At 32.5% G+C, this 57,671-nt stretch carries 51 protein-coding genes and 1 tRNA gene (2 of these 52 cut by a window edge); 26 read left to right on the top strand and 26 right to left on the bottom strand.

Features of this window, described 5'->3' with window-relative positions:
* The 5 genes from BWZ22_RS02635 to BWZ22_RS02615 form a co-directional block, all read left to right on the top strand.
* Positions 1-520, top strand: partial view of a cell division protein FtsQ/DivIB gene (locus tag BWZ22_RS02635; protein WP_371326813.1) — the 3' portion only. The gene continues 170 nt to the left of window position 1, outside the view; the window shows 520 of its 690 coding nt (coding positions 171-690); its start codon lies beyond the left edge, outside the window; its stop codon occupies positions 518-520.
* Between the two features lie 6 nt (positions 521-526).
* Complete coding sequence (ftsA, locus tag BWZ22_RS02630) at positions 527-1,837, top strand: cell division protein FtsA (RefSeq protein ID WP_076697815.1); 1,311 nt, start codon at positions 527-529, stop codon at positions 1,835-1,837.
* An 81-nt stretch (positions 1,838-1,918) separates the two neighbouring features.
* The gene (gene ftsZ, locus BWZ22_RS02625) at positions 1,919-3,895 is read left to right on the top strand and encodes a cell division protein FtsZ (RefSeq protein WP_076697814.1); all 1,977 of its coding nucleotides are present in this window, start codon (positions 1,919-1,921) and stop codon (positions 3,893-3,895) included.
* A 115-nt stretch (positions 3,896-4,010) separates the two neighbouring features.
* Positions 4,011-4,460 carry a GatB/YqeY domain-containing protein gene (locus BWZ22_RS02620; protein WP_076697813.1) on the top strand — a complete coding sequence of 150 codons (450 nt, stop codon included), beginning with the start codon at positions 4,011-4,013 and terminating at the stop codon, positions 4,458-4,460.
* Positions 4,461-4,484: 24 nt separating this feature from the next.
* Positions 4,485-4,558: transfer RNA gene (locus tag BWZ22_RS02615), tRNA-Arg, on the top strand.
* A 131-nt stretch (positions 4,559-4,689) separates the two neighbouring features.
* Here BWZ22_RS02615 and BWZ22_RS02610 read toward each other — a convergent pair.
* Genes BWZ22_RS02610 through BWZ22_RS02595 form a run of 4 tightly spaced genes read right to left on the bottom strand, consistent with a single transcriptional unit; the run spans position 4,690 to position 8,778 of the window.
* Positions 4,690-5,709, bottom strand: a complete 1,020-nt coding sequence (locus tag BWZ22_RS02610) for a UDP-glucose--hexose-1-phosphate uridylyltransferase (RefSeq protein ID WP_076697812.1) — start codon at positions 5,707-5,709, stop codon at positions 4,690-4,692.
* 21 nt (positions 5,710-5,730) lie between these two features.
* Positions 5,731-6,909: a galactokinase gene (galK, locus tag BWZ22_RS02605; protein WP_076697810.1), complete on the bottom strand. Its 1,179-nt coding sequence runs from the start codon at positions 6,907-6,909 to the stop codon at positions 5,731-5,733.
* The gene (locus BWZ22_RS02600) at positions 6,888-7,772 is read right to left on the bottom strand and encodes an aldose 1-epimerase (protein ID WP_076697808.1); all 885 of its coding nucleotides are present in this window, start codon (positions 7,770-7,772) and stop codon (positions 6,888-6,890) included. The genes galK and BWZ22_RS02600 overlap by 22 nt, the downstream gene beginning before the upstream one ends.
* 13 nt (positions 7,773-7,785) lie before the next feature.
* Positions 7,786-8,778 (bottom strand): GntR family transcriptional regulator, encoded by a 993-nt coding sequence (locus BWZ22_RS02595; RefSeq protein WP_076697806.1) that lies wholly within the window; start codon positions 8,776-8,778, stop codon positions 7,786-7,788.
* A gap of 148 nt (positions 8,779-8,926) precedes the next feature.
* Between BWZ22_RS02595 and BWZ22_RS02590 the strand changes: the two genes are divergently transcribed.
* The 7 genes from BWZ22_RS02590 to BWZ22_RS02560 all read left to right on the top strand — a co-directional run bounded on the left by BWZ22_RS02590 (position 8,927) and on the right by BWZ22_RS02560 (position 17,497).
* Positions 8,927-10,588: a sodium/sugar symporter gene (locus BWZ22_RS02590; protein ID WP_076697805.1), complete on the top strand. Its 1,662-nt coding sequence runs from the start codon at positions 8,927-8,929 to the stop codon at positions 10,586-10,588.
* Between the two features lie 147 nt (positions 10,589-10,735).
* Positions 10,736-11,206, top strand: coding sequence for a c-type cytochrome (locus BWZ22_RS02585; RefSeq protein ID WP_076697803.1), 471 nt, complete (start codon positions 10,736-10,738; stop codon positions 11,204-11,206).
* A 183-nt stretch (positions 11,207-11,389) separates the two neighbouring features.
* Complete coding sequence (locus BWZ22_RS02580; RefSeq protein WP_076697801.1) at positions 11,390-12,703, top strand: TolC family protein; 1,314 nt, start codon at positions 11,390-11,392, stop codon at positions 12,701-12,703.
* Positions 12,704-12,711: 8 nt separating this feature from the next.
* The gene (locus BWZ22_RS02575) at positions 12,712-13,791 is read left to right on the top strand and encodes an efflux RND transporter periplasmic adaptor subunit (protein WP_076702238.1); all 1,080 of its coding nucleotides are present in this window, start codon (positions 12,712-12,714) and stop codon (positions 13,789-13,791) included.
* 8 nt (positions 13,792-13,799) lie between these two features.
* The gene (locus BWZ22_RS02570; RefSeq protein ID WP_076697799.1) at positions 13,800-16,991 is read left to right on the top strand and encodes an efflux RND transporter permease subunit; all 3,192 of its coding nucleotides are present in this window, start codon (positions 13,800-13,802) and stop codon (positions 16,989-16,991) included.
* Positions 16,991-17,296 (top strand): hypothetical protein, encoded by a 306-nt coding sequence (locus tag BWZ22_RS02565; RefSeq protein ID WP_076697797.1) that lies wholly within the window; start codon positions 16,991-16,993, stop codon positions 17,294-17,296. Before BWZ22_RS02570 ends, BWZ22_RS02565 begins: the two co-directional genes overlap by 1 nt.
* Positions 17,297-17,308: 12 nt before the next feature.
* Positions 17,309-17,497: a DUF2892 domain-containing protein gene (locus BWZ22_RS02560; RefSeq protein ID WP_076697796.1), complete on the top strand. Its 189-nt coding sequence runs from the start codon at positions 17,309-17,311 to the stop codon at positions 17,495-17,497.
* 100 nt (positions 17,498-17,597) lie between these two features.
* Here BWZ22_RS02560 and BWZ22_RS02555 read toward each other — a convergent pair whose 3' ends face one another.
* The 4 genes from BWZ22_RS02555 to BWZ22_RS02540 all read right to left on the bottom strand — a co-directional run bounded on the left by BWZ22_RS02555 (position 17,598) and on the right by BWZ22_RS02540 (position 21,118).
* The gene (locus BWZ22_RS02555) at positions 17,598-17,750 is read right to left on the bottom strand and encodes an SsrA-binding protein (RefSeq protein WP_076697795.1); all 153 of its coding nucleotides are present in this window, start codon (positions 17,748-17,750) and stop codon (positions 17,598-17,600) included.
* Between the two features lie 725 nt (positions 17,751-18,475).
* Complete coding sequence (locus BWZ22_RS02550) at positions 18,476-19,828, bottom strand: TrkH family potassium uptake protein (RefSeq protein WP_076697794.1); 1,353 nt, start codon at positions 19,826-19,828, stop codon at positions 18,476-18,478.
* Between the two features lie 67 nt (positions 19,829-19,895).
* A complete protein-coding gene (locus tag BWZ22_RS02545; RefSeq protein WP_232225260.1) occupies positions 19,896-20,702 on the bottom strand; it encodes an IS3 family transposase in 807 nt (268 codons plus the stop codon).
* A gap of 44 nt (positions 20,703-20,746) precedes the next feature.
* Positions 20,747-21,118, bottom strand: coding sequence for a transposase (locus BWZ22_RS02540; protein ID WP_076697791.1), 372 nt, complete (start codon positions 21,116-21,118; stop codon positions 20,747-20,749).
* A 224-nt stretch (positions 21,119-21,342) separates the two neighbouring features.
* Between BWZ22_RS02540 and BWZ22_RS02535 the strand changes: the two genes are divergently transcribed.
* Entirely contained in the window at positions 21,343-22,920 is a 1,578-nt protein-coding gene (locus tag BWZ22_RS02535; RefSeq protein WP_076697790.1) for an IS1182 family transposase, read from the top strand.
* An 84-nt stretch (positions 22,921-23,004) separates the two neighbouring features.
* On the opposite strand, the gene BWZ22_RS02530 is transcribed toward BWZ22_RS02535, so the two are convergent.
* The 5 genes from BWZ22_RS02530 to BWZ22_RS02510 form a co-directional block, all read right to left on the bottom strand.
* Positions 23,005-23,589: a hypothetical protein gene (locus BWZ22_RS02530; RefSeq protein WP_076697789.1), complete on the bottom strand. Its 585-nt coding sequence runs from the start codon at positions 23,587-23,589 to the stop codon at positions 23,005-23,007.
* A gap of 20 nt (positions 23,590-23,609) precedes the next feature.
* The gene (locus BWZ22_RS02525) at positions 23,610-23,972 is read right to left on the bottom strand and encodes a hypothetical protein (RefSeq protein ID WP_076697788.1); all 363 of its coding nucleotides are present in this window, start codon (positions 23,970-23,972) and stop codon (positions 23,610-23,612) included.
* Between the two features lie 236 nt (positions 23,973-24,208).
* A complete protein-coding gene (locus BWZ22_RS02520) occupies positions 24,209-25,711 on the bottom strand; it encodes an Eco57I restriction-modification methylase domain-containing protein (protein ID WP_076697787.1) in 1,503 nt (500 codons plus the stop codon).
* Between the two features lies 1 nt (position 25,712).
* Positions 25,713-26,627 (bottom strand): hypothetical protein, encoded by a 915-nt coding sequence (locus BWZ22_RS02515; protein ID WP_076697786.1) that lies wholly within the window; start codon positions 26,625-26,627, stop codon positions 25,713-25,715.
* Positions 26,624-26,929 (bottom strand): helix-turn-helix domain-containing protein, encoded by a 306-nt coding sequence (locus BWZ22_RS02510; protein WP_076697785.1) that lies wholly within the window; start codon positions 26,927-26,929, stop codon positions 26,624-26,626. The genes BWZ22_RS02515 and BWZ22_RS02510 overlap by 4 nt, the downstream gene beginning before the upstream one ends.
* 349 nt (positions 26,930-27,278) lie before the next feature.
* On the opposite strand from BWZ22_RS02510, the gene BWZ22_RS02505 reads away from it, so the two are divergent.
* Positions 27,279-28,856: an IS1182 family transposase gene (locus BWZ22_RS02505; protein ID WP_076697781.1), complete on the top strand. Its 1,578-nt coding sequence runs from the start codon at positions 27,279-27,281 to the stop codon at positions 28,854-28,856.
* Positions 28,857-28,983: 127 nt separating this feature from the next.
* Positions 28,984-29,211 carry a hypothetical protein gene (locus BWZ22_RS02500; protein ID WP_076697783.1) on the top strand — a complete coding sequence of 76 codons (228 nt, stop codon included), beginning with the start codon at positions 28,984-28,986 and terminating at the stop codon, positions 29,209-29,211.
* Here BWZ22_RS02500 and BWZ22_RS02495 read toward each other — a convergent pair.
* Positions 29,195-29,686 (bottom strand): hypothetical protein, encoded by a 492-nt coding sequence (locus BWZ22_RS02495; RefSeq protein WP_076697782.1) that lies wholly within the window; start codon positions 29,684-29,686, stop codon positions 29,195-29,197. The two genes, BWZ22_RS02500 and BWZ22_RS02495, sit on opposite strands and share 17 nt — an antisense overlap.
* A 196-nt stretch (positions 29,687-29,882) precedes the next feature.
* On the opposite strand from BWZ22_RS02495, the gene BWZ22_RS02490 reads away from it, so the two are divergent.
* Entirely contained in the window at positions 29,883-31,460 is a 1,578-nt protein-coding gene (locus BWZ22_RS02490; RefSeq protein WP_076697781.1) for an IS1182 family transposase, read from the top strand.
* Positions 31,461-31,549: 89 nt separating this feature from the next.
* Here the strand turns inward: BWZ22_RS02490 and BWZ22_RS02485 are convergent, their stop codons facing one another.
* The 4 genes from BWZ22_RS02485 to BWZ22_RS02470 all read right to left on the bottom strand — a co-directional run bounded on the left by BWZ22_RS02485 (position 31,550) and on the right by BWZ22_RS02470 (position 37,193).
* The gene (locus BWZ22_RS02485; protein ID WP_076697780.1) at positions 31,550-32,200 is read right to left on the bottom strand and encodes a hypothetical protein; all 651 of its coding nucleotides are present in this window, start codon (positions 32,198-32,200) and stop codon (positions 31,550-31,552) included.
* Positions 32,201-32,410: 210 nt separating this feature from the next.
* Positions 32,411-33,223: a DUF6694 family lipoprotein gene (locus BWZ22_RS02480; protein WP_076697779.1), complete on the bottom strand. Its 813-nt coding sequence runs from the start codon at positions 33,221-33,223 to the stop codon at positions 32,411-32,413.
* Between the two features lie 177 nt (positions 33,224-33,400).
* Positions 33,401-34,978: a retroviral-like aspartic protease family protein gene (locus BWZ22_RS02475; protein WP_076697778.1), complete on the bottom strand. Its 1,578-nt coding sequence runs from the start codon at positions 34,976-34,978 to the stop codon at positions 33,401-33,403.
* Between the two features lie 889 nt (positions 34,979-35,867).
* Complete coding sequence (locus BWZ22_RS02470; RefSeq protein WP_232225214.1) at positions 35,868-37,193, bottom strand: ATP-binding protein; 1,326 nt, start codon at positions 37,191-37,193, stop codon at positions 35,868-35,870.
* Positions 37,194-37,387: 194 nt separating this feature from the next.
* On the opposite strand from BWZ22_RS02470, the gene BWZ22_RS17050 reads away from it, so the two are divergent.
* Positions 37,388-37,555, top strand: a complete 168-nt coding sequence (locus BWZ22_RS17050) for a helix-turn-helix domain-containing protein (RefSeq protein WP_083692158.1) — start codon at positions 37,388-37,390, stop codon at positions 37,553-37,555.
* Between the two features lie 185 nt (positions 37,556-37,740).
* Here BWZ22_RS17050 and BWZ22_RS02460 read toward each other — a convergent pair whose 3' ends face one another.
* Together BWZ22_RS02460 and BWZ22_RS02455 are read right to left on the bottom strand one after the other, a co-directional pair.
* Positions 37,741-39,525, bottom strand: coding sequence for a M56 family metallopeptidase (locus BWZ22_RS02460; RefSeq protein ID WP_076697776.1), 1,785 nt, complete (start codon positions 39,523-39,525; stop codon positions 37,741-37,743).
* Positions 39,526-39,527: 2 nt separating this feature from the next.
* The gene (locus BWZ22_RS02455) at positions 39,528-39,887 is read right to left on the bottom strand and encodes a BlaI/MecI/CopY family transcriptional regulator (protein ID WP_076697775.1); all 360 of its coding nucleotides are present in this window, start codon (positions 39,885-39,887) and stop codon (positions 39,528-39,530) included.
* A 346-nt stretch (positions 39,888-40,233) separates the two neighbouring features.
* Between BWZ22_RS02455 and BWZ22_RS02450 the strand changes: the two genes are divergently transcribed.
* The 4 genes from BWZ22_RS02450 (at position 40,234) to BWZ22_RS02435 (ending at position 43,743) form a co-directional block, all read left to right on the top strand.
* A complete protein-coding gene (locus BWZ22_RS02450; RefSeq protein ID WP_076697773.1) occupies positions 40,234-41,178 on the top strand; it encodes a calcium/sodium antiporter in 945 nt (314 codons plus the stop codon).
* Between the two features lie 161 nt (positions 41,179-41,339).
* On the top strand, positions 41,340-42,290 hold the full coding sequence (locus BWZ22_RS02445) for an SDR family oxidoreductase (RefSeq protein ID WP_076697772.1): 951 nt from the start codon (positions 41,340-41,342) through the stop codon (positions 42,288-42,290).
* Between the two features lie 27 nt (positions 42,291-42,317).
* The gene (locus BWZ22_RS02440) at positions 42,318-42,830 is read left to right on the top strand and encodes a hypothetical protein (RefSeq protein WP_076697771.1); all 513 of its coding nucleotides are present in this window, start codon (positions 42,318-42,320) and stop codon (positions 42,828-42,830) included.
* A 1-nt stretch (position 42,831) separates the two neighbouring features.
* On the top strand, positions 42,832-43,743 hold the full coding sequence (locus tag BWZ22_RS02435) for an AraC family transcriptional regulator (protein ID WP_076697770.1): 912 nt from the start codon (positions 42,832-42,834) through the stop codon (positions 43,741-43,743).
* A gap of 60 nt (positions 43,744-43,803) precedes the next feature.
* On the opposite strand, the gene BWZ22_RS02430 is transcribed toward BWZ22_RS02435, so the two are convergent.
* Complete coding sequence (locus BWZ22_RS02430; RefSeq protein ID WP_076697769.1) at positions 43,804-44,826, bottom strand: glutamine synthetase beta-grasp domain-containing protein; 1,023 nt, start codon at positions 44,824-44,826, stop codon at positions 43,804-43,806.
* Between the two features lie 251 nt (positions 44,827-45,077).
* On the opposite strand from BWZ22_RS02430, the gene BWZ22_RS02425 reads away from it, so the two are divergent.
* Complete coding sequence (locus BWZ22_RS02425; protein WP_076697767.1) at positions 45,078-47,264, top strand: glutamine synthetase III; 2,187 nt, start codon at positions 45,078-45,080, stop codon at positions 47,262-47,264.
* A 147-nt stretch (positions 47,265-47,411) separates the two neighbouring features.
* On the opposite strand, the gene BWZ22_RS02420 is transcribed toward BWZ22_RS02425, so the two are convergent.
* The 5 genes from BWZ22_RS02420 to BWZ22_RS02400 form a co-directional block, all read right to left on the bottom strand.
* Positions 47,412-47,972, bottom strand: a complete 561-nt coding sequence (locus tag BWZ22_RS02420) for a YcxB family protein (RefSeq protein ID WP_083692156.1) — start codon at positions 47,970-47,972, stop codon at positions 47,412-47,414.
* A gap of 189 nt (positions 47,973-48,161) precedes the next feature.
* Entirely contained in the window at positions 48,162-48,821 is a 660-nt protein-coding gene (locus tag BWZ22_RS02415; RefSeq protein WP_076697765.1) for a hypothetical protein, read from the bottom strand.
* Positions 48,822-48,837: 16 nt separating this feature from the next.
* Entirely contained in the window at positions 48,838-50,244 is a 1,407-nt protein-coding gene (locus BWZ22_RS02410) for a hypothetical protein (protein ID WP_076697764.1), read from the bottom strand.
* Between the two features lie 22 nt (positions 50,245-50,266).
* Positions 50,267-50,911, bottom strand: a complete 645-nt coding sequence (locus BWZ22_RS02405) for a hypothetical protein (RefSeq protein WP_157607890.1) — start codon at positions 50,909-50,911, stop codon at positions 50,267-50,269.
* Positions 50,912-50,986: 75 nt separating this feature from the next.
* Positions 50,987-51,706: a hypothetical protein gene (locus BWZ22_RS02400; protein ID WP_076697762.1), complete on the bottom strand. Its 720-nt coding sequence runs from the start codon at positions 51,704-51,706 to the stop codon at positions 50,987-50,989.
* A gap of 200 nt (positions 51,707-51,906) precedes the next feature.
* Here BWZ22_RS02400 and BWZ22_RS02395 point away from each other — a divergent pair, with 200 nt between their 5' ends.
* The 4 genes from BWZ22_RS02395 to BWZ22_RS02380 all read left to right on the top strand — a co-directional run.
* Positions 51,907-53,085 carry an AIR synthase related protein gene (locus BWZ22_RS02395; RefSeq protein ID WP_076697761.1) on the top strand — a complete coding sequence of 393 codons (1,179 nt, stop codon included), beginning with the start codon at positions 51,907-51,909 and terminating at the stop codon, positions 53,083-53,085.
* A gap of 73 nt (positions 53,086-53,158) precedes the next feature.
* Positions 53,159-54,139 (top strand): DUF3078 domain-containing protein, encoded by a 981-nt coding sequence (locus BWZ22_RS02390; protein WP_076697759.1) that lies wholly within the window; start codon positions 53,159-53,161, stop codon positions 54,137-54,139.
* Between the two features lie 196 nt (positions 54,140-54,335).
* Positions 54,336-56,885 (top strand): adenosylcobalamin-dependent ribonucleoside-diphosphate reductase, encoded by a 2,550-nt coding sequence (locus BWZ22_RS02385; RefSeq protein WP_076697758.1) that lies wholly within the window; start codon positions 54,336-54,338, stop codon positions 56,883-56,885.
* 203 nt (positions 56,886-57,088) lie between these two features.
* Positions 57,089-57,671 carry the start of a TonB-dependent receptor domain-containing protein gene (locus tag BWZ22_RS02380; RefSeq protein ID WP_232225258.1) on the top strand. Its footprint extends 1,664 nt past the window's final position, so only the first 583 of its 2,247 coding nucleotides appear in the window; the start codon lies at positions 57,089-57,091; its stop codon lies beyond the right edge, outside the window.

The raw sequence follows: 57,671 nt of genomic DNA, 5'->3' as shown, positions 1-57,671 counted from the left end.
TGAGTCAAAAGAAACTTTAGATTTGAATGTATTAGAAAATGCCCTAAAATCTAATCCATTAATAAAATCTGCAGAGGTGTATATGTCTGTAAATGGCACGCTTAATGCCAAAATTGAACAAAAAACACCTGTAGCCAGAGTAAGTACTAGCGAATCCTATTATATTGATGATGAAGGTTCGTATATGCCATTGTCAAGTAATTATTCTGCAAGAGTACCATTAGTTACTGGTAGCGTAAAAAAAAGTAATCTAAAAAATGTCTATTTGGTTGCCAAAAAAATAAAAAATGATGAGTTTTTAAAAAAACACGTTATAGAAATTCATCAAAACAAAAACGAAGTAATTTTTTTAAAACTCAGACAATGTAAGTTTTTAGTGCAGTTAGGAAATGTAAAATTATTAGATAAAAAAATAAATAATTTAAAAGCATTTTATCAAAAAAGTTTAAAAGAAAATACGCTCAATAATTATAAAAAAGTCAACTTACAATTTGATAACCAAGTTGTGTGTAGTAAATAAAAAACTATGGAACATAATTTAGCAGTAGGATTAGACATAGGAACCACCAAAATTGTGGCCATGATAGGTCGTAAGAATGAATACGGCAAACTTGAGATTTTAGGTGTTGGTAAATCTAAAAGTTTAGGCGTTCACCGCGGTGTGGTAAATAATATTACACAAACCATTCAGTCTATTCAACAAGCGGTTCAGGAAGCCGAAGTAGCTGCTGAAATGAAGATAGCAGATGTAACAGTAGGTATTGCAGGGCAACATATTCGTAGTTTACAACACAGTGATTACATTACCAGACCCAACTCAGAAACTGTTATAGATGATGATGATATTGATAGGTTAATCAATCAAGTTCATAAATTGGTAATGCTGCCTGGAGAAGAAATAATTCATGTACTACCACAAGAATACAAAGTAGATGGACAAGCCGAAATAAAAGAACCTATAGGTATGTATGGAGGACGTTTAGAAGCTAATTTTCATGTGGTTGTTGGGCAAGTATCATCTATCCGAAATATAGGCAGATGCGTTAAAAGTGCCGGATTAAATTTAGAAGGCATTACTCTAGAACCTTTGGCATCAGCAAATGCTGTTTTAAGTCAAGAAGAAAAAGAAGCAGGAGTAGCTTTAATTGATATAGGAGGCGGAACTACAGATTTAGCCATTTTTAGAGATGGTATTATTCGTCATACAGCAGTTATACCTTTTGGAGGTAACGTTATTACTGAAGATATAAAAGAAGGATGCTCTATTATAGAAAAACAAGCTGAACTTCTAAAAATAAAATTTGGTTCTGCATGGCCTGGTGAAAATAAAGACAATGAAATTGTGTCAATTCCAGGGTTAAGAGGAAGAGAACCTAAAGAAATTACATTAAAAAATCTTTCTAAAATTATTCATGCTCGTGTAGTTGAGATTGTAGAACAAGTTTATGCAGAAATTAAAAACTATGGGCACGAAGAACAAAAGAAAAAACTCATAGCAGGAATTGTTCTAACCGGAGGCGGTGCACAATTAAAACACTTAAAGCAATTGGTAGAATACATAACTGGAATGGATACTAGAATAGGTTATCCTAACGAGCATTTAGCTGGCGATAGTGATGATGATGTTACAAGTCCGTTATTTGCTACAGCCGTTGGTTTGGTGTTAGATGGCTTAAAACGTCAAGAAAGAAAAAAGGTTGAAGAAGAAGTAGTAGCGCAAGAAGAAGAGGAAGAGGCTAATGAAGAAGAGGTAAAAGAAGAACCTAGAAAAGCACCCAAATCGTTCCTAGATAAATTAACAGAAAGAGTAAAAGATTTTCTAGACAACGCAGAATAGAGAACTAGAAAAGATGCCAAGAGGCAAAAAAATAATTCATTGAAAAAAAGATAAGTACAAAACCCCAGAAAAAAAGAATTTATGAGCAGCGACAAAGAATTCGAAAGTATAGCATTTGATTTACCTAAGCACCAGTCAAATGTCATTAAAGTAATTGGTGTTGGTGGCGGTGGTAGTAATGCCATTAACCACATGTTTCAACAGGGTATTAAAGGCGTAGATTTTTACATCTGTAATACAGATGCACAAGCACTTCAAAACAGTGGTGTTCCTAATAAAATTCAGTTAGGTGTTAATTTAACTGAAGGATTAGGAGCAGGTGCAAACCCAGAAATAGGAGAGCAAGCCGCAGTAGAAAGTTTTGAGGAAATTTCTAGAATGTTAGATTCTAACACTAAAATGGTATTTATTACTGCCGGAATGGGAGGCGGTACAGGTACAGGAGCTGCACCAATAATTGCTAAAATGGCTAAAGATTTAGACATTTTAACCGTTGGTATCGTTACCATGCCATTTCAGTTTGAAGGTAGAATGCGTATAGAACAATCTCAAAAAGGGATTGAAAAGATAAGAGATGTTGTAGACTCTTTAATTGTAATTAATAACAATAAACTAAGAGAAGTTTACGGAAACCTTGGTTTTAAAGCAGGATTCTCAAAAGCAGACGAAGTGCTATCAACCGCTGCTCGTGGTATAGCCGAAGTTATAACACATCACTATACACAAAATATAGATTTACGTGATGCTAAAACAGTATTAAGCAATAGTGGTACTGCTATAATGGGGTCTGCAACGGCAGCAGGTCAAAATCGTGCCCAAGACGCCATAAGAAAGGCTTTAGATTCGCCACTATTAAATGATAATAAAATTACAGGTGCCAAAAACGTATTGTTGCTTATTGTTTCTGGTTCTCATGAAATCACAATAGACGAAATAGGTGAGATTAATGATCATATTCAAGATGAAGCCGGTCATGGAGCCAATATTATTATGGGGGTTGGTGAAGATGAAAGCCTAGAAGAATCTATTGCTGTAACTATTATAGCTACGGGTTTTAATATTGAACAACAAGATGAGATTTCTAATACAGAAACCAAAAAAGTTATTCATTCACTAACATCTGAAGATCAAGATTTAGGATCAGAAGAAAAAGAACCTGTAATTATTGCTCCAGCTGTAGAATTAGAAAAGAAAGAAGAGCCTGCAATTGTGCGTCATACTTTAGATTTAGACAGTGAAGAAGAAGAGCAACCAAAAGCTAAAAATTCAATAAAAAAAGAACCTTCTCGTACTCATAGTTTAGATTTAATTCCCACATCAGAAATTATTAAAAATATAGATGTGGTTTACAAAGAAGTAAAAGCAGTTGATGATGATGAAGACTTCATAATTAAACCAGTTACAAAAATGTCAGCAGATGTAGATGACACTAAAGATGTTGAAATAGCAGCCGATACAATTGAAGAAGAACAGCAAATAACTTTAACCTTTGATTTGCCACTTCCAAATAAAACAGAAGAGGAAAAAACCAAAGAAGAAGATGTTGTTTCTTTCAATTTAAACGAAGACGTAAAAGATATTAAAGTTAATGATTATACAGAACTTGTTACAGTAACAGAAACTAATGAAGATGGAGATATTCGTTATACCTTAGATGATCATATGGAGGTTGAATCTTCAATGAATAAAAAGAAGTCAACAGATGCTGTTGAAGAAGTTGATAATGATATAGTTTTTGAAAAGAAAATTGTTCATGAAAACGTTGTTGAAGAAGAAGTAGAAGAAGAAATAGACCCAATGAACACACCTATTTCAGAACTACTAAAAGAAAGAGCAGCAGAAAGAAGACGTAAAATGAAAGACTTTAACTATAAATTTAATAGTGCAAAAATTGATGATATAGAAAAAGTCCCAGCCTACAAACGTCAAGGTGTAGCTTTAGATGAAACCAAACATTCATCAGAAACAGATATGTCTAGAACAAGCGTTGGTTTAGATGATAACGATGATATTAAATTAAGAAGTAATAATTCTTTTTTACATGATAATGTAGACTAGTTTAGACTAACTAACTAAATTATTTACAAAACCCGAAAAGATTCCATCACCTTTTCGGGTTTTTAATTTCAAAAGAAGTAGTTCTTTTTTATCTTCGCATACTAAATTTTTTAAGATGAGTTTACAACAAGAAGTTATGTCTGCTTTAAAAGAAGCAATGAAAGCTAAAGACCAAACAGCTTTAACCGCTTTAAGAGCAGTAAAGTCTGCTATTTTATTAGCTAAAACTGAAAGCGGATCAGGAGAAGAGTTAACAGAAGAACAAGAGCTTAAATTACTTCAAAAACAAGTTAAGCAACGCAAAGATAGTGCTGCTGTTTATATAGAACAAGGAAGAGAAGATTTAGCAGCACCAGAGTTGGCAGAAGCTGAAGTTATTAGTAAGTTTTTACCAGAAGCGCTAACCGAGGAAGAAATAGAAAAAGTAGTAGTAGCTACCATAGATCAAGTAGGCGCTGAGGGTATGAAAGATATGGGAAAAGTTATGGGTATTGTTAGTAAAGAATTAGCAGGACAAGCAGATGGCAAAACTATATCTACCATAGTGAAAGCCAAATTATCATAAAAAGTTTCCTTGGTAAAGGAGTAAGGCCCAGTAGTTCAACTGGATAGAATATCAGATTTCGGCTCTGAGGGTTGGGGGTTCGAATCCTCCCTGGGTCACAGTTATAAATCCTAACACATGAAATGCGTTAGGATTTTTGTTTTTTTATAAAATAATGCGTCAAAAAGTAGAATTTACTTTTATTCTAATCTAGTATCACACCAATTAAAAAAATTGAATGCAATAACTATTATATTAGTGTTTTAAGGGTTTTTACAGCTTGTTCTGCAGTTATATCTCGTTGTGGGGTTCCAAACATTTCATAGCCTACCATAAATTTTTTAACCGTAGCACTTCGTAATAAAGGTGGATAAAAACTCATATGCCAATGCCAGTGGTCATTGTTTTTGCCATTGGTTGGTGCTTGATGAATACCACTAGAGTAAGGAAATGACGTGTTGAAAAGTTTATCGTAGGCTTTGGTTATTGTTGAAATAGCTTCGGCATATAAATAAGTGTCGTCATTGTTCATTTCTAATATATTGTTCTGATGTTTTTTAGGAACAATCATAGTTTCAAAAGGCCATATAGCCCAAAAGGGTACTAATACTACAAAAGAATCATTCTGAAAAATAATGCGTTCGTTTTTTTCTAATTCCTGGGCTAAATAATCGCCTAATAAACTGCTTTTCTTTTTATTATAGTAGTTTAATTGTTGTGTGTTTTTTTTAACAACTTCATTAGGTAATGATGATTGACTCCATATTTGTCCGTGAGGATGTGGGTTGCTACAGCCCATTACAGCACCTTTATTTTCAAATATTTGTACGTAGTTTATTAGGTCGTTATCACCTAATTCTTTGTATTGGTTTTGCCATGCAAAAACAACTTTTTGAATTTCACTAGGAGTCATATCTGCCAAACTTTTAGAGTGGTCTGGACTAAAACAAATTACTTTACAAATGCCTTTTTCGCTTTGCGCCATCAATAAACCATCTTCAACAGAAAAATCTGGGGAATCTTTTTGTAGTGCTGCAAAATCGTTAGTGAATATAAAAACGTCTTCATATTTAGGGTTTACTTCACCATTTATTCTTGTGTTTCCAGCACACAAATAACAGTTTTCATCATAAGTTGGTCTCTTTTTATTAGAGATTTCTTCATTTTGTCCTTGCCATGGACGTTTAGCTCTATGGGGTGAAACTAAAACCCATTCGCCTGTTAAAATGTTGTAACGTTTATGTGAAAAGTCTTGAAGATTAGAATTCATTTTTTATAATTTATAAAATAACTACTTTACTAGGTGTGTACCATCTGAAAGGTTTACAAAATAAACAGAGCAGTCTTTATTAAATTTTTCTTTATATGCTTTAGAAACGGTTTCTTTAAATATTTCGGCTTTACCTTTTTCAATTAAATTTATGGTGCAGCCACCAAAACCACCTCCCATCATTCTAGCTCCAATAACATAACCGCTTTCTTTGGCTTTTTCAACAAGAAAATCGAGTTCTTCACAACTTACTTTGTACTGCTTTGAAAGCCCTTCGTGAGAACCATAAATTAATTCTCCAAGTTTCTCAATGTCATTATTTTCCATAGCTTTAGAGGCTTTTCTAGCTCTTTCATTTTCTTGAATAACGTAAAGTGCTTTTTGGTAATTTGCGGGAGTTACTTCGTTTTTAATGGTTTCAAGGTCGTCTTCAGTAGCATCACGCAGAGCCTTTACATGTAAAAGTTTGGCAATGTGTTCACATGCCGATCGTCTGTCGTTATAAGCGCTATCAGATAAGCTGTGTTTTACATTTGTGTTTATTAATAGTAATTGATAGTTTTTAAAATCAATTTTATATGGTTTTGCTTTTATGGTTCTACAATCTAATAATAAGGCATGGTCTTTTATGCCAAACATGCTGGCGTATTGATCCATAATACCGCAATTTACACCAACGTAATTATGTTCTGCTTTTTGCGAAATAAAAATCATTTCTTCTTTGGTAAAACCTAAGTTAAATAATTCATTTAGACCGAAAACTACACTGTTTTCTAATGCTGCCGAAGAAGACATGCCTGCTCCACTAGGAATATTGCCTTTAAAGACAATATTGAAGTTACCAAGAACTTTATTTCTGTTTTGAATTTCTGAAATTACACCAAAAACATAATTCTCCCAGCTTCCTTCTTTTAATGGTTTTAAGGAGTCTAGTTTAAATTCAACCTTACTATTCATATCTAATGCGTAGGCAGTTGAAACTCCAGAATTACTTTTTTGAATAGCTGCAGCTATACCTTTATCTACTGCTGCTGGAAATACGAAACCTTCGTTATAATCGGTGTGTTCTCCTATAATATTAATTCTCCCTGGAGAGAATATTAGAACGGGCTCTGTGTTAAATTCTTTAACATAAGCCTCTTTTACATCATTTATTAACGCTGTGTTCATTGAAGATTTTAATTTATTTTTAAATGCCATGTTATGTTGTAAGAGTCACTTGCTTTTAATACTTGCAACCCTATTTTATTGTTAAAACTATCAGAAACTCCTGTAGTAGGTTCTATGGCTATGGTGTTTTCTTTTGGAGGTGTATATATTTGTAGAAAATTATTATCACCCGTAGCATTAAATGTTAAATTGTATTTTGGAGTTTTAAAAACTACTTCATCAGAATCTAAAATCCAGCAATCATCAAATTGTTGACCAGCTATTTTAATTTCTTGAGAGGTGTTTGTGTCTGTTATTCCTGTGGTGATACATCGCTCATCTAATACAATTTTTTTAGAGCTATTAAACTTAATTGAACTCTCAAACAAGTTACTACTTTGAAAATATGGATGCCACCCTAAAGTAAATGGAAATGCTTTTTCGTCGGTATTTTTTACTGTTACTTTTAAACTGAAATTTTCTTTACTAAAAGTGTATTCTAACTGAATATTATAGGTGAACGGAAATGCGTTACATTTGTTTGTTTCATTATATGCTAATGTAATTGATGCAGCATCATTAGTTACTTTTTTATCGATAAATTCAAAAGTTTTATTGAAAACTAAGCCGTGTAAAGCATTGTTATTATTGGGTTCGTTTATTTCAAATTGATAGGTTTTATTGTTAAAAATATACTTACCGTTTTTTATTCTATTAGCAAAAGGAAATAAGATGGATGATGCATAAGTATTTGTATAGCTTAAAGGCGATAAGTCTTTTATAATAGCATGACCGTTTAGTGTTAACTCTTGAAGGCAAGCTCCTTTATCTAAATAAATTTTAGCGTATAATTGATGATTTGAATTTTCAATTTCAAGAGTATTTAGTTCTCTATTTTGTTTTATATTATACATTAATAGGTTTGTTTTATAATGAGTTTCTAATAATTAAATTAATTGTGTTTTCTATCTGAGCGTTTTCTTTATTTAAAATCATTTCTGCAAGACGTTTGCCCATAGCGTTAAAATCTGTTGAAATAGTGGTAATCCCTCCTTCAACAATTTCTTTTAATAAGGTGTCATTGTACGATATTACCCCAATGTCTTTACCAAGAGACAGGTTAGATTCTTTCATTTTTTTAATGATTCTCAAAAGGTTTTCGTCATCAGGAATTATATATAAATCCCCTGTTGTTGGTTTCTTGTCTTTTAAGGTATTTAAAATTGAGAACTTAAAATTATAAGTTTTGCAAAATTCGGTAAAACCATCTAACATCCCTTGAGGTTGCTTATTATTGGTATTAACTAAAATTAAATGCTTATATTTTTTTATAAGATGTTTAACGTCATTTAGGTTATTATAAAGTGCTTTTTTAAAATTTTGATATATAGCCGGATAGTTTAACAAATCATCATGAATTTGGTCTAAAATGTAAACTTTATCGGGGGGGAGATTTTTAATGTCATTATAGGCTTGTTCTAAATTAGCAGGCATAATAACATAATAATTATAATCTCCATTGTTTTCTTGTATTAATTTACTAAAACTATTTCTGTTAAAATGATGGAAATAAATATCTACTTGTATATCATTACCAAGATTTTCTAAAAACGAATTATATAAATCTTCTTTAAAAGAATTAAGTTCATCAAATAGTAAAAAAATCTTCTGCGTAACATTAATGTTTTCGCTAGAAACGTAATATCCTTTTCCAACTACAGATTGAATAATGCCCCTGTTTTTAAGTTGATTAAAAGCCATTAATACCGTATCGCGAGATAGGTTGTGTTCATTCTTTACCTGATTTAAAGAGGGGATTTGGTCTCCCTTTTTAAGTTCGCCTGAAATTATTAACTCTTCAATTGAATTAATAATTTGTTTATACTTTGGGGTGCCAATTTTGTCTTTAATCTTTATCATAGTAGTATTTACAAATATATAAAAATAACAACAAAAACCTACTAAACCCTACTAGTTTGTTTTTTTTTACTTAAAATTTGATGTGATATATTATTAAATTTATATATTTGATTAACTTTAAAACCAACAAATAACTAAATATTTTATTATGACTGCGGGATTTGATACATGGGATTATGTAGTTTTTATTGCTTACGCTATTCTTATTTTAGGAGTAGGTTTGTGGGTGTCTAGAGATAAAGAAGGACATCAAAAAAATGCTGAAGATTATTTTTTAGCAAGTAAATCGTTACCATGGTGGGCTATAGGCGCATCTTTAATTGCAGCTAATATTTCTGCAGAACAGTTTATAGGTATGTCTGGTTCTGGCTTTGCAATTGGTTTAGCTATAGCATCTTACGAATGGATGGCGGCACTAACACTAATTATTGTTGGAAAATATTTTTTACCAATTTTTATTGAAAAAGGGTTATACACTATTCCAGAGTTTGTAGAAAAACGTTTCTCTACTAATTTAAAAACAATATTGGCTGTTTTTTGGTTAGGGCTTTATGTATTTGTGAACTTAACTTCTGTATTGTATTTAGGAGGTTTAGCTATTGAAACTATTATGGGTATAGATATGATGTATGCCATAATAGGTTTAGCATTGTTTGCAGCAGCATACTCTCTTTACGGTTGTTTATCGGCAGTAGCTTGGACAGATGTTATACAAGTAGTGTTTTTGGTGTTAGGTGGTTTGGTAACAACCTATTTAGCTTTAAATACGGTGTCTGGTGGCGAGGGTATTATGGCTGGTTTTTACAAGGTATGGGATGCGGCACCAGAAAAATTCCATATGGTGCTAGAAGAATTTAATAGCGATGGAAGTGCAAATGGTAATTATATAGATTTACCTGGTATTTGGGTGTTAGTAGGTGGTTTGTGGGTAGCTAATTTATATTACTGGGGTTTTAATCAGTATATTATTCAAAGAACCTTAGCGGCTAAGTCATTAAAAGAATCTCAAAAGGGCATACTATTGGCTGCATTTTTAAAATTACTTATTCCTTTAATTGTTGTAATTCCTGGTATTGCTGCCTATGTAATGGTTAATGATCCTGAGATTATGGCAAGTTTAGGGGAGGTAGGCATGTTAAATACACCATCATTAAATCAGGCAGATAGAGCGTATCCTTGGTTACTCCAGTTTTTACCAACCGGACTTAAAGGTGTTGCTTTTGCAGCATTAGCCGCTGCTATTGTATCGTCTTTAGCTTCTATGTTAAATTCTACGTCAACCATATTTACTATGGATATTTATAAGCAGTATTTTAATAAAGAAGCTGGAGATAAAAAAACTGTAAATGTAGGAAGGTTAACGGCTGCAGTGGCTTTGTTAATAGCGGTATTGGTTGCGCCACTTTTAGATGGTTTAGATCAGGCATTTCAATATATTCAAGAATATACAGGCTTAGTAAGCCCTGGAATTTTAGCGGTATTTTTACTGGGACTATTCTGGAAGAAAACCACAAACAAAGCGGCTATTTGGGGAGCTATTTTATCTATTCCAGTGGCATTAGTGCTTAAAGTTTTACCAAAGCACGTGGAGCCTTTTGAATGGTTAGCACCTTGGATGCATCAAATGGGACTAACAACATTACTTTCAATGGCAATCATTATGATTTTAAGTAATATTGAAACTAAAGGAGCTGATGATCCTAAAGGAATTCCTTTAACCAAAGGCTTATTTAAAACCACCCCTTTATTTAATGTAGGGTCATTTGTTGTCATGATTATTTTAGCTGTATTGTACGCTATTTTCTGGTAAAAGTATTAGTATAACTTCTTTTTTTAAGAGAAAACCACTTCTTTTCTAGTTAGAGAAAAAGTGGTTTTTTCTTTATTTTTATTATGTAACAAATGTTACTTAAAGCGCTTTTTTTAATGGTACTTTTAACTGTGTAAAGTATTCATAATGAAAGGACTTATTTACTTTTTATTTGTTTCTGTTTTATTTAGTTGTCAGCAAATAAAAAGGTCATCATATTCAATTAATGATGGTGTTTCTAAAGAGATACATCCTGGGAAAAACCTAATGGAAACTCAATGTATCATTTGTCATAGCGCAACAGCAAATCATGATAACCGATTAGCACCACCAATGATTGCAGTTAAAAAACGCTATGCTTCTTCTAGTACTACAAAAGAAGAATTTGTTAAAAGCATCCAAAATTGGTTTAACAACCCAACAGAAGGTAATGCAAAAATGTATGGTGCTGTTAAAAGATTTGGTGTAATGCCAAAATTATCAATTACTAAAGAAAATTTAAATCTCATTTCAGATTATTTATATGATAATGATATAGACCAACCAGAATGGTTTGAAAATCATTATAACGAAGAAAAAAGAAAAGGGTTTCCAATGCACAAACGTAAACAAAGTTAAAACCCAAACTAAACTATTAAATAGTATCAATTAAGACGTTGTGTCTTTGTGTTGACAGTTAAAAGTGCTTAATTTTTTAAGTGCTTTTTCTTTAATAATAATTGATACTTAAATATGAGAGTAACCTATGTTACAAACATCTGCACTAAGCTAGTTTAAATTTGCACCAAACAAATAATACTAATGAAACAAAGCATATATTATATTATTACAGTGTTGCTACTAACAACAGTATTCACTTTAAACGCTCAAGAAGTAATTTCTATCTCAAAAGAAGAAGTGTTACATATTGTTTCAGAAAAGAATATAGATTTAAAAATTTCTGAAGAAGAATTTAAACAGGCAAGAGCAGATTACAGACAAACCAATGCGGTTTTTCTACCCAACATTACGGTAAGTCATACTGGTATGGCTACCACTAACCCTTTAATGGCTTTTGGCTCTAAATTAAATCAGGAAATTTTAACCCAAAACGATTTTAATACAGATTTATTAAATGATCCTTCACAAATAGAAAATTTTGCAACCAAACTAGAAATACAACAACCCTTAATAAATCTAGATGGTTTTTATCAACGTAAAGCGGCAAAATCTAAAATGGAAGCAACCGCTTTAAAGAAAGAAAGAACTTCAGAGTATTTAGAGTTTGAAGTAGAAAAAGCATACATGCAATTACAGCTAGCTTACAAAGCTGTTGAGGTTTTAGAAAAGGCCTTAAAAGCAGCGAATGCAAATAAGAAATTAGCTGATGATAATTTTAAACAGGGTTATTTACAAAGAGCCGATGTTTTAAAAGTGGAGGTTAGAGTTACAGAGGTTAAAAACCAATTGCAAACAGCCAAAAGCAATGTTAAAAATGCCTCAGATTATTTATCGTTTCTGTTGAATGATGCTTCCTATGTGGTTTACTTACCGTCAGATAGTTTAACAGTAACTAATTTTCAAATGGCTAAAGAATCAATATCAGAAAACAGACCAGATATTAAAGCTATGGCTTTAGCAACTAATGCCTACAAAGCGGTAAACAAGGCAGATAAAATGTCTTTTTTACCAAAGTTAAATGCATTTGGGAGTTATGAATTATATGATGATGAAATTTTTCAAACAGGAGCTAATGGGTATTTGTTTGGAGCCCAATTAAGTTGGGACATTTTTCAAGGGTCTAAACGATTTGCTAAAGCACAAAAAAGTAAAGCAGCATACGAAAAATCTAGACTAGAATACACACAATATGTAGCAAAAAGTAATCTAGAATTAAACAAGGCAAAACGCCTATTTATTGATGCTAAAAACAAGTTAGATTTAACAACACTTGCATTACAACAATCTCAAGAATCTCTAAGAATCATTACTAATAGATTTAAAGAGGGACTAGAAAAAACATCAGATTTATTGTTGGCAGAAACAAATTATGCACAAAAACAATTAGAATATTATCAAACCATTTTTGAGTACAATTATGCTCAAGCATACCTTAAATTTTTAACTAAAGAATAATGAATCAAATGAAAAAAATACTATTTCTATACACGCTTATTTTTACTTTTTCACTAGCTACAAGCTGTGGTAGTGATAAAAAAAATACAGTAGAAAATGACGCGCCAGCAATAAAAGTTAAGGTAGAACAAGTTAGTACAAATGGCAATAATCCTTTTTTAGCAGTTAGCGGAAAAGTTCAAGCAGTTAATAGTTCCAACCTTAGCACTAGAATGATGGGCTATGTTAACAAAATTTATGTTAAAGTAGGAGATAAAGTAAAAAAAGGACAGTTATTACTTAGTGTAAATAACACAGATTTATCTGCAAAATTGGCGCAAGTAAATGCTAAAGTAACAGAGGCTGAAGCAGCTTTTAATAATGCTGAAAAAGATTATAACAGGTATAAAAACTTATTTAATGAGAACAGTGCTTCTCAAAAAGAGCTAGATGATATTACGGCCAATTATAACATGTCAAAAGCAAGATTAAAGGCGGCTAATGAAATGAAAAAAGAAGTGCAGGCTCAATTTAGTTACGCTAATATTAGAGCGCCTTTTAGCGGGGTAGTAAGCAATAAATTTATTAATGAAGGAGATATGGCAAACCCAGGAATGCCTTTAATAGAGGTAGAATCTCCTGGGAAGTTTCAGGTAATGGCTATGGTGCCAGAAACAGAGATTTCACAAATTAAAAATGGGGCTAAAGTAGCAGTTCAAATAAAATCTTTAAACCAAACGGTAAATGGTGAAGTTACAGAAGTTAGTTCTTCTGCTAAAAATACAGGTGGACAATATTTGGTAAAAATACTACTAGAGAAGTCTGATGTTAAATTGCTTTCAGGCATGTTTGCAACGGTACAGTTCCCTGTAGAAAAATCTAATCTATCTAGTACTGTGTTAATTCCTATATCAGCATTAGTTAACAAAGGCGAATTATCTGGTGTTTATACTGTTAGTCAAACCAATACGGCAATATTACGTTGGTTAAGGTTAGGAAGAACGCAAGGTGATAAAGTAGAAGTGCTTTCTGGTTTAAATGCTAACGAAAGCTATATCATTGATTCTGATGCTAAGTTGTTTAATGGTGCTAAAGTAACAGTTCAATAACAAAAATTATGAAAGAAGGATTAGCAGGAAAAATAGCCAAAGGCTTTATAGGATCTAAACTTACCGTATTACTCATGATTGTATTTATGGTCATTGGGGTATACAGTTCGTTTTTAATTCCTAGAGAAGAAGAACCTCAAATTGATGTGCCTATGGCAGACATATTTGTAGGTTATCCAGGAGCAAGCCCAACAGAAGTAGAGAGCAGAGTTATTAAGCCTTTAGAGAAACTTTTGTCAAACATTAAAGGCGTTGAATACGTCTATTCTACATCTATGAAAGAACAAGGAATGGTAATTGTTCAATTTTATGTAGGAGAAGATATAGAGCGTTCTTTTGTTAAACTTTATAACGAAATCAATCGCCATATGGATATTATGCCCAAAGGTGTAACCATGCCATTAATAAAAACACGGGCTATTGATGATGTACCTATGCTTGGGTTAACCTTATGGAGCGAAAATTATGATGATTTCCAGTTAAAACAAATTGCTAATGAGTTAAATAACGAAATTAAAAAGATTAATGATGTTTCAATAACTCAAAAAATAGGAGGGAGAGACCGAGAGTTACGTGTTGTTTTAGATAAAGATAAATTAGCGGCTAGTGGTTTAGATTTTTTGTCGGTTTCTAAAATGATTAACGCCAATAATCAACAACTTAGTGCAGGAACTTTTAAGAGAAATGATACAGAATATATAGTAAATACAGGTAGGTTTTTAGAAACCATTGAAGATGTTGAAAACCTAGTGGTAGGCGTTCAGCAAAACCAACCCATCTATTTAAAACAAGTGGCTAACGTAGTTAATGGTCCAGAGTTACCAAAAAACTATGTGTCTTTAGGTTTTGGAAAAGCTAGCGAGAAATCTGCTACTTTTCAATCAGAATATCCAGCAGTTACGTTGTCTATCGCAAAGCGAAAAGGAGCCGATGCTATGAAAATATCAGACATCATTCTAGAAAAAGTAGAGCATTTAAAAGCTACTTTAATTCCTAATGATGTGCATGTTGAGATTACCAGAAACTACGGAGAAACCGCTTCGCAAAAAGTATCAGAACTCTTAATGCATCTTATAGGAGCTATTATTGCTGTAACTTTTGTTGTAATGCTAGCCATGGGTTGGCGTGGTGGTTTAGTGGTATTTTTATCAGTACCTATCACATTTGCTTTAACACTGTTAAGTTACTATATGCTAGATTATACACTTAACAGAATTACATTGTTTGCCTTAGTATTTGTAACAGGAATTGTAGTTGATGATTCCATAATTATAGCAGAAAATATGCATAGGCATTTTAAAATGAAAAAATTACCTTTTAAAGATGCTGCTTTATATGCTATAAATGAAGTTGGTAACCCAACTATACTAGCAACATTTACCGTAATAGCTTCCGTATTACCAATGGCATTTGTATCTGGCTTAATGGGACCCTATATGAGTCCAATGCCAATTGGAGCCTCTATAGCTATGTTATTATCGTTGTTTGTAGCTTTAACTATTACTCCGTATTTAGGATATTTATTCTTAAGAGAGAAGGATAAAAAGGGAGAGGTTAAAAAAGAAAAAAATATGGAAGATACTTTCATCTACAAAATGTATGAAAAGTTTGAGCGTCCATTAATTGAGAATAAAAAGAAACGTTGGTTGTTTTTAGGTGTAACCATTGTGTTGCTTTTAGGGTCATTATCTATGTTTTTTACCAAATCGGTTGCGGTAAAAATGCTACCTTTTGATAATAAAAATGAATTTCAGGTGGTTATTGATATGCCAGAAGGAACCACACTAGAACGTACAGCGGTTGTTACTAAAGAAATAGCCCAATATCTGTCTACGCGTCCAGAAGTTGTTAATTATCAAAGTTACGTAGGGACTTCAGCCCCTATTACATTTAATGGTTTGGTACGTCATTATGATTTGAGAGGTGGTAGTAATATGGCAGATATTCAAGTGAATTTAACCGATAAACATGATAGGTCTGAACAAAGTCATGACATTGCAAAATTGTTGAGACCAGATATTCAAAAAATAGCTTCAAAATTTAATGCTAATGTAAAAATTGTTGAAGTACCACCAGGGCCACCGGTAATGTCTACTATTGTTGCTGAGGTTTACGGACCCGATTATGATAAGCAAATTGAGGTTGCAAATGAAGTTCAAAATATATTAAAAAACACACAGGATGTTGTTGATATAGATTGGATGGTTGAAGACAATCAAACCGAATATGAGTTTGTAGTTGATAAGGAAAAAGCCATGTTGTATGGTGTTGCGCCACAGCAAATTGTTTATACAATGAATTTAGCTATGGCAGAAAATGCTATTTCAACTTTGTATGACGAAGATGCCTCAGAACAAGTAGGTATAGTGTTGGCTTTAGATGAAAAAGAGAAATCTACACTTAGTGATATTTCTCAACTACAAGTAAAATCAAGTAACGGAAATATGGTAAGTGTAGGCGATTTAACTAATATAATAGAACGCACCAGAGCCAAAAGTATTTACCGTAAAAATCAAAAACGCGTGGTTTATGTTATGGCAGATATGGCTGGTAAGCTAGAAAGTCCTGCTTATGCTATTCTAGGAATGTCTGATAAATTAAAAGAAATAAACTTGCCCGAAGGTTATAAAATGGATGAGTTATATATAAAACAACCCGATTTTGAAGATGATTATACCGTTAAATGGGATGGTGAATGGCAAATTACACTAGAGGTATTTAGAGATTTAGGTGTAGCCTTTTTAGGGGTAATTGTAATAATATATATGCTTATTGTAGGGTGGTTTCAAAACTTTAAAGCTCCTATTGTAATGATGGTGGCCATACCACTTTCTATGGTTGGAATTATACTAGGTCACTGGATGCTAGGAGCCTTTTTTACAGCTACATCGTTTATAGGAATGATTGCTTTAGCAGGAATTATGGTTAGGAACTCGGTATTGCTCATAGATTTTGTAAACCTAAGGCTTAAAGACGGAATACCTATAAAACAAGCTGTTATAGAAGCTGGAGCTGTAAGAACCACACCAATATTATTAACAGCAGGAACGGTAGTTATTGGTGCATTTGTAATATTATTTGATCCTATTTTTCAAGGTTTAGCTATATCCTTAATGGGAGGAACTATAACGGCAACTATATTAACTCTATTGGTTGTGCCGCTTGTATATTACTTAATTGAACGTAAAAATTATAAATAATGAAACTAGTAATTGTAACAGTAGTTGATGCTTACAAAAAAGATGTAATAAAGCTATTTAAACAAGCTGAAATTAAAAACTTTAGTAATTCTGATATTGAAGGATTTAAAACCGCTGTTTCAGGAAAAATAGCATCAAATTGGTTTGCTAGTAATAGTAGTGGAGCAGATTCTGAAATGTTCTTTTCATTTGCTAAAGAAGAAAAAATAGATGAATTATTTAAACTCATAGAAACTTTTAATGAAAGTTTAAATACCAACAATCCGCTTAGGGCTGTTGTTGTTCCAATAGAAAGATATATTTAAAAAAATAACATTATGAAAAATAGATTAATTAGAGCTATAGCTGGTACTTTTGTGTTAATTAGTTTAGTGTTAGCAGTTAAGGTTAATATAAATTGGTTATGGTTTACAGCATTTGTGGGCGCAAATTTATTGCAGTCTTCAATAACAAAATGGTGCTTAATGGAAACCATTTTAGAAAAAGTGTTTAAGGTAAAAGATTGATTTTCTTTTTTTGATTTTAGGTTGGTTAGTGATTTTCTAGTCACCAAGAAAGCAAGTTAGCAATAGCTTGCTTTTTTGTTTTAAAATAGTGATTAAAAACTCAATCTAAAGCATTTTTGGTAACGTACCATCTCCAACCAATTATGGCTAACTGTATCTTACTGGCATTTGCTAAATCTAAACCTTTTTTAGTGTAGCTAGGTAAAACCGCTTTATTAATTTTAGCTAAAACTTTAAATACTTGCTTTTGCATTTTTTAAATCTTCTTTCAGAGATTAAAAATAGTAAAACTTATTCTAGAACTAAGTTTTACTTTTTTAGATTTAAAAGAATGATATAATAATTAAAATTACATCAACTACAATTTTGGTAAGTGTCATCATATATTCCAAAGGTTTTAAGGGTTAGTAAATAGTTTTTATATCAATGTTTTTTTAAGATATATATTTTGGAATATGACTGTCAAGTGTTTTTATAAAAATCGATGAAATTGAATACGAAATTGTAATCAATAAAATTAAATTGATTTTAATGTTTAGGTGACTGTCTTTGTTAAAGTTAAAAAATGTAATCTTTTGGTGTTGTTTTTGTTTCTATTTAAAACAATTTCAGGTGTTTTTTGGTGGCTGTTTTAAAAACCAAGGGGCATTTCATTTAAAAAATGCAATTTTTTTAAGTTTTATCTTTTTAAATAAATAGAAAAAGTAGCTGCTTAATTGACCTTCTCCCATTAAACAGTTCTAATTAAGGGAAGCCTACAGGGGCACAGACGCTTTATTTTAGTCTCAAAAATACCTTTTGCAACCTTATAAACACGCTTTTAAGACCTCTTAAAACACCAGAATTTTTAAGTGTATAAAAACAGAAACCGCCTTTAAAAGACGGTTTCTAATTATAATTTTGGATACATTATGGGCTTGTGCAACGGTTACCATTGTTGTGTGGCGTTTTTTTCTATTTTTCTTAATATTAATTTTTTCATACAGCCAAATCATCAGCTCTGATTTTTTTAGAATCGTTATCTTTTTGTTGCAACAAAGCAAATCCAAAAGTTAAAACTCCAACTCGACCAATAAACATTAAAATAATTATCAATGTTTTCCCAATATTAGATAAATCTCCTGTAATTCCTGTGCTTAATCCAACAGTTCCTAAAGCGGATGCTACTTCAAATAATATGCTTTCAAAAGAAAAGTTTTCAAAGTAAGAAAGTAAAAATGAAAACAAGAAAATTAAACTCGTATAAAGCATAAAAGTAGATGTCGCAACATATATTCTCTCAAATGGAATGAGTCGGTTTAAAAATGTGATTTTTTTCTGACCAAACAATCGGCTTTTCAATATCGATAGCATTGCCGTCAATGTCGTTATTTTCATTCCTCCTGCTGTTCCCGAAGGCGAAGCTCCGATATACATAAGAAAGGTTACAAGTAACAATATTGGCAAAGATAATTCACCGATAGGTATCGTGTTAAATCCAACTGTTGTCATAGCTGACATTGCTTGAAAGAAAGATGTGATTAGTGAACTATTTGAGCCAAGAATAGATGATGACTCTGTTGTGTAAATGAGTAACGTACCTAAAAAAAGCAAAAACAAAAAACCATAAACAATGATTTTAGTTGTAAACGAAATTTCTTTTGATTTACCCATAATTCGATACCACAAATCTGTAATTACAATAAAACCCAAAGAACCAGAAATTGCTAATACAGAAATAATTGTATTAATAAAAGTATTGTCTTGATAGCTTTCGAAACCATCATTAAACAATCCAAATCCAGCTGTGCAAAACGATGAAATACTATGAAAAATTGAAAACCAAATTGCTTTTAAACTTCCCATTCCTGAATTGGTAAAGGCAAAGTAGAAAAGTATAGCTCCAATAGTTTCCATTATTAGGGTAAAAACAATAACGCTTTTGATGAAATCTTTTATCTGAATTGTATTGGGTAAAGTAAATTCCGTACCTATTAACTTACTATGCCAATGAGTTATTTTTTTTGTGGTAAATATTAAATAGTATGTCGTTAGCGTCATATATCCAATTCCGCCAATTTGTATTAATGCCATAATAACAAACTGACCGAAAAAATTATAGGAATCGAAAACGCTTATAGTTACAAGTCCAGTAGTTGAAATTGCAGAAGTCGAAATAAACAAATTATCTAAAACGGATATGTCGGTTTTGTGAAAAAAAGGAATAGACAGTAAAATAAATCCAATGAGCGTATATAAAAAGAATCCCCAAACTAAATTCATTTGAGGTGATTTACTAATTTGGAATTTTCGGTACCAATTAGATATTTTCTTGTATGTTTTATTTTTCATTTTTTGTATTCAGGTTTTTGTTTGTAAATGTCTTGTCCTGAAATATGGCTACAGGTTAAAATAGAATTTACGCTGATAATTGATATACCATATTCGGTGTTTTGCAGTCTAAAGATAAGTGTAATCTTACTTCGTTGTATAAATTAATTGCATTTTTTGCAGCTCTCTTAGCATGAGCCACATTATCAAAGGTTTGGTCTAGATAAAATTCATCTTTTAAGATACCGTTTACACGTTCTGCCATGGCATTTTCATAACAATGATTTTCTTCTGTCATACTAATATCTATCTTTTTTCTCTTAAGTATTTGCGTGTAAACATTGCTACAATACTGTATTCCTCTATCTGAATGATGAATAAGTTGTTTAATGTCTTTAGCTTGATAAATAGCTTTATTTAACGCTCTTACACAACCTTTTAATTCCAGACTATCACTAAGATCATATCCAACAATTTTGCGAGAGTACATATCTGTTATTAAAGCCAAGTAGCAAAAACCTTTTATGGTTCTAATATAAGTTATGTCACTAACCCAAACTTGGTTTGGTCTGGTAACATCTATGTTCTTTATCAGGTTGTTATATTTATAAAAGCGATGATAAGAATTGGTTGTTCTGGCACTAGTTTTCTTTCTAAGAGTAAGCATATTGTGTTTTCTAAGGACGTTAAATAAGGTGTCTCTCCCGACTTTAAGATTGGCTTTAGTAAACTCATCATCTAAAGATTTTATGAGTTTCCGTACACCTTCTCTAGGAAGGGATTTACGTTTTTTACTGACTATGTTAATAATCTGTTGTTCTAGTTTTAAACGCTTATCAGCTCTAGATTTGTATTTATAATACGCATCACGTTTAAGACCAAAACAATGGCTTATAGTTGTTAAAGAGGCAAATCCCTTAGATTTTTCTTTAGCTATGATTAAGGCTTTATGCTTAACTTTTTTTTTAGTTCAGCCACAGATTTATAGCCTAGATCCTCAGCTGCTACTTCTAGGTAAGAATCTAATACCAAGGCATCGAGATCTTTTTTAAGCAACAGTTTTTTAAGCTGTTCTATTTCTTTTTGGAGTGCTTTAATTCGTGATATTTCGTCTTTGGTTTCCACTTTTACTCTGGTGTTCATTAAATCTTTACGATTATACTTTTTAATCCACTCATTGACTGTTGTAGGAGCAATAGAGTAGAGTTTACAAAGTTCGCTCTTTGTGTGTTTACCTTTACTAAGTTCATCTAGAATTTTTAGTTTAAAGGGTTCTGAATACCGTCTGATTACTTTGTCATTTTTGTACATAATGTTTAAAATTATGTAGCCTTTATTCAGGACGGGTCAAAATGGCATACAACGTGTTTATATATGGTTTGTTGCGTGGTTTAAGCACTAATTTAATAAATAATTACTGGCAAAGAAAATCCGCAAGGATTTTCGTAAGTAAGCAATAAGCTAGCAATAAATTATATATGGTGTGCCTGTTGCACAAGACTTGCTAAATATACAGAAATTTCGTATATTTAATAATGCAAGGCACAAAAATATTTCAAGAAAAGCTATTCAATCAATTTAGGCTAAGCGACCGCGTACCAGAAGAGAATTTCTACCGACGTCTTCGTGGAGCTATCGACCTTAATTTCCTTTACAAAAGGACTCAGAAATTCTATGGATCAAGCGGACAAAAAAGCATCGACCCTGTTGTATTCTTTAAGCTATGTTTGGTTGGTTATTTAGAAAATATAACAAGCGACCGTAAGCTTATATCACATTGTAGCATGCGCTTGGATATCTTGTATTTTTTAGGCTATGATATCGACGAAGAATTACCGTGGCATTCTACTATAAGCCGTACACGCCAACTATTTCCAGAAGCGGTATTTGAATCTGTTTTCACAAAAATATTTGGGCTATGTGTCTCGGCAGGTATGGTTGCCGGCCATACCCAGACCATAGATTCCGCCCCTGTAAAGGCCAATGCTTCTATGGATACTTTAGAACTGAAAGTGCCAGAAGAGGATTTAGAAGGGCATCTTCGGGAAATTCGTAACATCAGCCATCGAGATAAACAGAAGCCCTTAAGGCAATCTAAAGCAAACAAGGCCGATAAAGACCAACAAACCTTATCGGCTTCTACGAAAGAATTACAGGCCATAAAAAGGCGTAATGCCAAATGGGCAAAGGATCAAGATGCACGTCCAGGAGCTGGTGCTAAAGGCAGTCGCTATACCAGTAACAAGACCCATTACAGTCCCACCGATCCGGATGCGCGCATCAGTGTAAAACCGGGAAAGGCAAGAAAACTCAATTACCTTAGTCAACTTACAGTAGATACGGCAAACCATGTGATAAGTGATATAAGAGCGTACCATGCCGATGGCAAAGACAGTCAGCATTTACCAGATATCGTTAAGCGGGTAAAACAACGGCTTTGGAAAGCGGCACTGGTTTGGGAAAATTGTGTGGCCGACACGGGCTATAGCAGCGGCGAGAATTATGCCTTTCTAGAGGCAATAGGCCTAAAAAGTTTTATACCCGCCCACGGCACTTATAAGGGCGGTCCGGATGGATTTACCTATCACGAAAAGGAAGATTATTATACATGTCCTCAAGGCCAAATCATCCCCTTTAAAAAAGTGTTTATAGAAAAAAAGAACAACACCAAGAAGAAGGAATACCGCGGCTCAAAACCGTTGTGTTTGGACTGTCCAGTACGCACTGCATGCCTAGGGAAAACGGCACAGGAAAAGAAGTTTACCGTTACCTATTACCGCTCGGAATATGAGCGTAACATAGCCCGGGTAGAAAGCAACCAAGGGCGTTATATGAAAGGAAAAAGGCAGAGCACCGTAGAACCTGTATTTGGTACGCTCACACAATTTATGGGCCTAAGAAAAGTGAATACCATTGGAATTGAGCAGGCCAATAAATGCATGCAACTTTCTGCCATAGCCTACAACCTTAAAAAATATATGAAATTCATAGAAAAACGTACTAAAAGCGGAGCAGGGGCACAGACGCTTTATTTTAGTCTCAAAAATACCTTTTACAACCTTATAAACATGCTTTTAAAGCCTTTTAAAACACCAGAATTTTTAAGTCTATAAAAACAGAAACCGCCTTTAAAAGACGGTTTCTAATTATAATTTTAGGATACATTATGGGCTTGTGCAACGGTTACTGGTGTTGGGCTACGTTTTTTTTTCAAACCATTTTATAATTGCTTTTTCAATTTCAATACAGCTATTTTTAATTGAGTTGAAATTATTCAAACCAATTTGTTCTCTTCCTCTGATTTCTCCGTGTAAAAAATTGTTCCCTTTTACTGATTCAGGATATCTTAAAAGTTGATAATAATTATCGACATTACTATTATTACTTTTAAAAAAATCATAAAAAGGATTTTCCGAATTCAGTACTTTTCCTATTGAGACAATTATTTCAGGAATAAAAACAGAATTATTTTCTGAAATTATTTGAAAATAATCACTTAATTTATGATGTTTATTAGTTGGAAGTTTTCCTATTTCTTGAAGTAATCCTTTCATACAGAGCTCAAGTCCGTGATAAAAATTAAACAATATAGGAACTCCAATATTAAAGTCGTTCCATTTCGTTTTTTGATAGTAGTTTTGATGAGATTGTTCATCTGTTTCATTAGGGTCATACAAGGACATAATTAATTTTTTATTCCCTTGTTTTTCCATTTCATTTATAGACTCTTTGGTTAAAGTCCAAAATTGATATGATAAACCTAAATAATTTGCTCTTCTCAAATTAACTTTTTTTATTAAATTTATTCTTTTTCCAATTCAATTTTCACATCAGAAATAAAGTTGTTATCATTCAGTTCAATAACTTTCGTTTTGTAACCATATTTTCTGACTTTAATCTTTACTTTTTTATTAGGACAGATTCCGTAATTGTCAGATTTCATAGAAAAAACTCCAATTGAATCAGTGCTGAAAATACAGTTTACCTTTTCTGTAGCGACAGTAGAGCTAATTATTTCAGTACATTTTATATTCTCAAATTCAATCCAAGCTTTTGTTATTGGTTTCTTTGTTTCAGAGTCAATTACTTTTCCATCTATGAATACCCAACATTCGCAAGAAGTCAAAAAGAGGGTTAATAATATTAAAGTTAAATATTTTTTCATTTTTTAATGTAGCCCAACGGTTAGTATATGAAAAGTAGGCGATTTCGAAGCACCAAACTTTCGGTTAAACACAAAGTTTGATACGAGCCAAATGCCTTGAGTTTACTACTGTTTCGCCTATTTTTTATATACATTGTTACCTGCTGGCTTTTTTTATTTTTCGTCCGTGAGCGTTGGTGTGAAAGCTCTTTGCAACCGCAGGAACGAGGATTGCAATGTGCTTGAATTTGCGTTGGCTAAAATCCGTATAGTTCATTTATTAACTTGTTGTTTTCATTTTCAAGTTCTAAATCATAGTCGCCTGAAAGTTTAACTTGTTCAATTATCTGGTTTATGTTTTCTGTAATTATTTTCTCTTGCTTCGGTTTAGGTTTAAAGAATGGAATTTTCTTTATATAGTTAGAAGAATTATTTGTTGAAGGATTAATTGTTCTAATTAGTTTATTACAAGTTGGTGAATTGAAAAACGCTAACAAATAATAAATCAAATCTTCATTTTTAGGGAAAATTCCAACAATTGATTGGTCAAAAAGTCGGTTTTCTATTATCGCTCCAGTTATTGAACTTGAACTGACCATTGGTACTGCTATTCCTTTTCGGAAATAGTATGAAGAATTTTGATAACGTGCTTTTTTATCTTTTTTGTAGAAATCGACAATTTCTTTTGACCATTCCATAAACCAATTGTCTGCTTTGAAGTATTTTACATTTCCGCCTTTAACAATTGGAACATAAATTTTTTCAGTTTCAATCCCATTTAAAGGTCTTGAACTACAGTCATAAGTTATTTTGGTTTTATCAACTTCATCATACCTTTTTGAGTTTCTGATTGACTTGTTTAAAACTTTTAGTCTGTCCTTGTCATTACCCGAATAAAAACCTGTAACACAATCGCAAATATCTCCGATTGTTAATTCAGCACTTCTAATTGCATCAGAAACATTTTGGTTTTTGCTAGTTAAAAAAATATGAGCATCATTATTTAGAACATTTTCTTGTAGGAATTTCAACTTTGTCAAATGTTGTAATTCATTTTTCCCAAGTTCCACAACTGATTTAAAGTCTTTATAAATATTGAATGAATTATTAAGATTAGAAGAAATATCACTGCATTTTTCCAAAGCAATAATTGACAAGTTAGCATAGCCAAAATTTACTCCTGGGAAATATGAAGAAGGGAATAAAGAGATTTCTTTTATCTTGGTGTTGGTAAGGATATATTTTCGAATATCCTTGTGCATATTTAAGTTTAGATAAGTATCGGGAATAATAAAAACAAGTTTACCGCCTTCATTTAATGATTCTATACTTCTGTACAGGAATAATGAGTAGCTTTCTTTGGCATAAAAGCCATTAAATCTTCTTTTTAATGACGCTCTATCTTCTGTGTTTCTCCAAGCTCCGTATGGTGGATTTGCAATTACAGCATCATATTTCCCTCCCATTGAGCATAAAAATTCCAAATCCAAATCGGTTAATGTGTCGGTTTGTTTTATTGAAACATTTTCTAAATCAGAATATTTGTTTTTTAATTTATTGTAAGCAGAAAGATTAAGTTCAAAAGCATCAACTTTTACTGATTCATATTTACTCAAAATGGGGTCTAAAAAAACTCCATCTCCAGCACAAGGTTCAAAAATTGTTTCTGTACCATTAAGGTTTAACAAATCAACCATATAAGTTACTATTGGCTCTGATTTTGTATAGTATGCTTGAAATATTCTTTGTTCGCTTATCATATTACCAAGTTAAATATTGAGTTAAATCGTTGGATTCTAAATGCTCTACAAAGTCATCATCTAAATCTTCTGCCCAATTCACATTTTGGTTTATCCAAGAGCGAATGTCAAATCCAGAATATTTATAAAGTTCGTCATAGGTTTCTGAACCTGAAAAAGCACTCCAAATTCCAGAGTTTTTCAATGTGTTAAAGTAATTGTTGTTTTCGGCTGCTCTTACAAAAATTAGTGGTTCGTAGTTGTCTTCGAGGTTTTGGTAAATACTTGCAACTAATAATAGTCTATTCGTATTTCCTTTTTCATTTGAGCCAAATCCACTTTTAAAATCAACAACATATTTTTTCCCTTCAAATATGAAATGTAAGTCAAGTTCAAGTTGAATTTCTCCAGACATTACCAAACTCCATACTTTGTTATAGTATTTGATTAGTTGTTCTTTTTCTTCATCAGAAAGGTTAAGTCCATTAATGTAGTCTTCGATTTCATCCGCTAATTGCTTTTTTACGTCAGCAAATAAAGGTGGAACAAAAAGCTCTAAATCATTTATTGGATACTCAAAAGCTAATTTGCAAAATGGTTCCCATAATTCTCCTATTCTTCGTGAGAAGGCCATATATTCATAAGGCCAAACTGAATGGCGTACTTCAAGCATTACAACATAGTTACAGTAAGTAACCATTAAGACACATTCAAGTATTTCTTTATTCGACCAATTTTCTTTTTTTCCTTTCTGCTCAATTATTTCAATAATTGTAGTTCGTGCTTTTACGAGAAGCGTGTTTAATTTTTTTGCTTTCTTTTTGTATTCAGTATTACCGTATTCGCCATTAACTTCAGCCAAAAACTCACTTGACCTATCTCTAAAGTATTTTAGAAGTTGTTCTTTATTGTTGGCTGTTTCTTTAGTTATATTCATTGAGCTTTATGAGTTTTTAAGTATTCAATTTTTTGTTCAGCAACTTTCATAGCTGCTAATGCCAAATCTTCGTCTTGGATTTCGTAAACAAGCTTGTCACTTAACCAAGCAATTAAGACTTCATTCTTTTTATCTTGATAGAATTCAGAAAGAGCACTTACTTGTTCTTTTGTAGGCATTCTATCATTACGTTCTATTTTACTCAATAGAGTAGGGTCGATTGATAATGCTGCACCAACTTCACGTAATAACAAACCTTTTGACTCTCGTAATTCTCTTAATGTTTGTCCTATATTTTTCATTCGCCTATAATTGACTTGACAATATTTGTCAAATATAAGAATTCGTTTTGGATTTCAATCGAGTTTGTCATTTATTTTTTGGGTGGCGGTGGGGAAGTGAAAGCTCTTTTTATTTTGTGAGGTACGAACAAAATGAAATGTGCTTGAACGTACGGTTGGCTTTTTTCAGCTTGCAGGTAACGGTTAGTGTATGGTGCGTAAGGGATTGCGGGCTTCAAACCTATCAAGATACCACCCAAAATTGATGCGGGAGATAGCGCTCGAAAACCTCTGAAACCCTTATGCACTATACACATTGTGCCTGTTGCACAAGACTTGCTAAATATACAGAAATTTCGTATATTTAATAATGCAAGGCACAAAAATATTTCAAGAAAAGCTATTCAATCAATTTAGGCTAAGCGACCGCGTACCAGAAGAGAATTTCTACCGACGTCTTCGTGGAGCTATCGACCTTAATTTCCTTTACAAAAGGACTCAGAAATTCTATGGATCAAGCGGACAAAAAAGCATCGACCCTGTTGTATTCTTTAAGCTATGTTTGGTTGGTTATTTAGAAAATATAACAAGCGACCGTAAGCTTATATCACATTGTAGCATGCGCTTGGATATCTTGTATTTTTTAGGCTATGATATCGACGAAGAATTACCGTGGCATTCTACTATAAGCCGTACACGCCAACTATTTCCAGAAGCGGTATTTGAATCTGTTTTCACAAAAATATTTGGGCTATGTGTCTCGGCAGGTATGGTTGCCGGCCATACCCAGACCATAGATTCCGCCCCTGTAAAGGCCAATGCTTCTATGGATACTTTAGAACTGAAAGTGCCAGAAGAGGATTTAGAAGGGCATCTTCGGGAAATTCGTAACATCAGCCATCGAGATAAACAGAAGCCCTTAAGGCAATCTAAAGCAAACAAGGCCGATAAAGACCAACAAACCTTATCGGCTTCTACGAAAGAATTACAGGCCATAAAAAGGCGTAATGCCAAATGGGCAAAGGATCAAGATGCACGTCCAGGAGCTGGTGCTAAAGGCAGTCGCTATACCAGTAACAAGACCCATTACAGTCCCACCGATCCGGATGCGCGCATCAGTGTAAAACCGGGAAAGGCAAGAAAACTCAATTACCTTAGTCAACTTACAGTAGATACGGCAAACCATGTGATAAGTGATATAAGAGCGTACCATGCCGATGGCAAAGACAGTCAGCATTTACCAGATATCGTTAAGCGGGTAAAACAACGGCTTTGGAAAGCGGCACTGGTTTGGGAAAATTGTGTGGCCGACACGGGCTATAGCAGCGGCGAGAATTATGCCTTTCTAGAGGCAATAGGCCTAAAAAGTTTTATACCCGCTCACGGCACTTATAAGGGCGGTCCAGAAGGATTTACCTATCACGAAAAGGAAGATTATTATACATGTTCTCAAGGCAAAATCATCCCCTTTAAAAAAGTGTTTATAGAAAAAAAGAACAACACCAAGAAGAAGGAATACCGCGGCTCAAAACCGTTGTGTTTGGACTGTCCAGTACGCACTGCATGCCTAGGGAAAACGGCACAGGAAAAGAAGTTTACCGTTACCTATTACCGCTCGGAATATGAGCGTAACATAGCCCGGGTAGAAAGCAACCAAGGGCGTTATATGAAAGGAAAAAGGCAGAGCACCGTAGAACCTGTATTTGGTACGCTCACACAATTTATGGGCCTAAGAAAAGTGAATACCATTGGAATTGAGCAGGCCAATAAATGCATGCAACTTTCTGCCATAGCCTACAACCTTAAAAAATATATGAAATTTATAGAAAAACGTACTAAAAGCGGAGCAGGGGCACAGACGCTTTATTTTAGTGCCAAAAACACCTTTTACAAGGTTATAAACATGCTTTTAAAGCCTTTTAAAACACCAGAGTTTTTAAGTGTATAAAAACAGAAACCGCCTTTAAAAGACGGTTTCTAATTATAATTTTAGGATACATTATGGGCTTGTGCAACGGTTACCGGTGTTGGCACACGTTTTTTTAATCAGATTATTAATTTAAAATTCAAATATTATGTCAAAAAATCCAACTGCATTTATAGCAGAACAATTAATTAAACAAACTGAAGCTGAAAGTCCACAGTCTTTAATGTGGATGATTTCTGCTATGAACAGATTTTTATTATTAAATCCGTCAATGTCTCTTTTAGAATTCAAGCGTATTGTTGGTCAGTCAGCACCTGACACTTACAATACTTTTACATCTATTAGAAACTCAAAAGGTCTTAAAACAATAGATTAGGGTCTTTATATTTATAAAACCAAAAACCTTGTTCGTTTAGAATTTTTTTATGTCTATCATCTGGTGAAATAACAATATAATCTGTGAACCTATCATCGTAAGCTTGATAAGCTCTCATTTGTCTTATTAATTCGCCTAAACTTGGGATTTGGGTTTTAACTTCGATAAATACGTTTTTTGTGTAATCTTCATATTTATCGCTATCATTAAAATAAAATTTACCTTGAATACGAACCAAAATATCGATATAACCAACAATCATTTTGTAATTCCCATTTACGTACATCATTTGATGTTCCCATTTATTAGTAATAATCTTAAATGGATGAGGGTTTTTACTCATTGTTGTTTCAGAAATAACTTTTTCGATATTTTCGTATGCCCACGTTTGAATAATATCGTGTTTAGAGTCTTTCTTATCCTTTTCAGAAAATCCCAATTTCTCAAGATGTGTTTTAGCTTTGATTCTTCCCATAATGTTTTTTCAAATGTGTGCCAACGGTTCGTATAAGAATAGTTGCGCGGTTACGTGCGAGGATTTTCCGCAGGAAAATCAGACGTAGTAAACTCGCAACGACCTTTATTTAAGCCCAGAATTGAGCAATTATTTTTATACATTGTGCCTGTTGCACAAGACTTGCTAAATATACAGAAATTTCGTATATTTAATAATGCAAGGCACAAAAATATTTCAAGAAAAGCTATTCAATCAATTTAGGCTAAGCGACCGCGTACCAGAAGAGAATTTCTACCGACGTCTTCGTGGAGCTATCGACCTTAATTTCCTTTACAAAAGGACTCAGAAATTCTATGGATCAAGCGGACAAAAAAGCATCGACCCTGTTGTATTCTTTAAGCTATGTTTGGTTGGTTATTTAGAAAATATAACAAGCGACCGTAAGCTTATATCACATTGTAGCATGCGCTTGGATATCTTGTATTTTTTAGGCTATGATATCGACGAAGAATTACCGTGGCATTCTACTATAAGCCGTACACGCCAACTATTTCCAGAAGCGGTATTTGAATCTGTTTTCACAAAAATATTTGGGCTATGTGTCTCGGCAGGTATGGTTGCCGGCCATACCCAGACCATAGATTCCGCCCCTGTAAAGGCCAATGCTTCTATGGATACTTTAGAACTGAAAGTGCCAGAAGAGGATTTAGAAGGGCATCTTCGGGAAATTCGTAACATCAGCCATCGAGATAAACAGAAGCCCTTAAGGCAATCTAAAGCAAACAAGGCCGATAAAGACCAACAAACCTTATCGGCTTCTACGAAAGAATTACAGGCCATAAAAAGGCGTAATGCCAAATGGGCAAAGGATCAAGATGCACGTCCAGGAGCTGGTGCTAAAGGCAGTCGCTATACCAGTAACAAGACCCATTACAGTCCCACCGATCCGGATGCGCGCATCAGTGTAAAACCGGGAAAGGCAAGAAAACTCAATTACCTTAGTCAACTTACAGTAGATACGGCAAACCATGTGATAAGTGATATAAGAGCGTACCATGCCGATGGCAAAGACAGTCAGCATTTACCAGATATCGTTAAGCGGGTAAAACAACGGCTTTGGAAAGCGGCACTGGTTTGGGAAAATTGTGTGGCCGACACGGGCTATAGCAGCGGCGAGAATTATGCCTTTCTAGAGGCAATAGGCCTAAAAAGTTTTATACCCGCTCACGGCACTTATAAGGGCGGTCCAGAAGGATTTACCTATCACGAAAAGGAAGATTATTATACATGTTCTCAAGGCAAAATCATCCCCTTTAAAAAAGTGTTTATAGAAAAAAAGAACAACACCAAGAAGAAGGAATACCGCGGCTCAAAACCGTTGTGTTTGGACTGTCCAGTACGCACTGCATGCCTAGGGAAAACGGCACAGGAAAAGAAGTTTACCGTTACCTATTACCGCTCGGAATATGAGCGTAACATAGCCCGGGTAGAAAGCAACCAAGGGCGTTATATGAAAGGAAAAAGGCAGAGCACCGTAGAACCTGTATTTGGTACGCTCACACAATTTATGGGCCTAAGAAAAGTGAATACCATTGGAATTGAGCAGGCCAATAAATGCATGCAACTTTCTGCCATAGCCTACAACCTTAAAAAATATATGAAATTTATAGAAAAACGTACTAAAAGCGGAGCAGGGGCACAGACGCTTTATTTTAGTGCCAAAAACACCTTTTACAAGGTTATAAACATGCTTTTAAAGCCTTTTAAAACACCAGAGTTTTTAAGTGTATAAAAACAGAAACCGCCTTTAAAAGACGGTTTCTAATTATAATTTTAGGATACATTATGGGCTTGTGCAACGGTTACCATTGTTGGCAATAGTTATTTTATTCTTTTAAATTTTATTCCGTCAATTTCCAGAATATCAGAGTCTACAATTCTGATTTTTTTTAATAAGTCTTTTGATGAAATTGAATCTGGACTTGGTGGAGCTAATACTATGTTGATTTCTTGACTTTTTTCCATATCGATTGCAAATTCAAATTCTGCATATCCAACCTCTGAAATTACAAAGTACTTTAATCCATTGTCCTTTTTATCTTTCCAAATCCAATTCCCGTCAATATCGGTATAATTTTTTTCAAAGTCGAAATCCATTAAATCCATTTCTTTCGGATAAATTTTTGCAGCAATACCTATTCCATTTAGGTCGGTAACTTTTAGTTTTACCATAACAGAGTCTTTTGAAATTACACTTAAGTTTTTAAAACTTATACTGCTATTTTTAATTCCTTTTCCGCTATCAAAATTGAGTAATAGTTTATCGTTATTTAATGTATACTTTCCTTTTCCATAAGTTGATATTCCTAAACAACCAGACACCATGAATTCGAAATTGTTGTTTTCGATAAAATTATAACAAGCTACATCAGATTCGCCAATAGGAATTGTGCAAAATTCTCCAACAAGCTTTTCTTGGGCAATTAAAGAAAAACTAAAAAGTAATGTTATTATGATTATTGTTCTTTTCATAATTATTGCCAACGGTTTTGTATATGGCTCGTAGCGTGTAAATTAGCGATTATTTTCGGATTAAACACAAGCCAGATTTTTGAATTTTACTATTTATCCTTTTTGTTGGAAATCGTCAAATTTAAAAATTTGGCGACTTTCCAAATATGCCTTAACTTCGTTTAAGCAACTAATTAGCTATGAGCTATATACGTTTGTTGTAGCACGTTTTTATTTCGCAAATTCAGGATAAGATTTCAACAGCTCTTCAAGTCTTTCTTGTTCATCTTCGCCAAAATTATTTGTAGAATACAATTCATCACCATTGGCACCATCAAGTTGTGTAACTTCTACAGTTAAAATAGCGTCTTTAGGTGCATCAACTTCGCCCCAATCACTAAACATATTCGGTGCTAAATACCAAGTTACTTCTTCTCCAGGTTCAAGACCGCCAGAAATTTCATAATTGAAATCATCTTTAATCCAAGGTATCGTTCTTTCTGGACTTGCCAATGTTCCAGTAAAATAAGCTCGGGAAACTGCTTGGTCAGTTCCATTTTTTACAGTCAATTCTATAATCGGTTCTTTAGTTATATAATAAGTCCCACTTTTTCTGATGTAAAATCGTGAGCGCTTAACTTCAAATTTCGAAAGCATTTGTTTGTCCTTTTCTGCATTTTCTCTTGCTGAATAAAGTTCTAGTATTTCTGATTTCGCTTGTTCTTTTTTCTTCTGTTCAATTTGCTTTTTGATTTTCTTTCCTTCCTCAATGATGTCCTCTGCTGTCATTCCGTCTACTCTCGTTTTAAAGTCATTAGCCATATTTTCCGCTCCATCTTCTTTCATTAAATCAGCCAATTCAAGTCCGTTAAACATCATTAATTGCATTGATTCTTGAAATTCCTCTTTTTTCGATTCATCAAGCGATTCATTTATTTCTTCAATTGACTTTTTCATTGATTCTTCAGTCGAGCCATCAATTTTCTTTTGACACGATACAATTAAAATGGAAGTTAAAATTGCAAATAGTATTCTTTTCTTCATAATGATTTATTATTGGTTTTTAGTTTGGTCAAATGTGCTACAACGGTTTTGTATATGGTTTGTTGCGTGGTTTAAGCACTAAAGTTAGCAAATAAAAACCGAATAGAAAATCCGCGAGGATTTTCGTAAGTAAGCTTAAACTAGCAATAAATTATATACGGTGTTACCACACGTTTTTTAATCTTCATTATATTTCCATAATTGCCTTTCCTCCCAAAATTCCTTAGCTTTTTCATACCCATTCTCAAATGATTTTTTAATCCAAGATGCAGATTTTACCTTATCTATAGTTGTGCCATATCCATAGTAATAAGAGACACCAACTTGATATTGAGCCGCTGGATGTCCTCTATAAGCAGCTTCGTAATAATACTTGAAACCTTTTTTTTTATCGGTTAATGTTCCTTCTCCGTTACTAGTCATGAGACCCATCATATAATAGGCATGTTCATTCCCTTTTTTTAGAGCATCAATTTCGTAATGTAAGAAAGCTTTTCTTTTATCCATTTTAAAATGTTCACCGAAATAATACATCTGACCCAACATAGAATTGCAACCATAAAAAATGGGGGAATTGTTTCGGCTTACAGCTCCCATTTCATAATATTCTGAAGCTTTTTTTAAATCCTTTGTTATACCATAACCACCATAATAAAATATATCTCCCATTTTTTTATAGTCTGGCGAAACTCCTTTTTCATACCAATATAGTGCCTTTTTATAATCTTTTGAAACGCCTTCACCATAATAATAACAATCGCCTACTTGACTGTATGAGGCATATTGTCCAGCAACAGCAGCTTTATGGAACCAATAAAAAGCCTCATCATCTTTACCTGAATTTTTGTAATGTTGTCCAAGTGAATGAGAACAGGCCGAACTTGTAAGAGAGTTTCCTAAATTAGCTCCCTTTTTATACCAATATATTGATTTTTCAATGTCTATTGTACCATTTTTAACAACAGCAAAACTATAATTTTCACCAAGTTCATAACAGGCATCCTCATTCTTATTATTACATCCTTGTTCTAGCAAAGAAACACTTTTGTAAAAAAGTTCTTTTGCCTTTGATTTATCAATTACTTGAACCATCTCATGATAAAGTTTCATGTAAGCAGCACCTAACTGGTATTGTGTAATAGTGTTATTTCTATTTTTTAATGTAGACAGAGAATCTAATTCTATTATCAAATTTTTAATATCTGGATTGGTTTTTAGCTTTGAAGTCGATATAAATTCGGTTAAATTTTCTTTAACTAAAAAATTAATCGCTATTGAAAAATCGTCATCATTTCCTCCTGTTGCCAACACTTTTTTATTGTCATTAAAAATTAATAGGTTTTCTTTAATTGTATATGTTCCTATTTTATTAATTGCTGTTTGACCTAATAGTAAAGGTGCTTCAAGATTGTGTACTATCGTTGCATTAATATCAGTTAAAATAGTTCCACCAATTTCTATTGACTTTAGCTTAATTTTAGTTCCTTCTTGAATTTCTCCACTTGCAATTTTATAATTAATACTACCAATAAAATCACTCTCCTTTAACAACCCTTGTTTTAATAAAAAACCGGCCTCAATATAAGATATAGATACATCAGAAGCTCCGGTGTCAAAAATAAATTTCATTGGAATACCATTGACTTTGCATGGTATTTGATAGACTCCATTTATTTTCTCCATTTCTATTACCTTTTGAGAAAAGGCATTTGAAACGAAAAATAGTATTAAAAAGAAAGATATTGTTTTTTTCATAGGTTGGGTCAAAATGTGTGGTAACGGTTGAATAAACACAATTGTGTTTATTTACATTATATTTATTTCGGTAAATATAATTATTTTTCTTACAAATCTAATGGGTTTTTTATAAAATTAAAACTGCTTTTTGCTACATGGGTATAGATTTCTGTAGTTTTGGTTGAATTGTGTCCCAATAAAAGTTGAATGTAGAATCAAGTCCAAAAGTTGTGTGTAGATTGTATAAATAGTTAAATAAAAAGACAACGTATTAAAACTTGCTCTGGCCCCACTAAAGTTTGTATAATTATATCAGGATTTATTTATTAACCTGTATAGCTATTTTAGGACGGGTCACCACTCACCATTCACTATTCACTATTCACTTCTCACTCCTATAGATACCCTATAGATGTCCTATAGATGTCCTATGGATATCCTATGCTTTACCTATGAGTGAAATTATTAAATTTCGAATCAACCCCAAAAGTTGTGTGTGAATAAAGATAGTTTTAGTTTTGAAGTTTTAAAATTATTGTATTGGAACTTACCTTAGATCTATTAAAACTGTTTTTACCTGAATTCTTAATTAACAACTTCAATTTAGTGAAACACACTAAAACTAACGAAATTCTTCATTTGTATGAATTATGAATCATGATCCAATTTTTGCCTAAACACAACAATTGGTCATAATCCCATTAGAGCCTTAACATGAAAACACCTAACTTTATACACAACAAAAAACCTGAGAAGTTAAATTCTCAGGTTTAATTTAATTTATAAAAACTGTCAACCTATTTTAGAACAACTCAAAGTGATGTTTTTTTTTGTGATAAATATTTGAATAGCAATTAATTGCTATTCCTCAATCAAATACGTCTGTATTGCGTTTAGAATTGTCCCCTTAATCATTTATCAGAAAATAATCGATGTATTCAGGCAGTTTGGTTCCCAAATAATAGGGTAAGTTCATGAGTTTATATTTTTTCTTTTTGTTGGGGGTTTGATGTTCTTCTATACAAAAATTGCCCGCATATATCCGGATAGCGTACGGATGGTTGGTACGCTCTATAAATTCATGTAAGGATTTTAACGAGCCCGTTGGGCCTGATTTAATCTCAATTGGAATCAGCTTGTTTTCATATTGAAAAACCCAATCTACTTCAGAAGAAGCTTGTGATTTTTCGCGTACCCAAAAACAGGGTTTAGGGTTGTTTATGGTATTTAACGACATTACTTCTTGAGTAATGATATGTGGAATAACAGATCCTTTATAGGCTTTGCTTAAATCGTTAAGAGCTAGTAAATCGGTTTGAATTTTCAAGTCGTAATTGACAAGGCCGGTGTCTAAAAACTGTAACCTTGGCGACTTTTTCATATCGCGTATAATGGGAGGTTCTAAAGCTGTTGTTGGATAAATTAATTGAATAATCTGTGCAGCATCTAAATTTCTGAATGCTTCGCCTACTTCGCGGGAACGGTAATTGGAGTTGCCAAAATTTTGAAATTTAATGCGCTTATCAATATATAAATGTGCCACATTCATAATGTGTTTAATCACTTTGCGCTCGGTATCATTGGAAGCGTATTTTTCAACATCATTTTTATACGTAGCCCATATGCTTTCGTATACTTTGGGTAAATCGGCAATGCCGTTATTCGCAATATAAGTTCGTACAACTTCGGGCATACCTCCTATTATGGTATAGGTGTTAAACAAATCCAACAAGGTTTTATGAGCAAAGTCTTTTATAGGAATTTGATTTAACTGATCAACGGCTTGTTGTTTACCGGTAGCTAACAAAAACTCCTGAAAGTTTAGAGGATATAAGTACAGATATTCTATTCTTCCTACAGGAAAGTTTTTAACCTGCCGCATGGTAAATTCCAACAAAGAGCCGGCAGCGATGACATGTAATTCCGGAAGCTCTTCGTAAAAATAGCGCAGCTGTTGAATGGCTTTGGGCGATTCCTGAATTTCGTCAATAAACAGCAAGGTCTTATCTGCTTCGTTTCCGGGCACATTATGTTCAAAGAAAAGGGCTTCTTTTAGGATCTTTACCTCGTCATAATCTTCAAAAAAACGTATGTCTTTAGCTTTTTCAAGATTTAGTAAAATGCTGTGTTTATAAGTTTTGGCGAAGTTTTTAACTAAGGTGGTTTTACCTACCTGTCGGGCTCCCCTTATGACCAAAGGTTTTCGGTTATTGGAATCTTTCCAATTTGCCAACTGTGTATTTATATGCCGATTAAAGTTCAAGGTTTTGATAATCTTTGCTGAATGCTTTCATCAAAAATACACATTTGTAACAAAACAAAGGGTGTTTTATTTCTTTTTTGTAATAAAATAAATCATGTTTCAGTTTTTTCTTGTAACAAACCAAAGGGTGATTGGAGATATAAGCTCGAACTCAATCTGTTCGGGTGGAAGCGGCCAAACAAGCATTGGAGAGGGGAAGGGGATCGGTAACCGAAGTGATGTTCGACTGCGGTTATCGCGACCCTAAAGCCTTTCGGGATGTATTTAAAAACATTGTGGGGATTAGTCCGATGGAGTATAAGCGGAAGTATGAGCGCATTGCTATTGGCTGAAAATGGTTTATGCCAATTCATAATTGGTGTATTATTTTAAACCAGTTTTTAACTATACTTGAAAAAAGGGTGCAACTTTAGATAAAGTGAAACTCTCGATATATTTTTATTTACACACTTTAAGGGATAGTGCTAAACACCCCTAAAAAGGAGTGCTTTCATTATTACTGAAAACCTACTTTTGTTTACTTATCTTTTTTAGTAGTAATGATTATAACCCCATTTTTACCCTTATCACCATATTTTTTTATAGCCGATTCGTCTTTTAAAACATTAATAGACTCTATATCTTCTGGATTTAAACCTTTTATAGGGTCTTTTTCTACTTCTTTTCCGTCAATAATGAATAAAGGGTTTTCTTCTTCATCGCTCATAAAAACAAGTTTGCTTTTGTTTTTGTCACTTGCAATTGTTTTTACTTTAAAGGCGTTTTTGTCATCACTTTGTTTTTTTACTATAAATATTCTTTCCTCTTTATTTTTTGAGTCGTCATCATTTTCAATAATTACTTCAATGTGTTTTTCATGGTCATCGCCAGAAATAACTTCAACATTTTTATTTTTTTTAATAATAATGTTTTTGGCTTCTTTACCATTTGTTTTCCATTTTAAAGAATCACTTTTTATAATATGAATTTCTTTATGTGTTTCATAAACCCCATCATCATCAGAGAAGAAAAATACATCTTCAATTTTACCTATATCATGATTGTTATCTTTAGAAATAAAATAGGCTTTATGATGAGAAGCAGTTCCAATAGAAATACTTTTACCACCATCTTCTAAAGAAATTTTAATTGGTTTAATAGGGTCATTAGCACTTATATTGTAATTAGCGTTAGATTGTTTAGAACTTAAATTAATTTTAATAGCTATTATTTGGCCTTCGCTATTGCGTTTTATGCCTTTAAACTTAGCAGTAATACCTTTGCTTTTTAATTTTTCGGTCAGCTCTTTAAAATCGGTATCTGTAAATTCATTGCTTATTAAAAACATTTCTATGTCTTTGTTTTCAAAGGGTTTTTCAACTATAAATTCAGTATTCCAATTGGTTTTTATTGAGTCTGTATTTGTTTGTGAATTTTTATTCTGAAGGTTGTCCTGTAACAGACTTTCAGTATCAATAAAAACCTCTTTAGTATTAAAGCTCATTAAAAAAATGGCTAAAACAGGAATAACTAAAAGGTACTTTAATAAGTTTGATTTTTTTGATTTTGATTTGTGTAACATAACTATTCGTTTTTTGATTAATGAATTATAAAAATTATTAGTTAAAGCCAATTGATGAGTTGGCATACTTGTTTTTAATAAGGTGTATTGGTAGCTTTTTTTACAGCCAGATGTACGTTGTGCATTTTGGTCTGCAATAAATTCTAAGTTTTGCTTTAAGTCTTTGTTATATAGCCATATAAATGGGTTAAACCACAGTGCAATACTAGCCAATTGCGTTAATAGAATATCAATAGAGTGGTGCTGGCGGGCATGTACTTTTTCATGAGTTAAAATAAGTTCTAACTCGGTTTTATTAAATAAATTAGGGTTATAAACTATCCAGTTAAAAAACGAAAAAGGAGATGCTTTGCTTTTGGTTTTAACATACTTATATCTTCCTGTTTTTGTACTTTCATTCTTAATTAAAAGGCGTGTTAAAGAAGCCAATTGCACTAAAAATTTAATAAAAAAGAATAAGGCTCCAGCAAAATATAAGTAAGTAGCTATGTCTATAAAGTTTAAAGGTTCTTCAATAGGTTCGTTAGCAGAAACAGCATTAGCAAATACAGCATTATCTATTAATAACGGAGTTCTTTCAATGTAAACAGGTATTACAATTAAAGGAATTATAAACGCCGAAAATAACCCAATTAAAAGAAACCCTCTGTGTTGTTCAAAAAAGGTATCTCGTTGCAAGAATAATTTATAGCACAAATAAAAAATGGCAACAATAGCACTGGCTTTTAATAAGTATTCCATAGCTAGTTGTTTTTTTCAATAAGTTCAATAATTTCTTTTAGTTCTTCTACGCTAATCTTTTCTTCCTTAGCAAAAAAAGACACCATATTTTTATAAGAATCATTAAAATAATTACTAATAGCGGTGTTAATAAAGCGTTTTCTGTAAGCTTCCTTGGTAACAATAGGAAAATATTGGTGGGTTTTTCCGTAAGCATTATATCCCACATAACCCTTATCTACCAAGTTTCTAATTATAGTAGAAAGCGTGTTATAATGCGGTTTTTCATCTTTCATTTCGGCTAAAACATCTTTCACAAAAGCTTTTTCAAGCCTCCATAAAACATGCATTATTTCTTCTTCTTTGTTTGTTAATTTTTCCATGTTTTAATTTTTTGGGCGTTACCACGCTTTTGGCGTGGTCGGGCTTTACGTTACAAGTCCGCGCTCGTACCTCGCTGTGGGCTTTTCACTGCAATCCCTAACGCAAGTGTATTTGCTTAGTTTGTACTCAAAATTCAAGTACATTATCTATTAAAAAATCAATTTTAAAACAAATATAACTATTTTTGTAGTTATAAAACTATTTTAATAGTTATTTAACGAAATTTTTAGTTTTTGTACAAAAATACTTATTATAATAGTTGTTTTTAATTAGGGGTTTATAAAAACTTTTAACTTTTAACTTCTAGCTTTTAACTTTAATTTATCTTCGTAAAAAATAATTTTTATGAGTGTACTTTGGGTAATCCTTGGTTTTATTTTACTAGTTGTTGGTGGTGAGTATTTAGTGCGTTCTTCAGTAGCACTTTCATTTAAATTCAACATTTCTAAAATGGTTATTGGTATGACGGTGGTTTCATTTGCTACCTCTGCACCAGAGTTATTAGTTAGTTTAAATGCCGCATTAACTGGTTCGCCAGCAATAGCAATTAATAATGTAGTAGGGTCAAACATTGCTAATATAGGTTTGGTTTTGGGTATTACGGCTATGGTAGGGTCTATATCTGTAGATAAATCATTTTATAAACTTAACTGGCCCGTTATGATGATTTTTTCTATTGTACTGTATTTCTTTTTAAAGAATGATGACAAGCTATCAACCATAGAAGGAGCAAGCTTATTTGCGGGTCTTGTATTGTTTCTGTTTATATTAATTAAAAGTGCCAAAAAAGACATAGTAGTAGAGGAGGTAGATGAATCTTTATCGGTAGTGTCTAATTTTAAAATTATACTTTGGTTAATTATAGGGGCTGTAGCACTTTATTTTGGAAGTGAGTGGTTAGTTAACGGTGCTACACAAATAGCAGAAACCGTAGGTGTTAGTAAAGGTGTTATAGGACTTTCTTTAATTGCAATTGGTACCAGTGTACCAGAGTTAGCAGCCTCTGTAATTGCAGCTGCTAAACAAGAAAAAGCCATATCATTAGGTAACTTAATAGGCTCTAATATATTTAATATTGCATCGGTGTTAGGGTTAACGTCAATGGTTAAACCAATTCCTGTAACAGAAGCTAGTATTCTTACAAACGATATTTTTTGGATGTTAGGTTTTTCTGCGGTTCTTATACCTTTAATATTTTTACCAAAAAGACTTCAAATTAGCAGGCTTAAAGGCATGTTTTTAGTAGCGGGTTATGGGGTGTTAATGTTCTTAATTTTTACAAGAAGCTAGCTTTATTGTTTAGTTGCATTTTTAAATGCGGCATACCTTTTAAAGTTATAAATAGCTAAGCAGAACCAAAAAGTATACAAGATTCGAAAATATGTGTAAGACCTAAGCAGGTTGCCACTACTACCTTTGTATCATAATTTAAAAACTTAAAATATTAGGTTATGAGTACAACTAAATTTGGAAAAAAAGGGTGGACACCCGACAGAATAAAAAACTTAAACGGAAAAACATTTGTAATAACTGGTACAACAAGCGGTACCGGTTTTGAAGCTGCAAAAATTTTGTTAGCAAAGGGAGCTAAAGTGGTGATGCTTAATCGTAATCCAAAAAAATCTAAAGCCACTATAGCAACATTAAAACAAGAACTTGGTAATACAATTGATGTTATAAATATCAGTATGGATTTAGCATCTCAAGCATCAGTAAAAGAAGCCGCCGAAGAAGTGCTTAAAACGGTATCACAAATAGATGCCTTAATGCTAAATGCTGCCATTGCACAAGTGCCTAAACAAACCTTTACAGTCGATGGTGTAGAAAGCCAAATGGGTGTAAACCATTATAGCAATTTTTTATTACAAGCTTTACTTTTTCCTAGAATTGAAGCCTCAAACGGGCGCATTGTAACTGTTGGGAGTATGGGTTATAATTTAGGAATAAAAACCATTCAGTTCGACGATTTAAACTGGGATAAAAACTACAATCCTAACGGTGTTTATAGCCAGAGTAAATTAGCGCAAATAATGACGGCTTACGAACTACAAGATAAATTAAAACAAGCAGGAAAAACCAATGTAAAAACGTATGCTTGTCACCCAGGAGCTTCAAGCACATCATTAATTAAAACCAGTGGTAGTTTATTAACTCGTTTTGTTTGGCAAATTATGAAGTTAACACCTATGGTACAATCTGCAGAAAGAGGCGCATATCCAGAATTAATGTGTGCCACAGAACCAGATTTAGATCAAGCAGGGTTTTACGGGCCAACAGGGAGAAATTACTGGACAGGACCAGTTGGTGAGTGCAAATTAGAACCACACGCTAAAGACAAAGCTGTAATGGAAAAACTTTGGATGGTTTCTGAAGAAGCAGTGGGTATAAAATGGAATGTTTAAATTTAAATAAATCAACACATTAAAACAATGGATATACTTAAAATAGCTACAGATTGGGCAAAAGCCGAAGTATTCTCAACGAGATTCTTCATTATTTTTGCTCTTGGGTTTTTAATCGCAAGTTTAGGATTTTGGCAATTAGGAAAAACCGAAATAGCAAAAGCATATATAATTCCTACTTTAGTGGCAGGCGTTTTACTTTTAACTATTGGGCTTGGGTTATTTTACACCAATAAATCTAGAATTAAACAATTTGAAATAGCATATAATAATAACGCAGTTACCTTTGTAGAAAACGAACTTAAACGCGCCGAAAGCACTTTAAACGAATACAAAACCATTGTTTTTAAAGTCATTCCAATTATTGTTGCTAGTTGTGCCCTAGTTATAATATTTTTAAACACACCTATATGGCGAGCAAGTATGATTACAGCTATTGCTATGCTAACGGTTATTTTATTAATTGATGGTACGGCTCATGGCAGAATAGACAATTATAACAAGCAATTATTATTAGCCAAAAAAGAATTGAAAAATTAATATGCAACATTTTAAAACCCTATCGGCTTATTTAAATTATTTGGAGTTACCAAGATCAGAACACCCAATGTTTAGCGTATTTACGGCATCGGGCGATGGTTTTTTACCTTGCCCAAAAGAAAGTTCGCCACCCATTACAAACGATTGTTATTCCATTAGTTTAAAAAAAATTGTAAAAGGCGATTTAAACTACGGTAGAACTCAATACGATTTCACCAACGGCGCTTTAATTTTTATTGCTCCTAGACAAGTATTACAATGGGATGAAAGCGTGGTTTATAATCAAAAAGGTTTTTCAATTAATTTTCATGAAGATTTTTTAAAAGGAACAGAATTAGCGCATCAAATTAAGAAATATGGTTTTTTTTCGTATTCGGCAAACGAAGCACTTCACCTATCGCCAAAGGAAGAAAAGCAAATAGAATCTATTGTAGAAAATATTGATGTTGAATACCAAAATAATCAAGATCAATTTAGTAAAGACATTATTATTTCGCAATTAAGTACGCTTTTAAAATATGCAAATCGTTTTTACGAAAGGCAGTTTATAAACCGTAAAGAACTTTCAAATAATTTATTAGAGCAGTTTAACGAACAACTATCTATTTATTTTGAATCGGGTGAAATACAAGAAAACGGCATTCCTAGTATAGAACAAATAGCACATAAACTATCGGTTTCACAGCGTTATTTAAGCGATACGCTAAAAAAAGAAACCGGAAAAACCTCAACAGAGCATTTGCAACTTTATTTAATTGATGAAGCTAAGAATATGCTGTTAAATCCTAATAAAACCATTGCTGAAGTTGCTTTTGAATTAGGTTTTGAATATCCGCCATATTTTTCAAGATTATTTAAAAAGAAGGCAGGCATTAGTCCAACCGCTTACCGAGAAAAATATAGAATGAATTAAATTAAAAAAGCGCTTACATTAAAATATAAGCGCTTTTTTTATGAACAAAATCTATATAAATTAAATTTTAGCAGATTTAACAGTTTTAATAATTCTTCCTGCAATCTTGTATGGGTCACCATTAGCAGCTGGTCTTCTATCTTCTAACCAACCTTTCCAACCGCTTTCTACAGTTGCAACAGGAATACGGATTGATGCACCTCTATCAGAAATACCATAAGAGAATTCATCAATAGATTGTGTTTCGTGCTCACCAGTTAAACGTTGGTCGTTAAACTCACCGTAAACAGCAATGTGTTCTTTTACAACAGGACGGAAAGCTTCACAAATAGCTTCGTAAGTTGCTTTATCTCCACAAGTTCTTAATGTAGAGTTAGAGAAGTTGGCATGCATACCAGAACCATTCCAATCCATATCTTTACCTAGTGGTTTTGGGTGGTATTCAATATAGTAACCATATTTTTCAGTTAATCTATCTAATAAATATCTAGCAATCCAAATTTCATCACCAGCTTTTTTGGCACCTTTAGCAAATAATTGGAATTCCCACTGTCCGCAAGCAACCTCTTGGTTAATACCTTCAAAGTTTAAACCTGCTTCAATACATAAATCGGCATGTTCCTCAACTAAATCTCTACCGTGAGTGTTTTTACCTCCAACAGAACAGTAATACATGCCTTGTGGAGCAGGGTATCCACCAACAGGGAAACCTAAAGGCAATTGAGTGTGAGTATCCATTATAAAGTACTCTTGCTCAAAACCAAACCAGAAATCATTATCATCATCATCAATAGTAGCTCTAGCATTAGATTCATGAGGTGTTCCATCTGCGTTTAATACTTCAGTCATAACTAAGTAACCGTTTTTGCGTTCTGGATCAGGGTAAATAGCTACAGGTTTTAAGATACAATCTGAAGATCCACCTTCGGCTTGTCTTGTTGAAGACCCGTCAAAAGACCAATTACCAATTTCTTCTAATGTTCCTTTAAAGTTCTCATGCTCCTCTACTTTGGTTTTACTTCTCATGTTTTGAGTAGGCTTGTAACCATCTAGCCAAATGTACTCTAATTTAATTTTTGCCATAATGAATATTATATTAATGTAATCTAAATGTTATCAGCACAAATATATATTTTTATATAAATACTTCATGTTTTTGAGGGGTATTTTAGTATTTTGCTGTGTTATTTTTATTTATCCCCCATTTTTTTAGGGTATCTATTAAAAAAAGTATAGTTTTTTATATAAATACTGAAAAATTGTTAACACCCTATTTTGTAGTTTAACCACTATAATTATTTTTGTAATCTAAAATAAATTAAACTAATAAGTCAATGCCTACATTACGTTTTCACGCCATAAAAGAATCTCTTATACATAAACCAATTAATGTTGTTGAAACTGAAAAACGCTCTGATATTTTTGGTAAAAATGTGTTTAATATAAATACCATGCGTCAGTATTTAACCAAAGATGCCTTAGATGGTGTTATGAATGCTATTCAACACGGTACAAAAATTAAACGCAATATAGCAGACCAAGTAGCAGCTTCAATGAAAGATTGGGCGTTATCTAAAGGGGTTACGCATTACACACATTGGTTTCAGCCATTAACAGGGGTTACTGCAGAAAAGCACGATGCTTTTTTTGAAACAATTAGTGAAGGTGTTGCTATTGAAAAGTTTGATGGCGGTCAATTAGTACAGCAAGAACCCGATGCTTCAAGTTTTCCAAGTGGAGGTATTAGAAATACGTTTGAAGCTAGAGGCTACACTGCTTGGGATCCAACATCACCTGCATTTATATACGGAACAACGCTTTGTATTCCAACTATTTTTGTAGCGTATACAGGAGAAGCGTTAGATTATAAGACCCCGCTTTTAAGAGCTTTAAATGCTGTTGATACTGCAGCAACCGATGTATGCCGATATTTTGATAAAAATGTAAAAAAAGTATCATCATCATTAGGATGGGAACAAGAGTACTTTTTAATAGATAAACTATTGGCTGCTAGCAGACCAGATATTGCTTTAACAGGGAGAACATTACTAGGCCACTCTTCTGCCAAAGGGCAGCAGCTAGATGATCATTATTTTGGAGCCATACCTAACAGAGCATTAAACTTTATGCGCGATTTAGAAAACGAATGTATGTTGTTAGGGATTCCTGTTAAAACAAGACATAATGAGGTAGCTCCAAACCAATTTGAATTAGCTCCTATTTTTGAAGAAGCTAATTTAGCTGTAGATCATAATGCGCTTTTAATGGATGTTATGGGGCGTGTGGCATCACGTCATAATTTTAAAGTATTATTTCATGAAAAGCCATTTGCAGGAATGAATGGCTCAGGAAAACATAATAACTGGTCTTTATCTACAGACACTGGAGTTAATTTATTGGCGCCAGGAAAAACCCCCATGAGTAATCTTCAATTTTTAACATTTTTTGTTAATACCATAAAAGCGGTACATACTTACGAAGAGTTGTTAAGAGCTTCTGTTGCATCTGCAGGCAATGACCATAGGTTAGGGGCTAATGAGGCGCCACCAGCTATTATTTCTGTGTTTATTGGAGAACAATTAACTAAAGTTTTAAATGAATTAGAAGGGGTTACAAAAGGAAAACTGTCGCCAGAAGAAAAAACAGAATTAAAACTTAATGTAGTTGGTAAAATACCAGATGTGTTATTAGATAATACCGATAGAAACCGTACCTCGCCATTTGCTTTTACAGGTAATAAATTTGAATTTAGAGCAGTAGGGTCTACCACAAATTGTAGTAACCCTATGACGGTTTTAAACACCATAGTAGCCAAACAACTAATAGAGTTTAAAAAAGAAGTAGATAAGCTCATTGATGGTAAAGGGTTGAAAAAAGACGAAGCTGTTTTTAATGTGTTAAGAGAATATATTAAATCATGCAAACCTATTTTATTTGAAGGAAATGGTTATGGTGAAGCTTGGGAAAAGGAAGCAAAAAAACGCGGACTTAGTAATAATAAAACCACACCCGAAGCTCTAAAAATTAAAGTAGCTAAAGAATCAATTGATTTGTTTGAGGAAATGAACGTGTTAAGTGAAATAGAAACCAAAGCACGTTACGAAATTGAGGTTGAAGCCTACATTATGCATATACAGATAGAGGCGAGAGTATTAGGTGATATAGCAAGAAACCATATAGTACCAACAGCGGTTAAGTATCAAAATATTTTGATTGAAAATGTAAAGGGCTTAAAAGAAATTTTTGAAACCGATTTTGAAAAAGTATCCAAAGAACAAATTAATTTAATTAAAGAAATATCAAGCCATATAGAGGCTATAAACACCAAAGTTACCGCCTTAATTAATGAGCGTAAAAAAGCCAATAAGCTAGCCGATATAGAAAAGAAGGCTGCTGCTTATTGTAATCAGGTTAAACCTTTGTTTGAAGATATACGTTACCATTGTGATAAACTAGAATTATTGGTAGATGACGAAATTTGGCCACTAACCAAATACAGAGAAATGTTATTTACAAGGTAGTGAATTTTGAAAGTATATTTTAGCAGTGAGTAGGGGTATTAAACATATAATTTAGCGAATACAAACCGAATAGAAAACCGAGAAAATTTTGGAAAGTAAGTTATAGCTAGAAATGAATTACACGCATTTTTAGATACAGTTCAGTTACTACCATTTCCAATCTAATTCTGTTGAATATAAAATTTTACTTTTGCTAGCTATATTTTTAATCTTAACTCTAAAATCATCCATGTTTTTTATGCTTGATTTAGGAATAATAATATAAGAACCAGCTTTCAATACCATAAAGAAATGACTAGATGTTTCAATAATTTTTTCTAAAGCCGAATAGTTTATTTTAGATATTCCTAAGGCATTTTGAATTTCAATGGTATTTGTTCCAAATAAAAGATTAATTTCTTTTCCGTAATTATTTTTATAAACTTCATTAGTGTGCTTTAATAATTGTTTTTTTTGTATAAATTTAAAAAAGTAAGGAAAGCAAAGTATACCAATAATACAGGTGGGAATGGCTCCTAAATAATGACCCATTTCAATTGTATCGTTAGACACAGATAACCACAGAAAACTAAGAATTAAGATAAAAAACGTAGTAAATACCCATGCTCTTAATCGTTGTTTTTTAGCGTTTTTACTCATGGCATTAGAATACAAAACCTGGTGTAAATAATCTTGTTGATATAGTTTGTATTTCAGATTTATGTCCATGTGTTTCAATTATTTTTAATAGTGTGTTTTATGTGAGTAATTTAGCAGTATGTAACTTTACCCGCTATCCTTTTTAAAAAATATATTAGCAAAGTTATTTACATTTTATAAATTAAATATTTGAGTGATTTTAATATTTAAGAAAGTGATAAAACTTGCAGGTATGGGAGAATAAATGATTGTTTTAACTTATGGCATATCTAAAAAATTTAAATATGCTTTAATGATTTTTTTATATTTTTTTTCAGTCATTAATTTATTCTTTTCTATTTTTTTTCGATAAGTTTCAATAGCAAGTTTTGAAAAGCTAGTTGCCATGTCTATTTCATTCAAGGATATATAAATTTCTTTTAAAAAATTCATATAATTAAATTGGTTATATACCTCATATGTGTTGAATAATTTAACATTACCATGTTTAAAATCTGTAGGTCTAATATGTAAAAAAGGTTCTGGAAAATTATTAAACCGATTAAAAAAAGCTTCGCCATGATTGGTAATAGCTTCCCATAAAAGATGTATTTGATTTTCGTTAAATGCTTTGTTTTCTTTTAACGGCCAATAATATGAAGTATCAGTTACTTTATTAGGTGTTAATGTTACTAAAAATATTTGCTTGTTACTATCCATCAGTTTCTTCGGTGCATTCGAATTTTTGAAATTTGAATAGAGGGATAAATAGCAGTAAAAGTTGTCTTGTTTTACTGATTTCCTTATTTCAATACACTTGACAAGGTTGGAGGTATCGTTTTTATAAAACACAGGGCTAACTCCAGACCAATTTTCAGCTTTAAATTTGTTTTTTAAAAGTTTGTTGACTTCTAAATTAAAAATGACTTGATCGTTCATATCTCGGTAAGCTTTTTTAAAAAACGGGCCAATTAAAATTTTTGTTCTTAGAATCAGATTCCTCTAAAGCATCCACATCTATACCGCTTTCTTTGGCTATTTCATCTAAGGTATCCCAAAGGTATTCCCGTTCGCCAGTTGCAAAAAGGTTTAATTCTTCATCTATTTTGTCGAGGGCATTTACTGTGTCTTGAAAGAAAACTAATTTCTCTTCTGAGGTTTTATCTGAATGCTCTATTAATCGGTCGATTAATTTTTGAATTTGATGGTCTACTTTATTACAGTTTTTTTTGGTATAGGGCTCAGAGAAATCTTCATAACAATGAAATTTAAAACGTTTTTTAATAAAGGCTAAAGGTGAATCGCCAAAATAGGCTTTATATAATGCTAATCCTTCTTCATCTAAATGATTTAGAATATCTTTCCACTTAAATAATGTTTCTAATTTATTTAAAGATTTAAATTTTTTGGTTAATGGCAAATAACCATCTTTACTATTCACATACCATGGTAGTATATTAAGTGTTTCAATGTTTGGTAATTCAGAAATAAAGTTCAGGTTTTCAATAAAATCTATGATAAGCAACTCAATAGACGTAAGCTTGGTTAATTTGCTTAAGCTAGATGCGTTATGTACCTCCTTTACCTTTTTTAGTTTCAGGTGCTCTAAACTCGTGTTTTTTTCAAGTTGAGCACAATCTATACTTGGCATTCCTTCTAAAGTAAGCGATTGTAATTTGTTTAAATTAGCAATGTTCTCTAATCCGTTTATCTTGTTTTTAGAATTTATTTCTAGAACTTTTAGGTTCATATTGCTTGCTTTTGCAAGACTTTCCAGTGTGTTGATATTAGAAGAACCGGTAATTTTTAATTCAATTAGGTTGCTGTTTTCTTCAATGCCTTCCAATGATTCTAATTTGGAACGAGAGATTTCTAAGGCCTTTAAATTATCAAACTCGCTAAATGCTTTTAAGTCTAATTGAGGGTATTCTTCAATAAAAATGGATTGTATATTTTTTAGAGCCGAAAAGTTTTTTGTTTCGTTAGACCAACTATAACGTAATGTTTCCAACTGTGGGAACTGGCTAAAATCTAAAGCGCCTTTTGGTTCATATCCAGGATAAAAGGTTACCCAAAGACTCTTTAAATTGTTTAATGCGTTCAATGGGGTTAATTCCATGTTTTCTGAAGCACTTACGCGTATATTTTCTAAATCAGCAAAAAGAGGGTCGCTAAGAAATTGACATGGGATATTTTCAATGTATATAAGTTTAGGTTTTAAGATTTCATAGGCTTTGATACATAAATCAACACTGTGCTCTTCAAAAAATATAACAGGGTTTTTCTTAATATCATCTATTCTTACATATTCAAATTCTTTCCCTAAAATTTTTATTTTATCTGCGTTATTCTTTTTAGGCATATTACTTCAATTAAAATAGTTCTTAAAAGTTTTGGGTTACTAACTCTAGGTTTTCAGAATCAAACAAATAATTAAAATTACCGTTTTTTAATGCTATATTATTTATTTGAAAATCTGGAGATGTTATACGATATACTGCAATTTTTTGGTTAATACCTTTAGATGACCAATTCTTAAGTGGTTGTTTTATGGTATTGTTAAAGTCCCAAACAAATAAACCTAGTGGCGTTTTTTCTATGGTTCCAAATTCGTTAAAAAATACTTCGCCTTTCTTTGTTAAAGTACTTCTAAACACAATATCATCTGTTTTAATACGGTGTTTTACTAGTTTCACTTTTTTAACTTTAACAATTATTAGCTCATTTAAAGCAAGACTTTTAAAAGCTTTTGAAGTAGAATCCTGATAACTTCCCATTGCTAGTTCGTAGGTTGTTTTGTTAAGAGTAAATTTTGTGTTTTGAATTCTACCTGTGCTCCAAGTAATTTCAAAGCTATCTTGTTTACTAGTTATTGTGAAATAGAAAGTTTGTCTTTCCCATTTTGCATTGTTTGGTCCTTGTATTTTTTGATGTTTTGTGTTTTGAATGGTGAAATCAGGAAAATTTAGTTTTCTATTTAATCCAAAACATACCACCTCGTTGTATTTGTTTGTCTTTAGATTATTCATTATTTTATTGTTTCCAGCCACAATACACGACCTACTTATCGTGGAAATATAAAAAATTAAAGAAGCTTATTTTAGTTAATCGCGAGCCAAATTTTTGATTACATTTCCATTTTCATCAAGTATCTCAATTCTAGGGTTATTTTGTTTATCTACATATATTTTTAGTCGGTCTAATCCCATTTGGTCTTGAATAAAAACACCTGCTTGTTCATCCATTGTTTTGCCAATAAACATTCTTTCTGCACTAATTGGATTTCCTTTTTTAGACTTTTTTATTTTGTTAATAGCTTGTGGCATTGTCAAGCCTGTTTTTTGTAGCGAATCAATTTTTTTTGCAATAATAGGCATTGTGTAGTTTTCATCCTTATCCCAAAATTGAATACCGTATCGTGATTTTCCATCATTATTTTTTAAATATCGCATTTGCATTATTTGGTCTGTTTTGTATTGATCAACAGACAGAATCCAACTAGAACCGTCTTTTTTGTTTCCTTGATATAGCAAACCTCCAACTTCGTCTTGTTCTTCATTAAAGAAGATGATTCCTGCTGGTCTTTCTCGTTTTCCAAATAATAATTTCCCGTCAAACATTCCTGAATGTTGTTTGGATTTATTACTTATAACCATTTTTAAATCACCGTTAGGTTCTACAATGTTTATTCTTTCAACTGTAATCTCATCTAATTTTTCTGTTTTTGAATTTGTTTTAAATGATGTAAAAATTACAAAGGCTAAAACAGCTGTTAAGGTTAAAGAATATATTTTTAGTATAAAGTTTTCTTTGTTTTTGTTCATGTTATGAAGTTTTTTTTGAAATTGTGAAAAACTTAAGAATATATGTTGTTTTTAATGACTTATATTCAATGAAAAACGAAAGTAGTAGAAAATTTTATAAAATCAAGTAAGTTGTATGGTTGAAAAACTGTTAGTAAAACAAGATTAAAACCTATATAATTTTACTTTAAACAATTACCTTTGCACCACATTATATTATTATGAGTCAAGAAGTTTCTAAGCGCTACGCACAACGTGGGGTTTCGGCATCAAAAGAAGATGTTCACAACGCTATAAAAAATATTGATAAGGGTCTGTTTCCAAAAGCCTTTTGTAAAATAGTACCAGATTACTTAGCTAATGATGATGATTATTGTTTAATTATGCATGCCGATGGTGCAGGAACAAAATCATCTTTAGCTTATATGTACTGGAAAGAAACTGGAGATGTATCAGTTTGGAAAGGCATTGCTCAAGATGCACTTATAATGAATATAGATGATTTGCTATGTGTAGGTGCTACAGATAACATTATGCTGTCATCTACTATAGGAAGAAACAAAAACTTAATACCTGGAGAGGTAATTTCGGCTATTATAAACGGAACCGAAGAGTTATTGGAAGATTTACAATCGTTTGGGGTTACCATTCATTCTACTGGAGGAGAAACAGCCGATGTTGGAGATTTGGTAAGAACCATTATTGTAGATTCTACCGTAACCGCAAGAATGAAACGTATTGATGTTATTGATAACGCAAACATAAAACCTGGCGATGTTATTGTTGGTTTAGCTTCTTACGGGCAAGCTACCTATGAGAAAGAATATAATGGCGGTATGGGAAGTAATGGTTTAACTTCTGCGCGTCATGACGTGTTTAATAAATATTTAGCTGAAAAATTCCCAGAGAGTTTTGATGCTTCAGTGCCCGAAGATTTAGTGTATTCTGGTAATGTAAAATTAACTGATGCTGTTAAAGATTCGCCTATAGATGCCGGTAAACTGGTATTGTCTCCAACAAGAACCTATGCGCCAATAATAAAGCAAATACTCTCTAAATATAATAGTAATACTATTCACGGAATGGTACATTGCTCAGGTGGAGCACAAACAAAAATTCTTCATTTTATAGATGAAAATCATGTGGTGAAAGATAATTTATTTCCAATACCACCGCTTTTTAAATTAATTCAAGAGCAATCAAAAACCGATTGGAAAGAAATGTACCAAGTATTTAACTGTGGGCATAGAATGGAGTTGTATGTAACTCCAGAAATTGCAAATGATATTATTGAAATATCAAAATCGTTTAACGTTGATGCTCAGGTGATTGGTAGAGTGGAAGCATCAAAAGAAAAGAAGCTCACAATAAAAAGTGAGTTTGGAGAGTTTAGCTATTAGAATTTTTCCATTTATAGTTAAAATGGAATGATTGTTGATAAGAAAATAATTTATATTAACCCAACAAATAACCATGCGATACATTTTATTTGCTCTAGTGTGCCTCTCATTTCAATTTTCTAATGCGCAACCAGATTCTCTCTATTTAAAAGAAAAAAAGCAAAAGTCAAATGATGATGATATACCTAATCCGCAATGGGTTAAAAAAAATAAGGCTTCAATAGATTTAAGTGAAGTTGCTTTTGTGAATTGGAATTCTGGAGGAGCTAACTCTATTTCAGGGCTTATTGGTTTCCAGTCCTCAAGAAATTATTCAGATAAATATTTTTCTTGGAGAAATGATATTAAAATGCGTTATGGTGTTAATAAACAAGAATCTAGAGAATTAAGAAAAACAGATGATTTAATAGAGATAAATTCAAATTTAGGATATAAGCCAGATAGCTTGTCTAATTGGTATTATTCTGCAAGACTTAATTTTAGAACCCAATTAGCTAATGGTTATAAATATCCAAATACAGATGATCCTATTTCTAGGTTGATGGCACCTGGTTATTTGTTTTTTGGAGGCGGAATGGAATATGGTAAACGTATTGATAAATTATCTCTTTATTTTTCACCATTAACATTAAAGGCAACATTTGTTTTAGACCAAGATTTAGCAGATGCAGGTTCATTTGGTGTAGATCCTGCGGTTTTAGATGATGAAGGAAATGTAATTGTTTCAGGTAAGAAAATTAGAAAAGAGTTAGGTATTTTGGTTACTAATAGTTATGAAATGAAGGTGGCTGAAAACATAAACATGCAACATAAAGTAAATCTTTATACAGACTACATAAACAATTTTGGTAATGTAGATTTAGACTGGAGTCTAGATTTTGATTTTAAAGTAAACAACTATGTACGCGCTAAGTTTGGCTCACATATTAGATATGATGATGATGTTAAAACTACTAAAGAAACTGATGCTGATGGTGATGGTGAGTTTGATGAAGCCGGAGCAAAAGTTCAATGGAAACAGTTTTTAGGTGTTGGTTTTGCTGTAGATTTTTAAAAAATAATTATTTTATTTTTTTTAAAAATTTGTTAACTTTTTTATGTTAATAAATTTTTAAAATACTTAAAAACAGTTAGTTAGTTTGTTTTTCTTGTTAACTTTATGATTTGTGTCATGTTTTAAATTGTAAAGATTGAGTATATTCGTAATACGAATTTATTAATCTATATTTGAACTAAATCTTTACTAATCAATGAAACAAAACCTTACCAAAACGCTACCAAAAACCTATACCCAAGACCAAGCCTTTAACGCCTCTCTAGAATATTTTAAAAATGATGATTTAGCTGCACGCGTTTGGCTTAATAAATATGCCTTAAAAGATTCTGAAGGTAATATTTATGAACTTACTCCTAACGATATGCACCGTCGTATTGCAAAAGAGATTGCACGTGTTGAAAAAAAATATAAAAACCCTTTAAGTGAAGATGAGGTTTTTGATTTAATTAAAGACTTTAAATACATTGTCCCTCAAGGAAGTCCTATGGCGGGTATTGGTAACCCATATCAAATAGCATCTTTGTCAAATTGTTTTGTTATTGGTAACTCTGGAGATTCAGACTCTTACGGGGGTATCATGAAAATAGACCAAGAGCAAGTACAACTTATGAAACGCCGTGGAGGTGTTGGTCATGATTTATCGCACATTCGTCCAAAAGGTTCTGGAGTAAAAAATTCAGCATTAACATCTACTGGTATTGTGCCATTTATGGAGCGCTATTCAAACTCAACTAGAGAAGTTGCTCAAGATGGTCGTCGCGGGGCTTTAATGCTTTCAGTATCTATTAATCATCCAGATTCTGAAGATTTTATCAATGCAAAATTAGAACAAGGAAAAGTAACAGGTGCAAATGTATCTGTTAGAATTGATGATGAGTTTATGAAAGCCGTGAAAAATGGTACAGAGTATACTCAAAAATATCCTATTTTTAGTTCAAACCCTAAGGTTTCAAAAATTATTCAAGCAAAAGATTTATGGGCTAAAATTGTACATAATGCATGGAAATCGGCAGAACCAGGAATTTTATTTTGGGATACTATAATTAATGAATCGGTACCAGATTGTTATGCCGATTTAGGGTATAAAACCGTGTCTACAAATCCTTGTGGAGAAATCCCCTTGTGTCCTTATGATTCTTGTAGGTTATTGGCTATTAATCTGTTTTCTTACGTTGAAAACCCATTTACAGATAAGGCGTCTTTCAATTTCGATTTATTTAAAAAGCATATTGCTTATGCGCAAAGAATAATGGATGATATTATAGATTTAGAACTTGAAAAAATTGATGCTATTCTTGAAAAAATTGATTCAGACCCAGAACTTGATGAAGTTAAATCTGTAGAGCGTAATTTGTGGATAAACATAAAAAGAAAAGCAGAAGAGGGCAGAAGAACTGGTATTGGTATTACTGCAGAAGGCGATATGTTGGCTGCTTTAGGAATACAATATGGTAGTGAAGATGGTAATGCATTTTCTTTAGAAGTACATAAAACTATTGCTGTAGAAGCTTATAGAGCATCGGTACATTTGGCTAAAGAACGTGGTGCTTTTGCTATTTTTGATGCAGACCGAGAAAAAAATAATCCGTTTATAAATAGATTGAAAGAAGCCGATAGTAAATTGTACTATGAAATGTTAGAGTATGGCAGACGCAATATTGCACTTTTAACCATTGCTCCAACAGGTACTACTAGTTTAATGACTCAAACTACCTCAGGGATTGAACCTGTGTTTTTACCTGTTTATAAACGTAGAAGAAAGGTAAACCCTAATGATAAAGATGTGCGTGTAGATTTTGTTGATGAGGTAGGAGATTCATGGGAAGAGTACGTGGTTTTTCATCATCGTTTTAAACAATGGATGGAAGTAAATGGTATTGATACCAATAAAAATTTCACCCAAGAAGAATTAGATGAATTGGTAAAAAAATCACCTTATTACGGAGCAACATCTAATGATGTAGATTGGTTGAGCAAAGTGAGTATGCAAGGAGCTATTCAAAAATGGGTAGACCACTCTATAAGTGTAACCATTAATTTACCAAGTGATGTTTCTGAAGATTTAGTAGGAGAACTTTATTTAAAAGCATGGGACGCAGGATGTAAAGGTGTTACTGTTTATAGAGATGGATCACGTTCTGGAGTGTTAATTTCAAATGAAGAAAAAAAGGAGGAAGAAAACACCTTAACTACATTTCCAATAAAACGCCCACAAGTATTAAAAGCCGATGTAGTACGTTTTCAAAATAACAAAGAAAAGTGGATTGCTTTTATAGGGTTAATAGAAGGTAATCCGTATGAGATTTTTACCGGATTAGTTGATGATGAAGACGGTATTTTAATTCCGCGTTGGGTAAATGATGGTCTTATTATTAAAAATAAAAATGAAGATGGTACTACCCGATATGATTTTCAATATAAAGACAAACGAGGTTATAAAATAACTATTGAAGGCTTATCGCATAAATTTAATCCAGAATTCTGGAATTATGCTAAGCTCATATCTAGTACTTTACGCCACGGTATGCCCATTGAAAAAATTGTTGATTTAATTAACAGTTTACAATTAGATACAGAATCTATAAACACTTGGAAAAATGGTGTAGGTAGAGCTTTAAAACGTTATGTAGCAGATGGTACCAAAGCAAAAGGGCAAACATGTTCTAATTGTAATTCAACCAACTTAATTTATCAAGAGGGATGTTTAACTTGTCAAGATTGTGGTTCCTCTAAATGTGGTTAAAATTAAATGAAAGTAGTTATGAAAGGAAGTTATTTTAGCTTCCTTTTTTTGTTTACTGTGTATTAGAATACTTAAAAAAATAATAGGCTTCTTTGTTAGAATTAGTAATAGTATTTACTTTAGCTAACTTATTTTAATAACCTAAAGTGTATTAAGGTTTCATGTTTTTTTATGTCCCAAAATTAAACAGAGGTTTGTTGCTAGTGTTTATATGTATGCTATTATATGGTGATGTATTATTAGCGCAAATTTCGGTAACTGCTTCAGTAAAAAATATAGAAAACAACTTGCCAGTAGCAGATGTTTCTGTACAGGTTTTAAACACAGACAAAGGGGTTTATACTAATAAGGTAGGAATATTTAGTTTTGAAAATATAAATGCCAATGCTATTTTAAAATTTTCAAAAATTGGGTTTCAATCATATTCTATAGCAGTTAAAAATTTAGATGACATTGTGTATTTAACGCCCAAAGTTAGTGTTTTAGAAGAGGTAGTTTTAAGAAGTTTTTCAAGTAGTCAAATAAAAAAGGTAGTGCCAGACCAAGTGTACCTATCTCAAAAGGATATTGAAAAAATGCCCTTTATTTTAGGGGAAAAAGATGTTATAAAATTAATACAATACACACCAGGCGTACAACAGGCAACTGAAGGGCAATCTGGTTTATTAGTAAGGGGCGGAAATGCTAGTATGAATTTAACACTTATAGATAATATTTATTTACATAATACAGCACATTTAGGAGGTTTGTTTTCAGCTGTAAATTCTGATTTTGTTAATTCGCTAG

The sequence above is a fragment of the Seonamhaeicola sp. S2-3 genome, from assembly GCF_001971785.1.
In the GTDB taxonomy this organism is placed as follows: Bacteria; Bacteroidota; Bacteroidia; order Flavobacteriales; family Flavobacteriaceae; genus Seonamhaeicola.
Note: the sequence above shows the minus strand (reverse complement) of the source record. Positions and strands in the feature narration are given on the sequence as shown.

What these genes read in the sequence shown, in the direction of transcription:
- ftsA (WP_076697815.1), top strand. Translation starts at nt 527, where the DNA reads ATGGAACATAATTTAGCAGTAGGATTAGACATAGGAACCACCAAAATT.
- ftsZ (WP_076697814.1), top strand. Translation starts at nt 1,919, where the DNA reads ATGAGCAGCGACAAAGAATTCGAAAGTATAGCATTTGATTTACCTAAG.
- BWZ22_RS02620 (WP_076697813.1), top strand. Translation starts at nt 4,011, where the DNA reads ATGAGTTTACAACAAGAAGTTATGTCTGCTTTAAAAGAAGCAATGAAA.
- BWZ22_RS02610 (WP_076697812.1), bottom strand. Translation starts at nt 5,709, where the DNA reads ATGAATTCTAATCTTCAAGACTTTTCACATAAACGTTACAACATTTTA.
- galK (WP_076697810.1), bottom strand. Translation starts at nt 6,909, where the DNA reads ATGGCATTTAAAAATAAATTAAAATCTTCAATGAACACAGCGTTAATA.
- BWZ22_RS02600 (WP_076697808.1), bottom strand. Translation starts at nt 7,772, where the DNA reads ATGTATAATATAAAACAAAATAGAGAACTAAATACTCTTGAAATTGAA.
- BWZ22_RS02595 (WP_076697806.1), bottom strand. Translation starts at nt 8,778, where the DNA reads ATGATAAAGATTAAAGACAAAATTGGCACCCCAAAGTATAAACAAATT.
- BWZ22_RS02590 (WP_076697805.1), top strand. Translation starts at nt 8,927, where the DNA reads ATGACTGCGGGATTTGATACATGGGATTATGTAGTTTTTATTGCTTAC.
- BWZ22_RS02585 (WP_076697803.1), top strand. Translation starts at nt 10,736, where the DNA reads ATGAAAGGACTTATTTACTTTTTATTTGTTTCTGTTTTATTTAGTTGT.
- BWZ22_RS02580 (WP_076697801.1), top strand. Translation starts at nt 11,390, where the DNA reads ATGAAACAAAGCATATATTATATTATTACAGTGTTGCTACTAACAACA.
- BWZ22_RS02575 (WP_076702238.1), top strand. Translation starts at nt 12,712, where the DNA reads ATGAAAAAAATACTATTTCTATACACGCTTATTTTTACTTTTTCACTA.
- BWZ22_RS02570 (WP_076697799.1), top strand. Translation starts at nt 13,800, where the DNA reads ATGAAAGAAGGATTAGCAGGAAAAATAGCCAAAGGCTTTATAGGATCT.
- BWZ22_RS02565 (WP_076697797.1), top strand. Translation starts at nt 16,991, where the DNA reads ATGAAACTAGTAATTGTAACAGTAGTTGATGCTTACAAAAAAGATGTA.
- BWZ22_RS02560 (WP_076697796.1), top strand. Translation starts at nt 17,309, where the DNA reads ATGAAAAATAGATTAATTAGAGCTATAGCTGGTACTTTTGTGTTAATT.
- BWZ22_RS02555 (WP_076697795.1), bottom strand. Translation starts at nt 17,750, where the DNA reads ATGCAAAAGCAAGTATTTAAAGTTTTAGCTAAAATTAATAAAGCGGTT.
- BWZ22_RS02550 (WP_076697794.1), bottom strand. Translation starts at nt 19,828, where the DNA reads ATGAAAAATAAAACATACAAGAAAATATCTAATTGGTACCGAAAATTC.
- BWZ22_RS02540 (WP_076697791.1), bottom strand. Translation starts at nt 21,118, where the DNA reads ATGTACAAAAATGACAAAGTAATCAGACGGTATTCAGAACCCTTTAAA.
- BWZ22_RS02535 (WP_076697790.1), top strand. Translation starts at nt 21,343, where the DNA reads ATGCAAGGCACAAAAATATTTCAAGAAAAGCTATTCAATCAATTTAGG.
- BWZ22_RS02525 (WP_076697788.1), bottom strand. Translation starts at nt 23,972, where the DNA reads ATGAAAAAATATTTAACTTTAATATTATTAACCCTCTTTTTGACTTCT.
- BWZ22_RS02520 (WP_076697787.1), bottom strand. Translation starts at nt 25,711, where the DNA reads ATGATAAGCGAACAAAGAATATTTCAAGCATACTATACAAAATCAGAG.
- BWZ22_RS02515 (WP_076697786.1), bottom strand. Translation starts at nt 26,627, where the DNA reads ATGAATATAACTAAAGAAACAGCCAACAATAAAGAACAACTTCTAAAA.
- BWZ22_RS02510 (WP_076697785.1), bottom strand. Translation starts at nt 26,929, where the DNA reads ATGAAAAATATAGGACAAACATTAAGAGAATTACGAGAGTCAAAAGGT.
- BWZ22_RS02505 (WP_076697781.1), top strand. Translation starts at nt 27,279, where the DNA reads ATGCAAGGCACAAAAATATTTCAAGAAAAGCTATTCAATCAATTTAGG.
- BWZ22_RS02500 (WP_076697783.1), top strand. Translation starts at nt 28,984, where the DNA reads ATGTCAAAAAATCCAACTGCATTTATAGCAGAACAATTAATTAAACAA.
- BWZ22_RS02495 (WP_076697782.1), bottom strand. Translation starts at nt 29,686, where the DNA reads ATGGGAAGAATCAAAGCTAAAACACATCTTGAGAAATTGGGATTTTCT.
- BWZ22_RS02490 (WP_076697781.1), top strand. Translation starts at nt 29,883, where the DNA reads ATGCAAGGCACAAAAATATTTCAAGAAAAGCTATTCAATCAATTTAGG.
- BWZ22_RS02485 (WP_076697780.1), bottom strand. Translation starts at nt 32,200, where the DNA reads ATGAAAAGAACAATAATCATAATAACATTACTTTTTAGTTTTTCTTTA.
- BWZ22_RS02480 (WP_076697779.1), bottom strand. Translation starts at nt 33,223, where the DNA reads ATGAAGAAAAGAATACTATTTGCAATTTTAACTTCCATTTTAATTGTA.
- BWZ22_RS02475 (WP_076697778.1), bottom strand. Translation starts at nt 34,978, where the DNA reads ATGAAAAAAACAATATCTTTCTTTTTAATACTATTTTTCGTTTCAAAT.
- BWZ22_RS02460 (WP_076697776.1), bottom strand. Translation starts at nt 39,525, where the DNA reads ATGGAATACTTATTAAAAGCCAGTGCTATTGTTGCCATTTTTTATTTG.
- BWZ22_RS02455 (WP_076697775.1), bottom strand. Translation starts at nt 39,887, where the DNA reads ATGGAAAAATTAACAAACAAAGAAGAAGAAATAATGCATGTTTTATGG.
- BWZ22_RS02450 (WP_076697773.1), top strand. Translation starts at nt 40,234, where the DNA reads ATGAGTGTACTTTGGGTAATCCTTGGTTTTATTTTACTAGTTGTTGGT.
- BWZ22_RS02445 (WP_076697772.1), top strand. Translation starts at nt 41,340, where the DNA reads ATGAGTACAACTAAATTTGGAAAAAAAGGGTGGACACCCGACAGAATA.
- BWZ22_RS02440 (WP_076697771.1), top strand. Translation starts at nt 42,318, where the DNA reads ATGGATATACTTAAAATAGCTACAGATTGGGCAAAAGCCGAAGTATTC.
- BWZ22_RS02435 (WP_076697770.1), top strand. Translation starts at nt 42,832, where the DNA reads ATGCAACATTTTAAAACCCTATCGGCTTATTTAAATTATTTGGAGTTA.
- BWZ22_RS02430 (WP_076697769.1), bottom strand. Translation starts at nt 44,826, where the DNA reads ATGGCAAAAATTAAATTAGAGTACATTTGGCTAGATGGTTACAAGCCT.
- BWZ22_RS02425 (WP_076697767.1), top strand. Translation starts at nt 45,078, where the DNA reads ATGCCTACATTACGTTTTCACGCCATAAAAGAATCTCTTATACATAAA.
- BWZ22_RS02420 (WP_083692156.1), bottom strand. Translation starts at nt 47,972, where the DNA reads ATGGACATAAATCTGAAATACAAACTATATCAACAAGATTATTTACAC.
- BWZ22_RS02415 (WP_076697765.1), bottom strand. Translation starts at nt 48,821, where the DNA reads ATGAACGATCAAGTCATTTTTAATTTAGAAGTCAACAAACTTTTAAAA.
- BWZ22_RS02410 (WP_076697764.1), bottom strand. Translation starts at nt 50,244, where the DNA reads ATGCCTAAAAAGAATAACGCAGATAAAATAAAAATTTTAGGGAAAGAA.
- BWZ22_RS02405 (WP_157607890.1), bottom strand. Translation starts at nt 50,911, where the DNA reads ATGAATAATCTAAAGACAAACAAATACAACGAGGTGGTATGTTTTGGA.
- BWZ22_RS02400 (WP_076697762.1), bottom strand. Translation starts at nt 51,706, where the DNA reads ATGAACAAAAACAAAGAAAACTTTATACTAAAAATATATTCTTTAACC.
- BWZ22_RS02395 (WP_076697761.1), top strand. Translation starts at nt 51,907, where the DNA reads ATGAGTCAAGAAGTTTCTAAGCGCTACGCACAACGTGGGGTTTCGGCA.
- BWZ22_RS02390 (WP_076697759.1), top strand. Translation starts at nt 53,159, where the DNA reads ATGCGATACATTTTATTTGCTCTAGTGTGCCTCTCATTTCAATTTTCT.
- BWZ22_RS02385 (WP_076697758.1), top strand. Translation starts at nt 54,336, where the DNA reads ATGAAACAAAACCTTACCAAAACGCTACCAAAAACCTATACCCAAGAC.